Below are 56212 nucleotides of genomic sequence, written 5' to 3' on the forward strand. Positions count from 1 at the left end.
GCCCGGGCTCGAGGTGCTAACGCTCGCCGAACTGGCGACCCGCGCTGCGGCCACCGATCTGGTGACGCCTCAGCGGCCGCAGTTTCATCAGCTGTTCGCGGTCACCAGCGGCACGCTGCGACACACCGTGGACTTCACCGCCTACGGCATCGATGCAGGTTCGGTCCTGTGGGTCCGACCGGGACAGGTTCAACAGTTCGGCGACCTTACCGAGGCCGACGGCTTACTTGCCGTATTCCAGGCCAGCTCGGTCGATCCGAGGACAGCGGCCGCCGCGCGACTCGACGACCCGTTCGGTCGGGCAGTGGCCCCTGCGTCCGACTCGGGCACGCCCGCGTTGCATCGTGCGATCACGCACCTGGCAGCGGAATTCGAAGATGCAGGAGGGCTGCCGGTCGCCGCCCGGCGTGAAGTCCTACGCAATCTGCTCGCCGTTGTCGCGGTGCGGGCAGCCGCGCTGTGCGCACAGCCGGTAGATACAGTCGACACCACCTTCGTCCGGTTCCGCACCCAGCTCGAACAGGACTTCACCCACACACGGCGGGTTGCCGATTACGCTGACAGCCTTGGCTATTCGGCACGCACTCTGAGCCGGGCAACCCAGGCCGCGGCCGGTGTCGGTGCGAAGGAGTTCATCGACCGCCGGGTCACCCTCGAAGCGAGACGACTGCTCGCGCATGCCGATCTCCCCGCAACGGCGATCGCGACCCGCCTAGGCTTCGTCGACGCCACCAATTTCGCAAAATTTTTTCGGCATCGGACCGGGCTGCCGCCAGGCGCCTTCCGCGCCTCGGTTCGTTGACCACGTAGCCGTCCCAGGACTCTGCATCGCTACATACTGCTCCCCAGCTGGCTACATCAACTCGGTCCGAATAACGCTGCGAGACAGGCACATTGATGAGTTCTCTTGAGACCCGCCACGATCAACTGCTGGCAGAAGCCTCCGCGAACTTCGTCGACACGGACAAGTCGGCTGCGGTCCGGGAACTGGCTCCGGGCAGCGGGAACTGCACATCGCCGCAATTATCAACTCGTCCGAAGGGTTCGATGGAGTAGTCCGGGTCGGCCACACCTCTACGGTCGCGTCCGAACCGACTCCTATACCGGCGGCCCACCAGGAATCACCGGACTGCCCACTCGCTCGACATCACAACTAGGCCGGGCGAGTTGCGCATCGATTCAGGGCACCAGACCCGCTCGCCGAGCAGCATGCGCTGCTTCGTATCTCGTCGCGGCGTCGAGCTTGGCCATGATCGATTTCATGTAGCTCTTGACTGTGGACACAGTGAGGCCGAGTTCCTCGGCGATCGCGATGTTGGATCGGCCCAGCGCCACCAGAGACAGCACGTCACGTTCGCGCGGGGTGACGTGTGGAGCGGCGGTCGTTGCTACAGCGGGTTCGAGGAAGGCTCGCATCGAGTCGAGTACGGACGAGACTTCCGGGGCATCGACCCGCGTAGCGGCTGCCCGGAGCCGGGTGTACGTCTGGCGTAGGTCCTCGCGCAGACGGTCGGCGTCGCGCCGCGCCTCGTCGACCGCGAGGTCCTGGCCCAGAACTCCCGCTTCGACGCTCAGCACATCGAGTACGCGATCACCGATGTGCCCGGCCGTGTGCATCGCGCCGTAGAGCACACCGACGGCCGTCCGCCCGACGACGACCGGGGTCGCGATCATGGCGCGAAGCCCCTCGGCGCCGATGATCGCGTCGTACCGGTGGCTGATCTTCGGCGTCCGCATGTAGTCGTCGAGCGCGACAGTGCGATTGATCTGTAGGACCTTGCCGCCGAGACCATGGCCGGCTTCGAGTTCGACTCCGTCGAGCGCACCGACGGAGTAGCCCGCGAAATGGCGCAGCGTCAGGCGCTGACCCGCGGTCATGATTCCGCCGAACGCAAGCGCCACGCCCGAGCCTGCACGTACCCGGTCCACGGCTGCGTCGAAATGAGTGTCGATCATGAGTCTCCGTCTTTCTACCCTCTTCGGAGGGTATCGGGCGGCGAGTGTTCCGCGCCACACTCCTTAACCATGACGACCCTGACCGACGATGTCGCACGGCTCCTGTCCACGTACGGATCTGCTGACGCCGACCTCGCCTCCCTGCTGTGCGACGACCATGATCCCGCTGCGATCGCGTTCACCTTCATCGAGGGCGATCTGACCTCGCGAGATCTCACCTACGGCGAGTTGCACGACCTGTCTGCACGTTTCGCGACGGGCCTCGCCGAGATGGGTGTCGCTCGCGGTGACCGTATCGGAGTGCTGATGAGCAAGCGGCTCGAGCTGGTGGTCGCCCTCCTTGGTCTGTGGCGCCTCGGCGCGGTGCATGTCCCTCTGTTCACGGCTTTCGCGACTCCGGCGATCGCGATGCGCGTCGAGGCCGCGCACGCGCGCTTCGTCATCACCGAGACGGACCAGCGCGAGAAGCTCGACGCGATCGAGGGCATCACGGTGCTAGAGACGGGGGAGGGCTTCGACGCGCTGATCCGTGAGCACGAGCCGTTGGTGACCTCGGTGGCCGTGGGCGGCGACGGGCTGATGATCCAGCTGTTCACCAGCGGTACGACGGGAAAGCCGAAGGGCGTCCCGGTGCCGGTGTCAGCACTGGCGTCGTTCGTCGCCTACATGACCTACGGACTCGACGTGTCCGAGGACGACGTGTTCTGGAACGCGGCTGATCCCGGCTGGGCCTACGGGCTCTATTACGCCATTCTCGGACCGATGGCCATGGGTCGCCGCAGCCTCATGCTGCACGCCGGGTTCACGCCCGCTGTCACCATGGCGGTCATGCAGAAGTTCGACGTGACCAACTTCGCTGCGGCACCGACTGTGTACCGGAGCCTGAGCAAGGACCCGTCTTTCGGCGGCATCCGGCTGCGACGCGCATCGTCGGCGGGGGAGCCGCTGACGCCAGACGTCCTGGTGTGGTCGGATTCCGCGCTCGGCGTGTCGGTGCGTGACCACTACGGCCAGACCGAACTCGGCATGGTCATCGTCAACGCCTGGCACGACGCGGTGCGTGAGCCGCTGATCCCGGGTTCGATGGGAAAGCCGTTGCCGGGCTTCACCGCCGGAGTCGTCGAGGATCAGATCGGCTTGGAGGTGGCGGGCAGCCCGTTGATGTGGTTCACCGGATACGTCGATGCCCCCGAGAAGACCGCCGAACGGTTCACCGAGGACGGGTCCTGGTACTTGACGGGTGACGCCGGCCGCATCGAGAACGGCTCGTTCTTCTTCTCTGCGCGTAACGACGACGTGATCATCATGGCCGGGTACCGCATCGGACCGTTCGACGTCGAAAGTGTTCTGGTGGAACACCCCTCGGTCATGGACGTCGCGGTGGTGGGTCAACCCGACGACATTCGCGGCGAGGTAGTCGAGGCGTACGTCGTTCTCGCGGAGGGTGTCTTGGGAACACCCGCGCTGGAGTCCGAACTGCAGCAGCTGGTGAAGACCAACTTCGCCGCTCACGCCTACCCACGCACGGTGCACTTCGTCGACGGGCTGCCCAAGACGCCCAGCGGCAAGATGCAGCGCTTCCTGCTGCGCCGAAGCCGTTAGCCGCGACTTCGGCGGCGGCCCGGGCTCGGCTTCGGAGTTCTTCGGGCGGCCTGACGGGCACGCCGCGGCTGGAGGCGGTCGAACAGATCGGCCGATGTGTGCGAGTCGACCTCGCTGCCACGGCGCGTCGGCGCCCGCAGCATACTTCTCGCTGATCGACAGGGGGACAATACGAATCGGGGTCGACGCTTGGTGCACACCGGGGCAGGGACCGATCATCGACAACGTGCACGACGCAATCTCCGTGACACTTACCGGCAACGGGCTGTCGCCGCCGAATATGAGGAGATCGTAGAGGGCGGCGCGATGAGAGAAGTACGAATGGGTGACGCCTCACCTTCCGAGACGCGAATGCCACTCTGGTGAAGGAGCAGAACGGCGTCGAAACGGCCCAAACGCAGCTCGGCCACTTCAACTTACGAGTGACGGAGGCTGACTACATCCAGCGGATGAACAGCGCGCCGGATCTGACCCTGCTGCTCAATATGCTCGGACCGGTACAGGTGAACACTTCAACCCCCGAAATCGACCAGAATGTCGACTGAGTGTTGACGTGCCGCCGAAATCACGGCGACGAAAAAGCCCGTCATCTGCATACTTGCTGGTGACGGGCTTTTTGCAGTGCGCCCACAGGGCCTCGAACCCCGGACCCAGTGTCTTAGAATCCGTCGGTCGCGGGGGTTCGTAGATGTTCAGGAAAGTGTGCCTGAACAGGTGTTATGTGCACTCACAGTTTCAGGTGGATTCACCTGAGTCCGCTCGGATTCGGCTCAAAGTGTTGAGTAAGTGTTGACCAGGCAATCGGGGCTTTATGGAGGCGCCAGTGTCGCCCTGCGGGGTCCGTCGTGTCGGTGCTCGCACCTACAGTGTGCACGCCGACACAGAGACAAGTCGTCGATCTCGACCTACTGCGGCGCTTTGCCCGCCGGAGGGGTTCGGTGCACACCGTTCGGCCTCGCAGCGCGTCGGCTCGCAACAACGAAGGGACATCTCTGATGCCTGCACAAGCATGGGTGACACTGATCGTCGGCGTCCTCGCTGTCGTCGGAGTCGCTCTCACAGTCCGGCAGCGCACTGTCGCCGATAAGCGCGCCCAAGCCTGGCAACGAATAACGTGGTGCCTCGAGCGCACCACCAGTGACGACGAAGCGGAAGCCGCGCTGGGCTGGGACATCTACACCCCGGTGACCGACTCGCCGCTCATCACCGCGACCGAACGCGATGTCCTGCGCGCCGTCGCCACCCGCGCGCTGTGGCGAGCACTGGCGTCACCGCCGCAAACCGAGGACACTGACAACCAGAGCGAGCAGGAGGATCAGCCGTGACCACGACCGAGAACAGGAAGAGCCCCGCGCGGCCGCAGGTGGCGAGGGCCGCCGCGCGTGCGTCCGTTGCGTTGTACGAGCGCGATGGTCTCGAGGTTCCGCAGTGGATCCGCGACGCTGCAGCCGGGCGTCCGACGACACCGCCCGCTCAGCAACCCTGAACTCGGTCGCACCTACTCGCACGTCAGGTCGGAATCGCCACGGTGGGCGCACCTGTCAGCGATCGAGGGTCTCTTCTTCTAGGACTCACGTGGTACCACGTACGTTCGACGGCCCGCTTCGGCGGAGCTGCGGACCTCAGCTCGACGCCGAGCATCGGACTCGGTGGATCAGTCTGCGTCGACTGGACACCGACAATTACCGAGTGTGGTTTCGCGTTTTCAGATGACCGGTCGGTGCGGAAACTGCTGCGACGGCCGTAGCGTCAGACGCCTGATTGCCGCGGGAATATCGCTGGCGGATAAAGCAACTGCGCCAGTTGCGGTGATCCGGATTTCCACGGCATTGTTAGACGCAGGATTCCGGTCAGCACAAAACCAAACGTCCAGCAGCACCAGCATCAGCGGGAAGATGATGCCAGTTGCCACGGCGTTGGCGAGCCGGCCTCGACGCATTCGTCTGTGAAGGTACTCCAGTGGGGCTGCTGTGGGTCGTCGGGGATGCCCCGGCAATCGGGCGCAGTGCCTAGGCTCAGCCCGGAGAAGTCGGGGTTGGTGGCGGGCGCGTTCACGAGACGTCGATCCTCGTGGTGGTGTCGGTCAGGCGGGGACGGGGGTTGCGCCGCTGCGTAATTGGTGACGCAGGGAGGGGACGTCGTCGACATCGACCGCGGTGCCGCTGACTGCCGAGAGTTGCGCGGCATCGACGGTGAGCATCACTCGGTAGGCGGAAGGGAAGTCGGTGTCCATGGCCGTGCCGGTGAGGATGCAGCGGACGAAGTGCTGAATCTCGGCCACGAACGCTTCGGCATACCCCGTACCCACGCCGCCGCCCGGCATGGCAGCAACATCGGTGAAGTAGGGATGCTGCGGTCCGGTGAAGACGCGGCGCGGACCGTCCAGTGTGCCGGTGCCGCCCGTGTAAACGTGGAACTCGCCTCCCGCGATGGAGTCGAATCGCGCGTGTCCCGTGGCGCCGTGTACCTCGATGCCGAGGGAGTTCGGCAAACCAGCAGCGATGCGGTTGACGTGGATCTGTCCGACGGCCCCGTTGTCGAGTTCGACGGTGAGCAAGGCGATGTCGTCGGTGTCGACGACGGCGGTCTCACCGTCGGTGCCCGGGACCGGTCGTTCGGTGATTGCAGTGCGCAGCGTGCTCGACAGGACTCGTCGGATGGGCCCGGCCACATACTGCACCGCGTCGATGGCATGGGTTCCAATGTCGATCAACGCACCGGCTCCGGCGGTGTCCTTGGCGAAGCGCCAGCTGAACGGTGCGTCGGGCAATGCCGCGTAATCGGCGTTGTACCACGCTGTGAAGCTGCGAACGGCGCCGATGCGGCCTTCGCCGACGAGGTCGTGGACGGCCGCGAGGCCGGGCAGGCGGCGGAAGGAGAAGCCTACGCCGGTGACCGCCACTGATGCGGTGGCGAGAGCGACGAGCTCCTCTGCTTCTTCGGATCCGGTGCCGATCGGCTTCTCGGCGAACACGTGCTTACCCGATCGAAGTACCGCAGGCAGTATTCGGGTGTGGAGGTTGTTCGGGAGTGCGAGACTGATTGCGTCGATGGTGGGGTCGGCGAGGACGGAGTCCAGGTCGTCGGTGACGGCGCCGTAGCCATAGCGCGCTGCGGTTTTTCGTGCGAGGTCGAGGTTCGGGTCGACGACGACGGCGAGGTCGATCGTCACTTCGTCGAGCCCGGCCGCCATAGAGACGTTTCGAAAGCCGAAGGCGTGTGCTTGGCCTGCGGCACCGGCTCCGACGAGGGCGACTCGGAGGTGGTGTGGAGATTTCATGGTGGTTCTCTTTCCTGCCGCGGTACCACTGAGTACGGCTTAAGTCGGTGACGGGACCGCTCATGGGCGAGATGCGGATGTGTTGCGGGAGGGAGTGTTTGCTGCGCCGCAGAGAACCTGTCGGTGTTCGTTACGAGCGCAGTGCGATGCAGCGTGTGTAACCGGTGCGGACGATCAACCCGGCGTCCGTCAGCGCATCGATGGCGATGCGCAATGTTCGCCGGTCGACTCGAAGGTGACCGGCCAGAGAGGTACTCGATGGAAGCTCGCAACCCGGCCCGAGGGTGCCGTCGTCGATTGCCGTACGGATCTGGGTTTCGATCTGGTGGTAGATCGGAGCTCCTGTGCAGGTACGGATTTCGAGGTGACGGTGGAACCAACCCGTCGAGTCGGTCGGGGAACGTGATGGCTGCAGAGTGTCGATCATCTAACTCGTCGAAGCCGTTTGTGTCAGCGGGTGCCGGCGGCGGCGTAGTCGGCCACCGCGTCGATGTTGGACTCGTCGATGAACGCCGGTCCGGTCAGTACCGCCTCGCCGCCGCCGATGGTGTTGCCGTTGTTGAGGTAGAGCCACAGCGAATCGACTGCGAGGTAACCCTGCAGGAATGGCTGCTGATCGTTAGCCCATACGACGTCGCCGTTTCTGATTTCCTTCACCGTTTCGGCGTCGATTCCGAACGTGACGATCTTGGCGTCGACACCGGTAGCGGCCTTCGACTGGACGGCGACGTGTCCGATCGACGAGTCGAGGGTGGCGATGGTGTCGAAGGTCGGGTCCTGCTGAAGCTTGGCCGTCAGGAGCGCCTCGACGGACGGCATGTCCTGGCTGTTTACATAGAACGACTCCACCACAGCGCCCGGCATCTTCTGTGCGATTCCAGCGCAGCGCGCTTCGAGTGAGACGTTGCCCTGCTCGTGAACGACGCAGAGCACCTTCTTGGCGCCGTCCTGGGCGAGGCGCTCCCCGGCCGACTGTCCGGCGATGTCTTCGTCCTGTCCGAAGTACTGTTGGACACCCATTTCCTTGTATGTACTCAGACCCGAGTTGAGTCCGACGACCGGAATGCCGGCCGCCTCGGCAGCAGCGACGGCAGGTTTCATCGCGTCAGGTTTGGCCAGCGTGACGGCGATTCCGTCCACCTTGGAGTCGATGGCCGATTGCACGAGGTTGGCTTGGTTGGGCGCCTGGGGATCCGAGGTGTAGCGCAGTTCGACGTTGTCCTTCGCTGCGGCCGCTTCGGCGCCCTTCTGCACGACGTCCCAGAACGCGTTACCGGGTACACCGTGGGTGATCATCGCGATGGTGAGCTTGGGGGTGTCGGCAGACCCCGCGGCCATCGAGCTACCAGCCGAATCCGTTGCGCCTCCGGTGCTGGAGCAGGACGTGACCAGCAGAGTCAGGGCCGCGAAGGTGCCGAGGGTCCCTCGTCGAAGGGAGTGGTTTCGAGACTTTGTCATGATGTGCCTTTCGTAGGCGGATATCGCATCGGCGGTGGATGGGTACGCAGGTGTGTCTGGCCTCGCGTGCCGTGAAATTAGGTAGGGCTGGCGTTGATCGCACAATTCCGAAGCGGTTGCGATGGAGTCGAAGCGAAGCCCCAATATTGGGCCGGAAGAAGGAACCGTAACGTTACGGTTGACGGTAGGTTGTGACGTGCGTCATGTCAAGACATGTAGCCGGAGCATCGAAGAATGATGATGAACAACTGGCGGAGTGGGCTTTTCGGTGCACAGTGGGGAAGGATGAGGCGGTGGACTCCTCTCGCGTGACGATCACCGACGTGGCGCGCGCCGCGGGCACGTCGACGACGTCGGCGTCAGTTGCGTTGCGTGGAACGCCGGGTGTGTCGGACGAAACTCGGGCGCACATCGCTGCTGTCGCAGCTCGTTTGGGCTATCGGCCCAACATCGCCGCGCGCAGGCTCCGGCAGGAGCGGTCACGGCTGCTCGGGGTGACGTTCGCGCTCGACCAGTCGTTCCATTCCGATCTGGTCACCCACCTGTATGGCGCGGTGGATGCGATCACGTATGACCTGGTGCTCAGCGCCGAGACGGCGCACCGACCCGCTGTACGCGCTGCAGAGAGTCTGCTGCAGGACCGGGTGGAGGCGCTGTTGCTGATCAGCCCGGAAATCACGGACGTGGAGTTGGCGACGATTGCCTCACGGGCAGAGCGAGTCGTGGCAATAGGATCCGAAGTAACTGTGCCAGGGGTGTATTCGGTCCGGACCGACGATCGCGCCGGGATCGGATCGGTGGTCGATCACCTCGTCGAACTCGGCCACACGGATATCGCCTACGCCGAGGCTGCGTCCGTTCCGCTCAACGCCGAACGCCGAACGGCGTACATGGAGGCGATGCGATCGCACGGGCTCGACGAGCACGTGCGAGTGCTCTCTGCGTCCAACACCGAGGCAGCCGGCGCTGAGCTCGCTGCCAGGCTCCTGATCGACCCTCGCTTGCCGACGGCGCTGATCGCGTACAACGACATGTTGGCAATCGGGTTGCTTCTGGCGCTCAAGGACGGTGGTGTTGTTGTTCCGCAGGATGTTTCGATCGTCGGGTACGACGACACCCAGTCGGCGGGATGGTCCTCGGTCGACTTGACCAGTGTGCGTCAGGACGGGGCGCAGCTGGCGCGCATCGCTGTAGAATGGGCGACCGAACCGGGCGAGCGTGACCTCGGCAATGAGCGGACGGAACTCGTGGCACCCCAGCTGATCGTGCGGTCGACCACCGCTTTGCCTCGCGCTGTCGACACCTAGCGGGTCGATTCCGCGAGATCTGGGTCCTGGTCCGATAATGTGCGCCACTGAGATTGTCGCGCAACGATTCTGAGCCAGATTTCCTCCGTGGCGTCAATGGTCAGTGGGGGAGGAGAGTGTTCGTCCGTGCCGGTGGCGAGGATGCGTCGCCCCAGCTCGTTGAGGCTGTCCTCGAGGATTCGGCGGCCGTAGTCTGCGCTTGCGTCCGCCGCGTCGTCGCCCTGGGCGAATCTGCCCAGCGGGCTCGTCGCGCGATCTGGCACTCGATCGAGGTCCACCAGATCCGGTCGTATGTACATCAACTGGGACAACTCGTAGCGGCCGGCGTGATCACCGTGATGGCGTCCGCGAACCAATTCGGGGTCGCTGACGGCCACGACCTGCACGGGGCATGTGCGGGTGAACTCCTCGGCCACCAGCCTGAGGTCGGCTTGGTTGCCGTGGTGTCCGGTCACCAGCACGAGGGTGCGAAACCCGGCGTTCGCGAACGCGCGGAGCTGGAACAACAGCATGCGCAGCAACACATCCGGAGGAACTCCGCCCAGGCGCGGATTCACCTTGCCCATGACCGCCGCGAGCCACGGCGCGTGGTATCCGGTTTCGTGGATCTGGTACCCCTGGGTCGGGGCGACGATACCGCCGTAGCGTCTCGCCGCCTGCTCGCACAGCCAGACCGCTTTGACGGTGTCCAGGCCGAATGCTGCTGCGTGTCCGTGTGGTTCGCACAACCCCAGCGGCAGATACACCACCGGCGCGGCGCTCAGGCGTGTTTCGAACTGGTGGGGCAGAAGTTCCTCCCACCGCACTGTGTCGTTCACCGTGATCACCGTCTCACTCCCAATGGGTTGCGTGGTTGAAGTTCTTGATGAAACGGTGCCGGGTACGCAGCAGCTCGACGACGTCGGCCGGGAGGTCGGGCCCGTCGACCGCTGCGATGTTCGCCCGCGCGTGTTCTGGGATGTGCATGCTCGTCAGAGCGGTCGTGATTCCCTCGGCCTGCGTGACGAACTTGAGTGCCAGCGCGGCGAGCGAGGGCGCGTGCTGCGGGACGAAGGAGCGTAACCGGTCGACCTTGTCGAGGTAGACCTCGCGGGGGATGGTCGCGTCGAAGTACCCGTCGAGGTAATGGCCGGCGGGGAAGTGCGTCGTGGCGGTGATGGCACCGGTCAGCCCGCCTTCGTCCAGAACGCACCGAGCCAGCACGGCGACGCCGTGTTGGCGGCAGAGCGGCACCAGCGCATCGAGGGCGGTGGGGTCGAAAATGTTCACGATCGTTTGCACGGAATCGATCGCACCCGTGGTGACGAGCCCGAGTGCGACGTCGGAGCGGTGATCGGGGAGCGAGACGCCGATTCCCCCGACGAGGCCGGCGTCCTTGAGCTCGACGAGTTCGTCCAACCAGTGGCCCTCGGTCCCCCAGGTCGGCCACCACAGGTGAAGCTGGAGCAGGTCGAGATGATCGACGCCGAGCTCCTTCAAGGAGCGTTCCGCGCTGGCCCGGATGTGCCCGCGGGGGAAGACGGTCTCCACGTCGACCGGGGTACCCCACCGCCGCCGCGGCCCGAGGGAGTCGACCTTCGTCGCAACAATCGGTGGGGCCCCGGACCACGCGCGAAGGGCCTTGCCGACCAATGCTTCGGAGGGGCCGTAGGCGCGGGCGGTGTCGACGAAGGTGACACCGGAGTCGAGAGCGTGATGCAGCGCGGTGATGCCCTGGGCCTCGTCGGGCGTCCCGAACCAGTGGGAGAATCCCATGGCTCCGAATCCCAACGTGCTCACCAGTTTTCCGGCCAGTTCGATTGTGGCGTACTTCATGGTTGCACCTGATGATGTCGAAGGGCGTGATGAGTTCGTTTGATAAAAGACTGATTTCGTAAGATTGTTAGCGCGCTCTACTAAAGTGAGAGTAGCACGCTCTAACAGTGGGCGTGCGGATTCGGAACAGTCGATTCGTGTCGTCGATTCAGCGGCTGCGGAGGTGATCCGAGGATCCACGGATGATCAACTGGTGAGTCAGGGTGTTCGTGCGTCCCGGCAGGGACGGCTCCTCGATGCGGCCGAGAAGAAGTTCCGCGGCCTGCGCGCCCATGTGTCGGGCCTTCGGGTCGACGGAGGTCAGGTCGACGCCCGGATAGGACGCGGCTCGGGTGTTGTCGTACCCGACGACGGCGAGGTCCTGCGGCACAGAGAGGCGCTCCCGGCGGGCGCCGATGAGCACGCCGACAGCAGTGGAGTCGTTGTAGCAGAACACCGCAGTGGGAAGGGAATTCGACCGTCGCAGACCCAGCAGTGCGCGCTGTCCGCCGTCCTCGGTCGCGTCCCCTGACACCACACGCTCGCGAAGCGAGGCTCTCTCGACCGCGGCGCTGTACCCGGCACGCCGGGCGTGATTCTGCAGAGTCGAGGGCCCCTCGACGTAGACGATGTCGCGATGTCCCTGCTTGATCAGATGGTCCGTTGCAGCGAACGCACCCGCCTCGTCCTCGCCGTGGACGGCGTCACCGAGTTCGACGAGTGGATCCTCGCCGATCATGACGGTCGGCGTGCCGGCGAGGATGGCCGACAGATCCAGGTGTTCGGGAACGTGGGTGGCCAGCAGGATTCCGTCCGGGCGCAGCCCCACCAACGTTTCGATGCCGGCGGCAAGGCTCGACTCGTCCTGAGTGCTCGTGGAGAGCAGGAGCTGATACCTCGTCGGCCCGATCACGTCCAGGACCCCGTCTGCGAAGTCGGCGTAGACCTGATTGTGTAGGTCGAAGATTGCCAGGCCGATCGAGTTCGTGGTTTTCGAGGCGAGGTTCGCGGCAAGTGCGTTGCGGCGGTAACCGAGTCTGCGGGCGGTGTCGAGTACGAGGGTGCGTTTCTCGGGAGAGACGTACCCGGTCTCTCGCATCACCAGCGACACCAGCGCCCTCGACACTCCGGCCTCGCGCGCGACGTCGACCATCGTCACCGAGCGCGCGCCGTGAACCGGACCTGCTGGCATGACAGAACCGTATCCCACAACCTGCTCGTCGTTGGCGATCGCGGGTCGGGTCACCGCACAGGCGTGCAGTCCATCAGACGGGCATGGAAGTCGGGGTTCGCCAAGCCGACCAGCGGTTGGTTACGACATCGTGAACCCCCGCACCAGATCGATACCGTGAGGTAGTTGACTCCAATGTTAGCGCGCTCTACTGTGTGGAATTAGAGCGCGCTAACGTCGCCGCCGAGAAAGAAGTTCCACATGCCCGAAAGCATCGAAAAGCCCTACGTAGAATCGGATTACGCCCCGCTCTACGACCCGTTCACCGATGACTTCCAGTCCGACCCGTTCGCGGCATACCGCCGACTGCGGCACGAGGCGCCGGTCTACTTCAACGAGAAATGGGGCTTCTATGCGTTGAGCCGATTCGACGATGTGAGGGTCGCACTCAAGGACAGTGAGTCGTATCTCAACTACGAAGGCGTCGACATCGACGACTTCGAGCAGGAACAGCGCGGCCCCGGGCTCCTTCCAGACCTCGACAATCCGCGCCACGACCAACTGCGCGCCGTCGTCCAGCGCTCGTTCATGCCCCGAAGCATCAAAGCGCTGACCGAGCAGATCAGGGCAGTGTGCAACACGCTCATCGACGGTTTCGGAGACCGACGAGAGGTCGACCTAGCCGAGAGTTTCGCGTGGCCGATCCCGTTCGAGGTCTTCTTCGACTTCCTCGGAATGCCGAAGGGTGAGATCCGGGAGAAGTTCGTACAGTGGACCCACGGCATCAAGCACCGCGAGCCCGGCTCACCGGAAATCACGCCCTTCGCCCGCGAGTCCACGCGTGAACTGCGCAACTACCTCGCCGAACTATTGCACGAGCGTCGCCGCACCCCGCGCCAGGACGTCCTGACAACAATCGTCCAAGCCGAGATCGACGGTGCACCGCTCGCGCCCGCGGATTTCGACGCCGCAGCCGAAGCCGTGGGCCTCGCGTTCGCGCTGTACATTGCCGGAATCGAAACCACCGCAGGCCAGATATCCACCCTCTTCGAGCAGCTCGCCCTGCACCCCGACCAGCAACAGGCCCTTCACGACGACCCCGCTCTGATCCCGAGAGCGGTGGAAGAGTCCCTGCGCTACCGCAGCATCTTCCAAGTGACAGCTCGCACCACGGTACGGCCGGTCGACGTCGACGGTGTCGAAATCCCTGCCGGTAGAAGAGTTTTCCTCATTCTCGGCTCGGCGAACGTCGACGAGACGAAGTTCGACAACCCCGAGCAGTTCGACATCCACCGCACCCCTGCGCCCCATCTCGCGTTCGGCGAGGGGCTTCACGGGTGCCTCGGAAACCCGCTGGCCCGACTCGAGGCGACCGTGGCGTTGCAGCAACTGGCCTCGCGCACCGGCATCTTCACGCTCTCCGGTGAGCCGCGCCGGTACGTCACCACACCGAACGCCTATGTCCTCGATCGAGTCCCCGTCACCTTCGACTGACCGCCAGAAAGCTGCGCTTCTCATGACCGACCAACTGAGCACCTCCCACAGCTCGACCGCCACACTCGAAGAGGACGACCGAGAGATCCGAGCAACGGTGATCGAACGCGTCGTTGCCGCAGACGATGTCATCCTGCTGACCCTCGCCGCGTCGGACGGCGCACCGCTCCCGCCGTGGCGACCCGGCGCACACATCGACATTCATCTCGGCAACGGGCTGGTCCGTCAGTACTCCCTGTGCGGTGATCCCGACGACCGAACCACCTTCACCATCGGTGTGCTGAACGCACCTGCCGGCCGCGGCGGTTCCTCCTACATCCACCAATCGGTCCACGTCGGTGACGAGGTCACGATCGCCGGACCGCGAAACCATTTCGAAATCGAGCCCGCAGGCCGCTATCTGTTCATCGCCGGCGGAATCGGCATCACTCCCATCGCGGCGATGATCGGCGAAGCCATAAGATCGGGAACCCCCTGGGCCCTCGTCTACGGAGGCCGCACCGAACAGTCCATGGCGCTACGCGAAGAACTTGTTGCACTCGGAGATTCGGTGACATTGTGGCCGCAGGACACGTCCGGCCTCATCGACCTCTCCCGTGTCCTCGGATCGCCGGAACCCGGCACCGCGATCTACGCATGTGGCCCCGAACCGCTCCTCGGTGCCATCGAGACGATCTGCAAGGCCACGTGGAACGCGGGGGCGTTGCATCTGGAACGGTTCACACCCAAGGCCATCGACGATTCGGCCGACACCGCGTTCGAGCTCGAACTTGCGCAAAGCGGGCGGCGTATCACGGTCCCGGCCGGCGGCACCGCCCTGGCGGCACTTGCCGAAGCAGGGGTACACATTCTCTCGTCCTGCGGCGAGGGCACGTGCGGAACATGTGAGACTCCTGTTCTGGAAGGTGTTGTTGATCATCGTGATTCGGTCCTGACTACCGAAGAGCAAGACTGCAACGACTGCATGATGGTCTGTGTGTCGAGGGCGAAAGGGCCGTTGCTCGTACTCGATGTCTGAGCACTCCAAAGAGGTTCGACGGGCAGTTGTGTCAGTTTGACGTCCGGCTCGATGTGGAGCGGATAACAAGACGCGGCCGTAGGACGGCGGATAGCGCGTCGGTGCGACCCTGATCCAGGCGTTCCATTGCGGCGTCGATTGCTTTGAGGGCCTTCTCGCGCGGCTTCTGGCTGACCGATGTGCGAGGTTAGCGAGGACGCTGTCGTCGTAGCCTCCTCGGCCGCGCGTACTCCGGAGTTTTCGGTGAAATCGCCGTCGATCACCTGGACGTGGGCGTCGAGATTGTCTCAGTGCATCGCCCCGATGTATCCGGTTAGCCGATCGGCAGCACTGGGATTGGACCCCCGGTCAGATGCACGATGCGTCGGTGCCCGAGCTGTACCAGGCGATCGACAATCGCGCACATGCCGCGAAGAAGTCCGCCGGGGTCTGAGCGGCAGAGGACCGAGCGCAGAAGGATGCGCGATAATGAACGCAGGTAACGCCTTCCAGATCGTGGCGGCCGCTGTTCAAGTCTCCTGCAGAGATCGCCGCCGAAACCGCAGGGTTGGCGACAGATTTTCCGAACCTCACCTGCGTTCGTTCGAGGGGGCCGACTGCTGCGCGTTGTTCGCCGCGGTGGGGCTCCCGGGGATGCTTCCCCCGGATCGCGTTGTCGTGGGGTCGAACTCGAATACTTCTAGTTGGAATCCCACGGGTCGGTGACTCGATACCTCCTCGAGCTCGCGACCGAGTGCGCTGTGCAACTCATCGACAATCCGCTGCACGGTAGGAGCGTCTTTCCCTCCGGCGATTTTGACACGGACGTGAACGTACCCGGTGTCGCCGCCCGCGATGTCGTCGGCGATCCGGTACCGGTCGATGGCGGACGCATACGTCCGAATGCCCCAATGGGGAAACACGCCCAACTTCTGTGCTGCCGAATGCAGAGTGTCGACGAGGGAGTTCACGTCGAGGGAGTCGGCCAGATTGCCGGTGTACTCGATGGCCACGTGGGGCATTGCAGAGAACCTCGTTCCGAGATCGGGTCATGCCGTGGTGTCGCTGGTCATTGTCATTGCACAGACCCGGTTCTGACAATGCGAAGTAGTTGGCACAAACCATGTCGACAACGCATGAAGACTGCATCGAAAGTGAACGTGGCGCGATTGCATCTCGCCTGGTGAAACGGTCGGGAACGAAAAGGTTCCCAATTGTCAACCCGAATGTGACCGACGTAACGTCGTGAGCGACCAGCTTGTGTAATCGAAAGGCATTCAGATGCAACTACATTCGACGCTCGACGATGTCGATCTCACCACCGTCGATCCGCTGTTCTCCCCACTTCGGCTCAACACGACATCAGTTCGCAATCGCTTCTACCTGCCTGCCATGCAACGAGGCTCGCGTGGATACAAGCCGACCGCCGGAATGGCCGAGACGCTACGAAAGACCGCCGAGCAGGGGCCGGGAATCATCATCACGGAGGGCGCCGCCCCGGAACATCCCGCAGGCTACTGGCAGCCCGCGTTCAGCATCCTGGGACGTAACACAGCCGATGAATGGGGCCACGTGGTCCGAGAGGTCCTCTCGACCGGCGACGTCGTTCTCTTGATGCAGCTCTGGCACCCCGGGGCGCTACGGCTCGTGGTGGACGGCATCGAGAATCCGTATCCTGACCATCCGGCTTTCAGTCCGTCGGGCTTGATCCAGGACGGGCGAACCAACGGGGTCGCGATGACGACGCAGGACTTGCAGGACACCAAGAACGCATACGTGGACAGTGCCCTCGTGGCACAGAGCCTCGGCGCGCACGGAATCGAATTGCATTGCGCGCACGGCTACCTTTTGGATCTGTTCTTGTGGCACGAGACCAATGTTCGTACAGACGAATACGGTGGTGGGACCCTCGCCGAGCGAGCGGCGTACCCGGCGGAGATCATCGAGGCGATTCGCGCGGCGACCGGCCCGGATTTCATCATCTCCGTCCGATTCTCGCAGTGGAAGGAGGTGGACTACGGTGCTCGAATTGCGCAGACCCCGGACGATCTCGGCCCGTTCCTGGAGCGGATGGAAGGCGCCGGAGCGAACGTCTTTCACGTATCGGCGCGACGCTTCGAAGCACCAGGGTGGCCCGACTTGGACCAGCGGAGGAGTGTGGCGGCGTGGGCCAAGAGCATGACCGACCTGCCGGTTATCACCATCGGCAGCGTGGGGCTCTCGACCGACTTGGCAAGCGATGTCTTCGACAACAAGGATCCACTTCTTCAGGTCGAGGAAGATATCTTGCGAGTGCGGGCCGGCCTCGACGCGGGGGACTTCGACATGATCGGCGTCGGTCGCGCGCAAATCTCGAACCCGGACTTCGTCGATCGGGTACGCCGAGGTGACTTCGGTGGAATGCGCGACTTTCGGAAGTACCGTGACCTTGCCGAGGCGTACGAAAGCTACTCACACGAGGGGCAACTAGTCGATCAATCGCGAAAAATCGACTAGACCGTCGGTCCCTGGCGCCGGGAACTGCACGAGTTGAACGGAAACTGGTCACGACGGCGCTGCCGCCGAGATAGCGTGCCCCGCGAGTGCTGTTCGTGGAACAGGAATCGATTGAGGGAAGTGGGTTGCTTCGTGGAGGCTGAGGGCGCTTCCGACAGTACGTCTGCAGTGAATCTCATCATGGACGACATCACCCATATTCTTCGCGGAGTCGACTCTGCGGGGGACTCGGACGAGTTGTTCAGACACTTGGCCTCTCTGTTGACCGAGTTCGACCGGGACCGTTCCGCCCCAGTAGTCGGGGTGGTCGGACACGTTGGAAACTATTGGCGCAATTGGGTTCTCGTCATCTCTCGTGCCGGCCCGCTGCGTCCGTCCGCAATGCGGCGTCTGCTCGACACGCTGGATCCCACGCACCCGGTGTCACAGAAGATGCTGACCCACAACCTGCGCTTGCTCGAACGCGACGGCATGCTCACGCGTACCGTCGTCGCTGACGTTCGTAGGCACGTCGAATACGCTCTGACACCGTTGGGTCGAGAACTCTCCGACCTGATCATGGCGCTCGTCGACTGGGGTTTCCGCCATTCGGACGACATCAGGCGGGCTCGTCAAGCCTTCGATGTTCACTACTGATGTGGACCTCGACGTCGGTCGCCAATCAGTGTCCGTTCGGATGCGCACCGACCTCGCTTACCATTCTGTCGGGTCGCCCATATCCAACGGCAACGATGTCAGTCGAGCATCATCGGGTCCGTCCACCGCAGAGGAGTGGTTAGTCGATGGCCGACATCGGTCGCACCACCTTGATTCTCGATGCGATTGCCGAGAGTCGCGGTTCGTTGTCTCTCAGCGAGCTTGCGGCTCGTACCGGGCTGCCGAGATCGACGGTCCATCGCATCGCTCAATCGCTCGAACGCGAGCTGTTCTTGGTCAGAGTTCCGCAACGGCACGGGTACGCGCTGGGTCCGGGCCTGCTGAAGTTCGGAATGAACGCGCACCTGAGGTTGTTGTCCAGCAATCGAACTCAGCTAGCGCAGCTGGCCCGCACGATGAACGAGAATGTCGAACTCGCCGTCTTCAGCGGACGTGAGGTGGTCGTGGTGGATCAACTTGCGTCGCCGGAGCGTTTGCGAGGCGTATCCAAGGTAGGCAAGAGCTTCTCTCTGCACGCGAGTTGCATCGGCATGGCACTGTTGGCGCATCTTCCCGATCGACAGGTTCTCGGCCTCGTCCAGCAGCCTCTGCGGCGTTTCACCGAGAACACCGTGTGTGACACGACCACTCTGCTGGAACGGCTCGATCGAATCAGGCACTCTCACATCGCCGTGGACAACCAAGAGCACGATCTCGGAATCAGCGCCATGGCAACAGGTTTCGTCGGTCCGACCGGGGCGCTGCAAGCCGTCAGTATCGTGATGCCTACCGCCCGTTTCGCGGACAAGCGGTCTGCGGCACTCGAGGAGTTGCAGGTGATCAATCCTGCCGTCGACCGGTCGTCAGTCTCGTTCTAAGGAGTTGCCGACACGCTGCGGTCGTCGGTCTGGGCGTCGTACGCATCGTCACCGCGCCGTCGGGCGGAGCGATCCGTCAGATACAGGCCGGCGACGGCGAGAAGGCAGAACAATGCGGCGGCGCCGAAGACCGAGAACATTCCGTGCGCTCCGCCCACCGCGATGGCACTTCCGCCGAGTACGGGTCCGAGAAATGCACCGACAAACGACGTGCTGTTCGACCATCCGAGGGCCGTGGCACGTACCGGAAGCGGGAAATGGTCGGCGGTGGTCGTGTGCACCAAGTTCATGGTGGAATGTCCGCCGATTCCCATCATCGCCACACACACGACGGTGGTACCGACACTCAGCGGAAGCGCGAGCATGCCGAGCAGACCGAGAAGTGTGCAGGACGCGGTGGCGACCGACACCAGGGCCGAGCCTCGCTTGTCGGCCAGCCATGCGGTGAGGAACGAGCCGAGGACTGCTGCGCCGGTGAGGGTGAAGGCGAAGAGCAGTGCGGCGCGAAGCGAGTAACCGAGGTCGAGCATGCCTCGAGTCAGCCATACGTTGAGGCCCTGCCACGCAACCATGTTCATGATTGCGCAAGCTGCGATGACGATCGTGGCCACAAGACCTCGCCCGACGAACAACATCCGCAATTTCTGCTTCGTCGACCACAGCCGGCCCGCGATCTCCTGCGGGGTGTCGGACGAGATCGTTATCGACGCCACGGCGACCATGATGGCGAGAGCGGCCCCTGCTCCGACGAAGAACATCGGGCGCCAACCGAACGCAGGGAGGATCGGAATGGCAAGGAGTGCCGCGACGACGCCGCCGAGCGGAATGCCGGCCATGGTGATGGTGACGACCAATGAGGCACGCCGAGATGTGGAACTGTTCCGAGCGGCCGTCATGGCCGTAGTGAGCGCCCCACCCACTCCGAATCCCGTGACGAATCGCGCGATAGCCAGTATGGACGCACTCGGCGCGCAGCCCGTCAGTGCCGCTCCGAGCGCGAACACGGCAATTGCAGCCAGCAGCACGCGTTTTCGGCCGATTCGGTCCGCGCACCATGGAGCGATCACCGATCCTGATATCGCGCCGATATAGACGAGGCCGCCGACGAGTCCAGCCTGTTCGTCCGTCAAACCGAGAGTCTTGTCGTCGAGCAAGAGCGGGACGACCGAACCGTAGACGATGAGATTGAAGCCCTCGATGACGGTGACGAACATGCACAAGACGATGACTGCGGGGTTCGATCGAGTTTCTGTATCGATTTTTGGGCGGGGCGTCGTCTGGTTCATCGCAATCTCCAAATGTTCGGTGTAGGCGTTCTCGGAATCATGGGTCTCGTTCGAGCGTCGGGTAAGACACTCGTCCCGAAAAACGGGACACCGAATGTGGCGCTCACCACTATGGCGATCCGGCGGTTTGGTGTCCCGAAAACTGGGACGCATGGCGTGACTGGGGTGCGGACGACCGGCAGTCTCCAGGCATGGACACTCGCGAATCGATCTCGAACCGCATCACCGCGGACGTTCTTGTGGTCGGGTTCGGTCCGGTAGGGAAGCTGCTCTCGATTCTGCTGGGCCGTAAGGGCCACACGGTCGTGGTCGTCGACAAGAACGAAGCTGCTTATCCTCTGCCGCGTGCAGTGACTCATTGCTCGGACTTCGCTCGCATCTTGCAGTCGATCGGGCTGTCGCCGGACACGATTCCCGAGATCACCGTTCCGTACGACGACATGTACTCCTGGCGTAACGGTGACGGCGATACCCTGGTCGAGGTCGACTGGAGCGGCACCGGTGAATCTGGTTGGTACAACACCTATTTCTTTCACCAGCCCGCCCTCGAAGATGCTCTCGACTCGATCGTCGCGTCCCTCGACACCGTGCAGGTGATGCGCGGATGGGAAGCGGTGTCGTCGACGCAGACGCGCAGGGACGTCACTGTGGGTCTCGAGTCGTCGAGCGGCCCGGGCGAGGTGACAGTGATAGCCGACTGGGTCGTCGGCGCCGATGGAGCCAACAGTACGATCCGCTCGCTGACCGGAATCGAGTGGCACGACGACGGGTACTTCTTCGATTGGTTGGTCGTCGACGTCGTACTGCACGAGAACATGCACTTCCCGCACATTGCGTCTCAGAATTGCGACGTGCGCCGACCGTCAACCATGGTCCCGGGCGGTCCCGGTCGCAGACGCTGGGAGTTCATGCGCCTGCCGACTGAGACCAAGGACGAGCTCAACGCTACGGACAAAGCGTGGGAATTGCTCCAGCCCTACGGAATCAGCAAGGAGAACGCCGACCTGGAGCGACACTCGGTGTACACGTTCCAATCGAGTTGGGCGCAGGAGTGGCGCCGAGGCCGCGTGTTCCTTGCCGGCGACGCAGCACATCTGATGCCGCCCTTCGCCGGGCAGGGCCTGGGTGCGGGTGTCCGCGACGCCATGAATCTGTCGTGGAAGCTCGACGCGGTCCTGCGCGGCGTCACGGACGATCGCCTACTCGACACCTACGGCACCGAACGCCTGCATCATGCAGTCGCTTTCGTGAAGTTCTCCACCTCGCTGGGTGAAGTCATCTGCATCACCGACCACGACGAGGCCGCGCGGCGGGACAGACGAATGATCGACGAGTGGAAGGAGGGTAAGGCACCGCCGACTCCTCCTCGTCCAGGGCTGGGAAAGGGTGTTCACACCGGCGAGGCCGGCGGCTCGTTGTCTCGTCAGGGGAACGTGAGGGTCGGCGGGAAAGTGGCGAGGTTCGACGATGCATTCGGAGGGGCGGGGGCCGTGATCACCCGCTCGCCGTCGGCATTTCAAAGCATCGACGCGGGCGTTCGAGCAGCGCTGGACGATCTCGGGATCCGCATGGTTGATCTGTCGTCGACGGACGAGCGTGCCCACGCGGCCGAGGATGTCGACGGTACGTACGGCCGCTGGTTCGACGAGCTCGGTGTCGACACCGTTCTCGTCCGCCCCGATTTTCACCTGTACGGCGCGAGTTCCGGGCACGACACCGCCGATCTGATCGAGGGATTCCTGATTCGAGTGCGCTGTCACGGATCGGCGCTCACGTCGTGATCATGCGTCGCGCAGCCATCGCGGGACGAGAGGACACGTCATGCACCTGACCCGCTTCGAAGATGCGGTGCCCTACGCCCCTCCAGGTCATCACGGTGTCACCGCCGTCCGGTTGCAAGGGTTGGACGCCGGCGGCCCGGACGGGTGCGTCGTGTCCATCTCGACATATGCACCCGATTCGTTCGTCGACCTGCTGCCGACCGCGTTCGAGACGATCTACGTCGTACTGGACGGTGAATTGGTGATCTACGCGCACGGGAAAGTTGCCACGCTACGACGGGACGATTCGGTCCATCTCGACCGTGGCGAGGTCCGGTCCATACGGAACGTACAGAGCAGCAGTGCGACGTTGCTGGTCGTACTGCTCAGCGCTAAGCCCGCCGGAGGCGTGAATTGATTGCTGTGACAAACGGAACGGTCTACACGGAAGCGGAGCAAGCGTCATGAAACTAGTGGGCTTTACAGTGCCGGGGGAGAACGCCGTCCTCGTCGGCCGACTCGACGGCGACCACATTGCGCCCATCACGGACGTCAAGGCGTTCTGGGACGACCCGCTTCCGTGGGTGGCGAACGCTCGCAACGAGACCGATAGCCGTCGACACGTCGGCACGGTGGAACTGGTTCCCCCCGTCCCTGAATCGGCCCGTGTCATCTGCATCGGTTTGAACTACCGCGCCCATGCCGCCGAGGGGTCGTTCACGGTGCCGGACTACCCCACGCTGTTCGGGCGGTGGACCTCGTCACTTACCGCCGGTGGACAGTCCGCTCCGGTGCCTGCAGGTGAAGCCGGTCTGGATTGGGAAGGTGAGGTGGCCGCGTATGTCGGTGCTTCGTTGTGCGATGTCGATGCCGACACCGCTCGTGAGGCGGTGCTGGGGTACTCCACGTTCAACGATCTGACTGCGCGCAAAGCTCAGAAGCTCACCGCGCAGTGGACTTTGGGGAAGAACGGCGACCGCAGCGGACCGATGGGCCCACTGGTCACGTCGGACGAAGTCGGCGATCTTCGCGACGGACTCAGGGTGCTCACGCGGGTGAACGGCACGGTCGTGCAGGACGGCAACACGCGGGACCACATCTTCGAATTGGGTGAGGTACTGGCCTTGATCAGCCGCACCTTCACCCTCAATCCCGGGGACGTGATCGCGACGGGCACACCCGAGGGCGTCGGTTACGTCAGAAACCCGCCGTGGCTGCTGAACGCAGGTGACGTGGTCGAGGTCGAGGTCGATCGCCTGGGAACACTCGTGACTCCCATCGTCGACTCGTCGGGACGATCGACGCCGTCCGCATGATCGGCTCCCGGGATGCGCGGACGAAACTCTCCGATTCTGTCGGACTCGGTGAACACAAGATCGAAGGGACAAATGCAGTGGCCGACATGTACGAAGCGACGGAGACGGCAACCAAGCTGTTGGTGACCGCTATGGGATTGATCGATACATTCGACTCTCAGCAGCGGTCTCTAGCCGTCATCGACGCCTTCGACGACCCACGACGACTCGATTGGGACATCATTCCGAGACCCGACCGTACCGGCCTTTCGATGCACCACCTCGATCGGCACCAGAAGGTCTTGATGTGGGATCTGATCAGACTGGCAGTTCCGTTGCGCACCTTCACCAAGGTTCTGGCAATCCCGCAAATGGAGCACGTCCTTCGGGACTACGAATACGGGTTCCTCGGTCCGGCATTGGCTTCCTGGCGTAGTTCGGAATCGTATTTTCTGACCTTTTTCGGTCGCCCGGGTTTCGAGGACACGTGGACGCTCCGGTTCCTCGGGCACCACGTGTGCGTGAACCTCACGATTATCGACCAGCGGTGGATCTCTGCCACGCCTGTGGCGCTCGGGCAACAACCGACCGAGTACGACGGTGTCCTCAAACCGCTTTTCGAGGACGAAGAGACGGCCTTCGAGCTGTTGGCCTCGATGAGCGCAGACCAACTCGAATCAGCCGTGGTCCATGATGTGGCACCCGCGGACTTCGTGACTCGTCAGGTGCCGCGGATCGGTGCCCGTGAGATCCCTGATCACTACGACCTCGGAATGCCTGATTACGTCATCACCGATTCCGACCGGCACGCACTCGAATTCGTCCGCGACCGACCCTCGGGCATCTCCGGTGGCGCACTCGACGACGGTCAGCAGCACTTGTTGTGGAAGATCGTCGACTGCTATCTGGAGCGGCTTCCTGCCGAAGCCGGTGAGCGGCACCGCGCTGCACTGCGCGCGTCCGGTATCGACTCTCTGTATTTCATGTGGGCGGGCGCCCGAAAGCGGGGCGCTCCGCACTACTTTCGCGTCCACACCCCTCTTCACCTCATCGAGGCGGTGAACTCGGTCGGGCAAGGGAATCACCTTCACACGGTTCTCCGAGATTTCGACAACGACTTCGGTCGACGGACAATCGCGGAGGTAGCGGGTAAAGACGGACGATGGGGGAGAGGGCATTTGAGCTCGAGATATACCTCCAGCGACGAGCTGTAGCTGTTCGGCCTCGGCGACGCCGTTCGTGAATCAGTGCTCGAAGACGGCCAGATCCCGGTCTTTCGTCTCTCTCGACGCAAGGATGAATACCGCGCTCAGTGCGCAAAGGGCGAACATGAACGCAGCTACCAGTCCAGTGCCGCCGCCACCTGCGGCTTGCAGCGAAACCAGGATGACGGGTGTAAAGCCGGCGCCGAGCAGCGTCGCGGCTTGGTACCCGAGAGATGCTCCGGTGTAACGCGCTGCGGTGCCGAACTGTTCGGCAATGTAAGCAGCCATCGGGCCGAAGGTTGCCGACTGGCATATCGAGAATCCGAGTACGAAGGCCAGAGTCACCAGAGCAGCATTTCCCGACGAGAGCATGGACAAGATCGGCAACAGCAGTACTGCGAACCCGACGAGTCCGCTCAGCATGACTGGACGACGGCCCACTCGGTCGGACAGTCTGGCGAAGCCGAGGAGGGCGAAAATTGCGAAGAACTGGCAGATGGCGAAGCCGAGAAGAACATCCGATCTCGCAACTCCTGCCGCGGCTGCGTGCCCGATTCCGAAAGTCGTGAACATGATCTGAATCGCTACCCCCGCAGTACATCCACCGGCTACCAGTATCAGACTTCTGGGGCGCTTCAGGACACTGAACAGTGGTGGGGCGTGGGATGAAGTGTCCGCGTCGAGAGCTTCTTGGAACACCGGGCTCTCCGATACTCGTCTTCGCACGAAGAGTCCAAGCCCGACGATTACAGCAGACAGTAGGAAAGGTATGCGCCACCCCCACGAGAGGAAATCGTCTTCCGGCAGCAGTGCGACGAGCGCGAGGGCAATGGTGCCCAGCAGCGACCCCGTCGGTGCGCCGGCATTGGTGAACGCCGCAGCGAAACCTCTGTCGCGTCCGCCGACATGTTCGAGTGACATCAGAGTCGCCCCGCCCCACTCTCCACCGATAGCGACTCCTTGGCATACACGCAGTAGCACCAACATGACGGCACCCCACGAGCCAATGGCCGAGGCCGGGGGCACGAGTCCGATGAGAAACGACGCGCCGCCCATCACCGTCATGGTGATGAGAAGCATCGACTTACGGCCGTACCGATCGCCGAAGTGGCCGAACAGGATTCCGCCGAGCGGACGTGCGAGGTACCCGGCCGCGAACGTGCCCATCGATGCGATGGTGCCGGCCACGGGGGACAGGTCGGAGAAGAACACCGGCGCGAAGACAATAGCCGCGGCGGTCGCGTACAGCAGAAAGTCGTAGTACTCGACCGTGCTTCCGAGATAGCTCGACAGCACGACACGTCTGATTTCGCGTCGTCTGGAGTTGTTCGGCGGGCGCACGGACGCCGCGGTGTCCGTGCCGACGGTCTGCGGACGAAGCGGGGTCGGTTCCACAGGTGTGGTCATGATCGTTCGGTGGTCCTTGTTCGGGTGTGTCGAGTTGGTATCCGCCGGGGGCGGCCGCGGACTATCTGCGGCCCCTCCCGCCGGAGGATCGGCTTACGCCACGGTGGCGTCGATCATGTCGTAGCGGACCTCGCGGACTCGCTCCATGACGGCGGCGAGGGGTTCCGGAGCCTGTCCGGTGATCTGCTCCACGTGCCGGGTCTGCAACGCCTGAAATCCCTGCGCCAGACCGACTTCGGCGGAGACGAGCTCGTCGCTGGCCCACAGGTGACCGTCGGGGCTGGGGGGCATGGTCGGGTCGTACGTGCGCGGAATACCGACTGCATCGAAGAATGCGAGGCGTTCTTCTTCCGAGACGGGCTTGTACTCGACGGGGGAGGAGTGCACGTGCGTGGCGATAGCGGCGATCTGGTGGAAGTCGAGCAGCTCCGGGCCGGTGATCTCGTAGATGCGGCCGGCGTGCGCGCTCGGGTCTTTGAGGCACTCGGCCGCGCATCGTGCGACGTCTTCTTTCGCGACTGGAGCGAAAAAGCCGTCTCCGGTCGCTTGCGAGATGACGCCCGACGGTACGGCGGGCGCGACCAAGATGTTGCTGACGATCTCGGCGTACAGGTGGTTGCGCAGGAAGGTGTACGCGATTCCGGAGTCGCGCAGGTCGGCTTCGGTCTGAAGGTGATCGCGCGCGGAGAGCGCGGGATTGCCGGGCTGAACGCCGCCGACGGAGGTGTACACGATGTGGCCGACGTCGGCGTGCTGCGCAGCAGCGATGGCCGCGCGATGTTCGGAGACACGTCGACCGAGGTTGAGTCCACTGATGAGGAACAGGATGTCGCCGCCCGCGTATGCATCGCTCACGGCTTCGGGGTACTGGTAGTCGCTGTACCTGATCTGCACTGTGTCCGAAGCCATGTCGGCGAGCTTGTCCGGAGTGCGGGTGGTCAGGATCAGCTCTTGGTCGGGGTTGGCGGCGAGAAGCAGTCCTGTGACTCTACGACCGAGGTCGCCTGATGCTCCGCTGATGATGATTCGACTCATGCGTACTCCTTGTGGTGGCGGCCGACTGTGGCGTACCGCGTGCGCGTCCACTGTTTGTGACGTGGGCTACATACGACCACCGACTTCGCGCGAGGTCCACAGCCAAGATCGTGAGGCACGTCATACGCATTGAGCATTAGTGCAGTTGGACGGCTCAGTCCGCCTTGTCGGTGAGCTCGCCGTCAGGGCCGACCGCGGACGCGAGTGTGGTTGCTATCGACCGCAATTGGGTGACCTCGGTGCGGGTGAGCCGGTCGAACACCAATTCGCGGACACGTCCCACGTGGCCGGGGGCGGTGTCGAGAACCTTCTGCCACCCTCGATCCGTCAGGGTAGCCAGAGTGGTGCGACCGTCCTCTGGATCCGGTCGGCGTTCCACCCACCCTCGATCGGACAGTCGGTCGACAACCTTCGACAGGCGAGAGAGTGTGCTGTTTGCGATTCGTGCCAGTTCGCGCAGACGCATCGTCCGGTCGGTCGCCGTCGACAGGCTCGACAGCACGCCGTACTCGACGTGCGTGATTCCGGCGTCCTGTCGAAGCTGCGCGTCGAGAGCTCCGGGCAGCCACATGATCACCGACATCAGTGGCATCCATGCGGCCGCCTCGTTGTCGTCGAGCCAGCGAGTTCCGTCCTCGGTCACCCGATAAGCATAGCGAGATTCACTTGACACGGAAAGTTTTCAGGTCCATGCTTTTACTTGCCAGGGAAAGTAAATTGGCCCACTCGATCAGAAGGACACGAACATGACTACTGCAACAATTTTCGGCAAGGGCAACATGGGCTCGGCCATCGCGGCGATCTTCACCGCCGGCGGCGTCGACGTCCAGCAGATCGATTCCGGGTCCGGAAACACCGCGGTCGAGGGCGACATCGTCGTACTCGCGGTTCCCTACTCTGCATTCGGCGATATCGTCGCAGCCCACGGTGCGAAGTTCGCGGGCAAGATCGTGGTCGACATCAGCAATCCGATCGACTTCCAGACCTTCCGCCTAGCGGTCCCGGCCGACGGTTCCGCTGCCGGCCAGCTCGCAGAGCAGCTTCCCGACGCGTCGGTGCTCAAGGCTTTCAACACCACATTCGCGGCGACTCTCGCCAGCGGAACCGTCGGTGCGAACCCCACGACCGTGCTTGTAGCGGGCGACGATGAGGATGCCAAAGCGGTTCTTCTGCAGGCTGTGACAGATGGCGGCCTGCAGGGGATCGACGCCGGGGCGCTGTCTGCTGCACGTGAGCTCGAGGCCATCGGGTACCTACAGCTCCAGCTCGCCATCGGTGAGAAGGTTGCCTTCACGGGCGGCTTCTCGGTCACGAAGTGACTCGGGAGATGAGTTCGAGTTCCCCGGCTGGGGCCTATGACGACTTACTGGCCCGCGTCCTTCCCGACACCCAGTTGCGGCCGCAGTGGACCCCCGCCGACGGGCGGATGCCCGCGTTGTTCGTCAGTCACGGCGCTCCGCCCACCCTCGACGACCCACAGTGGCTCGACGACCTTTATCGATGGGGTCGTTCGCTACCGACGCCGAGGGCCATCGTGATCGTGTCCGCGCACTGGGAGAATGCGCCCGCTGCAGTGTCGGGCAGTGAAGCAGGAACTCCGCTGCTGTACGACTTCGGCGGTTTCCACCCGCGGTACTACACCCTGAAGTACGACACCCCGGATGCGACCGATCTCGCTCGTCGACTGACGAGCCTGCTCGGAGACACCGGCGGCGTTCACCGCTTCGCCGACCGCGGACTCGATCACGGAGCATTCATCCCGCTGATGGCGATGTACCCGGCCGCCGACGTTCCGGTCGTTCAGCTGTCGATGCCGAGCCTGACTCCGGACGCCCTTCTGCGACTCGGAGCCCGGCTGCGACCGCTGCGCGACGAAGGGATCCTGGTGATCGGATCCGGATTCATGACGCACAGTTTCGCGGTCATGCGGCAACCGGAACTCGTCGCGCACGCGCAGGCGTTCGACGAGTGGGTTGCGGACGCCGTCGCTCGCGGTGATGTCGACTCTCTGCTCGACTTCCGCCGTAAGGCGCCGGGAGTTCGGGTTGCGCATCCCACGTCCGACCACTTCGTGCCGCTCCTTCTGGCCATCGGCGCTGCCGACGATCCGCGGTCGGCCAGGACGGTAATCGACCGGTTCGTGTTCGGAAATTCGACCCGGTCGTTGCAGCTGACGTGATCCACCAGCGTCGATGTGTTCGGCGTATGGACCGAGTGAATTTCGTGTGCTTGCGGGCTCGCCCGCCACGTCACATTCTTGAGAGGCCAGACGTGATCGGGGTCACTGACCCTCCGGGATCCGTCCTTTCGTAGAAGAGAGAGTTACGACCATGACACAGCTCGCCACTCCCGAACTGTCCGATCTCGACACCATCGAGGTCTCCGACGCGGACTTGATCGCACGCGCAACAGCGCTGATCCCGCTCATTCGCGAGCACGCGGCCGAGGCGACGAAGAACCGCAAGGTCTCTCCCGAGGTCATCGACGCCATCGCCGGAGCAGGGTTGTTCCACGTGATGGTGCCCAAGCGCCTCGGCGGCCAGGGCGCGAACTTCAAGACCGCATGCGACGTGGTTGCGGAGATCGCTCGCGGCGACGGGTCCACGGGGTGGGTCACTGCGCTGACCGCGATCGCAACTGCATACGCGAGCACGTTCACCGAGCAGACCCAGCAGGACATCTTCGGTCCGAACCCCGGCGCACGAATCTGCGGCATCTTCTCCCCGGGTGACAAGAGCGAGAAGGTCGAGGGCGGGTACCTCGTGAGCGGCAAATGGCCGTACGCCTCCGGCTCGTTCGCCGCTCAGTGGGCCAGCATCACCATCACTCTGGAGGGTGGCGTCCCCGGTATGGCGCTCATTCCCGCCGAGGCTTTCACCATCGAGCCGACCTGGTACGTCGCCGGAATGCAGGGAACGGGCAGCGACACCATCGTGGTCAAGGATCACTTCCTTCCGGACTATCGGGTTCAGGCCGTCCCGGACATGTTCGCGTCGAAGTTCCGCTCCCCGTTCACCGAGGACATCATCGCGTCCATGCCGTTCAACGCGGTTGCAGCCGGCATCCTGGTTGCTCCGCAGATCGGCTTGGGTCGTCACGCACTCGAACTGACCCGCGAGAAGCTCCCCAAGAAGCCGGTCGCGTACACCGCATACGCCCAGGCCAAGGATTCGCCGACCCATCAGCTGAACGTCGCTCGCGCGGCCACCAAGCTCCATCTTGCCGAGCTCCTGATCGACTCGATCGCCTCCGAGATCGACGGTGCTGCCGAGAGGAAGACGCTGCCCAACCCCGAGGTGCTGGCGCGTATCCGGAACGACACGGGCGTCGTCGCCGAGTTGATCAACGAGGAAATCGATTACCTGTTGACGGCCAACGGCGCCGGCTCCTTCGCCGATGTCAACGTTCTCGGCCGCATCTGGCGCGACAGCGAGACCGCAGCCCGCCACGCGCTCGTCACCCCGGAGATCGGGCGCGAGGCATACGGCCGACAGCTGCTCGGAAACTACGACCCGACAATCGGTTTGTGAGATGACCGTGATCGACGAAACCCCACTGGTTCTCGGTCCTGAGGACTACCGCAAGGTCATGGGCCATATCCCGACATCGGTGTCGATCATCACGGCGACCACCGAGGCGGGACCAGCCGGAATGACGGTGGGCACCTTCACGTCGGTGTCCCTCGAGCCGCGACTGGTGGCGTTCTACGTCGATCTCGGGTCCACGACGTGGCCGGTGATCGCAGAGGCCGATTACTTCGGCATCAACGTCCTCGGGTCGCAGTCCCGCGAAATGTGCCGGGCCTTCTCGCGACGAGGTCAGGACCGCTTCGCCGGCGTTGCGTGGGAGCCCTCCCATCGGGGGGTCCCCATGCTCGACGGCGCGACCGTCACCGTGGAGTGTGCGCCGTACCGAGTCGACCGAATCGGCGACCACCTTCACGTCGTCGGAGAGGTGCTGGATCTCGTCAAGCGAGACGCAGAGGAACCGCTGATCTTCTTGCGCGGCGGATTCGTCGACCTTCCGTCCATTCCCCCCATGATGGTGAACGAGTGATCGCCGAACACGTCGATCTGACGCTTCGCCCGGGAGCCGGCGACGAGCTGGCAGAGGCGTTCACGGAGATTCGCGACCTTCTCCTGTCGGCCCAGGGGTGTTTGGACGCCAGTCTGTCGCGGAGCGTCGACCACGACGACACGTATCTACTGCGTGCGGTGTGGGATCGCCTCGAAGATCACACGGACGTCTTCGCGACGTCCGATGCGGGTGCTCGCGTTCGCGAGCTGATTCAGCCCCTGTGTGCGGATGTGCCCAGGGTCGTTCACTACGAAGTCTGATTACCGGCACGATCGAATCTGGCGCCCTTCTCATATTCAAAAGATATGGGAAGGGCGCCAAATTCATATTTGTCAGATGCCCTGACGGGGTCGAGACTGTGTTGTACGACATAGTGATCCCGCTCTCTCGTGGATCACTCGACAACCGACCAAGCGAAGAGGACCACTGAAATGATCGAAGTGAAAGTAGATTTCGCGCGGTGTGACGCGAACGGCACCTGCGCCGCCCTCATGCCCGACGTCTTCCAGATCGCCGCCAACGGACTGCTCGAGCAGCTGGCGGAGACCGTTCCCGACGACCGGGATCAAGACCTCGACGAGGTCATCCTCTGCTGCCCGATGGGGGCGATCTCGCGCGCATGAGCACTCTTCACGCCTTCGACCCCTTCGCTCCTGATTCCCTGGCCCACGTCGGCGGCGCTGCCGACGGTGCCGCCCTCGTCCAGGGCGACTACGGCTACGCGGTCCTCGACTTCGAGCTCGCGACCGCAGTGCTTCGCGACACGCGGTTCATCAACGCAGCGCTGACCTTGATGGAACAATTCGGTATCACGGACGGACCCGTCCACGACTTCCGTGCCAAGAGCGTGATCATGGCCGAAGGTTCGCAGCACATGCGGCTGCGAACCCCGCTCGCGCGCTTCATGGGCCCGTCCACCGTCGAGGATATTCGGACGGTTCTTCGCGAGATCATCGCCGACATCGACCCCGCCGACGGAACCCGCGGCCCGCTCGACTTTCACGCAGCGGTCGATCAGAAGATTCCGGCGCGTGTGTACTGCTATCTGGCCGGCGCACCCGCCGAGGACGCGCCGCGCGTGGCCAGCCTGTCGGCGCGCACTCTCGCGTTGCTGCAGCGTGATCCGAGCCTGAAGGACTCGATCCTCGAGGCCTACGACGAGTTGTTCGCCTACCTCGGGGAACTCATCGCAAGCAAGCGCTCCGCGGGCCTCGGCGACGACATGCTGTCGTTCCTCATCCGCCAGGAAGACGCCGGGAAACTGACGTCGGAGGAACTCCTCAGTGAGGCGACGGCCATGCTCGAGGCGAGTTCGGTCAATACCGCCCATCAGACCGGGCTGGTCGTGTGGACCTTGCTCCGCGACCGCGCAGCCTGGTCGAGGTTGATCGAGGATCAGTCGCTGATCCCGGCGGCCGTCGTCGAAGCGTGCAGGCTCTACCCGCGGCCCGGCATCGTCAGCAAGATCGCCTCCGTGGACATCGAACTCGCCGGGACCACGATTCCTGCGGGCTCGGATGTGCACGTCGCCGTCTGGTCGGCGAACCGGGACCCCAAGCGGTTCGACGATCCGAGCACCTTCGACCTGGATCGAGAGGCGAGCCAGCCACTCACCTTCAGCACCGGACTGCATGGTTGCCTCGGACAGAGCCTCGCGAAGGTCGAGATGGAGGAAGTCGTTCGATACCTCATCGAGAATCATCCGAATGCCGTGGTCGTGGACGAGGGAACCGAAATCGGTCACGGCGGCGGCAGATGGTTGGTCGGTTCCCTCGCTGTCGATCTCGATCCCGCACCGAGTTCGTCATGAGCGGCGATTCTCGTTCCGTCACCGAACATCTCGCGGCACACTGGGCGCAGACGACATACGACGATCTGCCTGACGACGTCATAGCAGGCATCAAGGATCACATCCTCGATACGCTGGCAATCGCTCTCGTCGGTAGCGGTACACCCGAGGTTCGCGGGGTCGTCGACGCACTGTCGGCATTCTCGGCCACCGATTCGGGATCGACCGTGTGGGGAACCGGGCTTCGACTCACGCCGGCGCAGGCGGCGCTCGTCAACGGAACATCGGCGCACGCACGAGATTTCGACGACGGGGGCGGTGCGGGCCATGCCGGTTCGACGGTTCTTCCCGCTGCCTTCGCGATCGCGGAGGTTGCCGGCAGTACCGGCCGAGATCTGATCACTGCCACGGTGGCTGGGTACGACATCGGATACCGGGCACTGGGGGCGCTCGGCGGTTTCGCCGTACACACCGACCGCGGGTGGCATTCGACCGGCACGATGGGCTCGCTGGCTGCCGCGGCGGCGGCGGCCAAGTGCCTGGGTGCCGACGCGGACACCTACGCGAACGCGCTCGGTATTGCGGGTTCCTTCACCGGGGGAGTGTGGGCCTTCATCGACGACGGTGCGATGACGAAGCGTCTGCATCCCGGTAAGGCCGGCGAAACCGGTGTAGACGCAGCGATACTCGCGTCCGGTGGAATCACCGGGCCGCACCGGATCTTCGAGGCTCAGTGGGGTGGGTTGTACTCGCTGTACGCCGGCGGTGAGGGACACACCGACCGAGCGTTGGCCGCGCTCGGGACCGACTTCAACGTCGCGTCGTCCTACATCAAGCCCTATGCGTGCTGTAGGGGGTGCCATTCGGCCGTCGACGTGGTCAGAGAACTCGTCACGACCCGCTCGCTCATCCCCGAAGATGTCACCTCGGTTGTCATCACCGCGGGCACGACCGCGGTGAACATGCTGTCGGTCTTCCCGATCGACACTGTCTTCGATGCACAGTTCAGCCTTCCTTACGCGGTGTCCCTGGCGCTGTGCGGAAGTCCGCTGGGGCTTGCAGATTACGACCCGCCACGGCTGAACGACCCGCAGATCGCATCCACGTTCGACAAAATTTCAATGGTCGTCGACGACTCGATCGAGATCGAGGACGGCCCCCGACTGGAGCTGACTCTGGCGGACGGTGAGGTGCTGGTCATCGAGTCCGGCAACCCGACCTTCGCACTCGGCTCGGCCAAGAATCCGATGAGCCACGCCGACGTCGTCGCCAAAGCGCGACTGCTGCTCGAGCCCCTCGGTGGCGACATCGCCGACCGCTTGGTCGATGCGGTGGAAACGCTCGACTCGGCTCCCGACCTGTCCGTCATCTTGTCCGTCCTGGCCGCCGAAAGGGTGCCCGCATCATGACTTCACCCGACTTCGACACACGAACCGAAGTGATTTCGGCCGAGCCGATCGAATCGATGGCCGCATTGCTGGACATCGACGTTCCCCACGCCCTCGGTGACGTGGTGCCGCCCATCTGGCATTGGTTGCACCTTCTTCCGCGAGACAAGCAAAGTGATCTCGGCGAGGACGGACATCCCGTCATCGGCATTCCGGCGCCTCCCGAGGGTGGGCGACGGCGCATGTTCGCCGGTGGACGCGTCACCACATTCGGGAGCCTGCGCATCGGTGAGCCCGCAACCAAGGTGACGTCGATCGCCAAGTCCGTCGACAAGACCGGCCGAACCGGGGCTCTCACCTTCACGACGGTCCTGCAGGAGATCACCCAGGGCGGTGAACTCGTCATTCGCGAGGAACAGGACATCGTGTACCGCGCCGGTGGGTCCGCGCCTCTACCGACTCCGGCTCCGTCGCCCGATCCGGTCACCGGACCGACGTTGTCGCTCCAGGTCGACGAAAAACTCTTGTTCCGGTTCTCCGCCTTGACCTACAACGCGCATCGCATCCACTACGACCTGGATTGGTGCCGCAAGGAGGGATACGACGGATTGGTCATCCACGGTCCGCTGCTCGCATTCATGATGGCCGATCACATGCGTCGACGCGGGCTTTCATTGCACGGCAGGACATTCGGCTATCGCTTGGTCTCACCGATGACGCAGCCGCAGACGTTCACCGTGGTTCCCGGACCGGACGGATTGGACAAGGGCGCAGCCGCCCGCAGTGCGGCCGGCGTCGTCTGCGCCACGAGCACTGTGACGGAGGAGGGGCGATGAAGACGGACGTTCTGGTGGTCGGCGGTTCGGTCGCGGCGATTCGAGCAGCGGAGACGATCGCACGCCACGCACCGGACCTGGGCGTCATCATCGTCAGCGACGAGGAGCACCCGCCCTACGAGCGCCCCCCGCTGTCGAAGGTCGGGCTGACCGATGACCTCGACCTCGCCGCGCTGACCTATCCGTCGGTCGCGGATCTGCAGTCCAAGGGCGTGCGTTTCGTGTTGGCCACGCGTGCAACGTATCTCGACGTGGCGGCTCGCAGAGTGGACACGCTCGACGCCTCCGGCGCGACGGGGAGCATCGAGTACGGCGCTGTCATCGTCACCACAGGATGCGAGCCGATCGTGCCGCCGCTGTTCCGCGACCTTCCAGACGTTTACTCGCTTCGGCACTTCCAGGATGCGACAGCGCTTCGATCCGCGGTCTCCGATCGGTCCCGGTCGGTCGCGGTGATCGGTGCCGGATTCATCGGCGGCGAGTTCGCGGCAACATTGGCCAAGGACGGGCGCGACGTCACCATCGTCGATCTCGCCGAGAAGCCTCTGGGCCGGTTCGGCGACCGTGTGGCCGCGGATTACGCTGCGCTGCATCGTGACTCGGGTGTCGCTTTGAAGCTCGGTGACGGCGTGGTCGGGTTGGCGGACACCCCGGACGGACGGGTGCTTCAACTCGCGAGTGGTGCGACGGTCCCGGCGGACGTCGTTCTGCTGGGTATCGGTGTTCGACCGTCCACCGACTGGCTTGCGTCGTCGGGCCTCACCCTGAACAACGGGGTGGAGTGCGACGAGCACCTGCGAGCAGCGGACCGTGTGTACGCCGCGGGGGACGTCGTGCGCTGGCCAAATCCTCGCTTCGACAGTGTCATGCGCATCGAGCACTGGACCAATGCGGCCGAGCAGGGTCGCGTTGCCGGCATGAACGCAGCGAACGTATTGACCGGCGCCGATCCGGTGGTCTGTTCCACCGTTCCTTATTTCTGGTCCGACCAGCACGGCAAGCGAATTCAGTTCTCGGGCTTCATTACCGGGGCCGAGGAGATCGTGGAGAGCCAGGGGCCGGACGGATCGCTGTTCGTGTACAGGTCGGGTGACGCCGTGACCGGCGTGCTGGCCTTCGAACGGCGAGCGGAGTTCGTGAAACTCCGTGCGATGCTGCGCCGCGAGACCTCTTGGGAGAGTGTCGAACCCATGCTCACCCTCGTGTCGTCTGCTCCGTGAGCTACGTGGGCGGGCCGGCTGCACCATGGGAGACCAGGGTGTCGAAGAATCGGTCGGCCACCGGTGTCACGACACCGCCGCGTCGGCGCACCACTCCCAGTGGCAGGTCCGGCCAGCCGTTCTCCACGGTCACCGACCGCACGCCGGGATGGCGATCGGCCATCTCGGTGCTCAACACGGACACTCCCACGCCTGCTGCGACCAAGGTGGCCGCGGTCTCGACGGTCGGAACCGACACGATCGAGGTCGGACTTCCGCCTGCGGAGGCGAAGCGGTCATCGAGCAATCGCGAGAGACTGCGGGCGCCCGGTACACGAGAGGGCAGAATCCACCGTTCGTTGCGGAGCTCCGAGAGTGGAATGTCGGTGCGGTCGGCCATCCACGAGGTGGGGGAGACAACCAGAATCAGCTGCGCGTGGGTGATGATAGTCGTAGACAAGGCCACATCGTTGACGGTCGGCAGCGGTTCCTGGGGCAGCACCGGCAGCACCGCGAGGTCGAGATAGCCGTCGGCGAGCTTCTCCAGCAAGGTCTGCGGATTGGCGTCGGTCAATTCCAGTGTGATGCGCGGGTGTTCGGCGAGGAATTCGGCAACGGCGGAGCTCACCACGCGCCAGAGGCCGATCGGTTCGGCTCCGATGCGCAGTTCGCCGTCGAGCCCCAGGCCCATCGAGCGGAGCGCGGAGGTGATGCGCTGCTCTTCGGCGATCAATCGACGACCCGCGCTCTGAAGGTATCTGCCGGCATCGGTGAGGGTGATGCCGCGCGCGTGCCGCTCGAACAACGCCACATCGAGTTCGGATTCGAGTTTGGTCATCGCGCTGCTGAGCGGCGGTTGCGACAGATGCAGTGCCCGCGCTGCTTCGGTAATGGATCCGGCGTCGGCAACCGCGAGAAAATACTTGACACTCCGGATGTCCATGCGCCGAGTGTATGGCAACCCCGAGGCAATGGCATTGGCCTTATCGGGCCGAGTACAGGATCGTAAACAACGGAGCGGCAACGACATTTCGCAGTCTCAACGCGGTCGAGTCGCCTGGAATGACGGAGGAATCGTGCAATACGAACAGCAGGTAATCGTCGCCGGAGCCGGCCCGACCGGATTGCTGACTGCATTGGGCCTTGCCCAACAGGGAATCAGCGTGTCCGTCGTCGAACGCGCGCCCGCTCTCCAGGACACGCCCCGAGCGATCGTCTACCACTGGTCGACACTGGACGGGTTGGCCCGGCTCGGACTTCTCGAACAAGCAACAGCCGCAGGCTTCTTGAAGCAGGACTACGCCTACCGCGTGCGAGACACCGGCGAAATAATCTCGTACGGTCTGGCGGCGCTGAACGGCAAGGTCGAGCGACCCTACAATCTGCACCTCGGGCAGGGCGCTCTCGCCGCTGTCGTTCTGCGGGAACTCGAGAAGTTCGACAACGCCCGCGTGCTGTGGAGTCACGAGATCGCCGGGATCGAGCAGGACGAGCGCGGCGTGCGGGTCTCGTTTGCCGGCGAGAACGCCGGCAAGGTTCTGGCGTCGGAGTGGCTCGTCGGTGCCGACGGCGCGGGTTCGACCGTCCGCCGTGTACTCGACCTCGGATTCGACGGGATGACCTGGCCGGAGCGTTTCGTTGCCACGAACGTCCGCTTTCCTGACACACGCGAAGGGTGGGCGCAATCGACGTTCTACGTCGACGATGTCTACGGGGCCATCATCGCCAAGATCGATGAAGCCGGTGAATTCGGCACGTGGCGCTACACCTACATGGAGGACGCGGAGCTCCCGGCCGACACCGTCCCCGACAGGATGCCGAGGTTTCTCTCCGCGGTCTTCGGTCCCGAGGTCGCGGCAGCCACCGAGGTGGTCGCGGCATCGCCGTACCGAATGCACCAGCGCGCGGCATCGTCCTTCCGCGCGGGCCGCGTTCTGCTCGCCGGAGACGCGGCCCACGCCACCAACCCGACCGGCGGCCTCGGGCTGACGATGGGTCTGTTCGATTCATTCGCGCTCATCGAGAGCCTCGGCGCGGTCGCGACGGGGCGCGCCGACGACGCCGTTCTGACGGCATATGCGGATCTGCGCCGGTCGGCCTTCGTGGACAAGGCGAGCCCGCGTGCGTCGTCGAACAAGAAACTGCTGTTCCACTCGTCCGATCCGGTCAAGCGCGACCAGGACCTGGAGATGTTCCGCCGGATGTCGCACGATCACGAATTCGCGGCCGAAGTTCTGTATTTCACCAAAACGCTCGAAAGCCCTTCTTTGCTGTCTGTCTAGGCCGTCACAGGTCAGTCGGTCACCCGAACGAAAGAATCCTCGTATGAATCCCCTCGACGGACTCACGATCGTGTCGTTGGAACAAGCCGTTGCGGCTCCATTCGCAACCAGGCAGCTCGCCGATCTCGGCGCGCGCGTCATCAAAATCGAACGCCCCGGTGTGGGTGATTTCGCGCGAGGTTACGACGAAACGGTGAACGGACTGGCAAGTCATTTCGTGTGGCTCAACCGCTCGAAGGAGTCCGTGGCATTGGATCTGAAGACGGATGCGGGGCGAGATGCAGTGCAGGCGTTGGTGGCTCAGGCTGACGTCTTCGTTCAGAACCTTGCTCCGGGAGCGGCGGAACGGCTCGGTCTCGGGGCCGAGCAACTACGGGAACACAATCCGCGGCTGATCCACGTCTCGATATCCGGGTACGGGACGGGCGGACCATATTCGTCCAAGAAGGCGTACGACCTCCTCGTTCAGTGCGAAGCCGGTTTGGTGTCCATCACGGGAACCGAGGACGAACCGTCCAAGGTCGGTATCTCGATCGCGGACATCGCGTCGGGCATGTATGCATACTCGGGCGTTCTGACAGCCGTCATTCGACGCGAACGCACGGGCGAGGGCGCGACCATCGAGGTCTCGATGCTCGAGGCGTTGTCCGAGTGGATGGGATTTCCGCTCAATTACGCGATGTACGGCGGAACCGCGCCCGGCCGAACCGGAGCCCGGCACGCTGCGATCGCACCGTACGGACCGTTCACGTGCGGTGACGGCAACGAAGTATTCCTGGGCATCCAGAACGAGCGGGAATGGGCCATCTTCTGCGATCGAATTCTGGGCTCACCCGAGCTCGCGTCCGATCCGCGGTTCGTGCGCAATTCTCTGAGAGTCGAGCACAACGCGGAACTGCGCGCCGAGATCGAGCGTGTTTTCCAGCCGTGGGCCGCAGAGAAGGTTGCCGCCCTGCTGGAGGAGGCCGGGATCGCGAACGCCCTACTGCGCTCGATGGACGGATTGGCCGCCCATCCGCAACTCGAGGCGCGCAACAGGTGGCGCTCGTACCAATCGCCGGTCGGTGAATTGCGCGCGTTGATTCCGCCGGTGACGATGTCGAACTCGGCCGCGGTCATGGGCCCGATACCCGAGGTCGGCCAGCACACCGAGGCTGTCCTGGCCGAATTCGGGATTGCCCCCGAGGTCGCTGCGGGAGTGTGACGGTGACGACGAAAGTTGCTGTGCCAGAGTCCGCTTCGCTGGTGGCGAATGCGACCACCTTTCTGTTCGTTCCCGGTGACCGTCACGATCGTTTCGACAAGGCCGCGAGGGCCGGCGCCGATGTCGTCGTTCTCGACCTCGAGGACGCCGTGGCTCGTGAGGACAAGCCGGCCGCGCGGGCCGAGGTGGTGCGGTGGCTCGCCGCCGGCGGCCGCGGCTGCGTCCGGATCAATGCGAGCGACGACGACGATCACGTGGACGATCTGGAAGCTCTCGCGGACCTGGAGGGGCTGACGGCCGTCATGGTCCCGAAGGCGGACCTCTCGGTCGACTATTGGGACATCGGCCGCAGGTTGAAGTGTCCCGTCGTTGCGCTCGTCGAGTCCGCGGTGGGTCTGGACAGCGTGCGTGCCGTCGCCGCCGACCCCAACGTCTCACGTATTGCGTTCGGGCATTTGGACTATGCGCTCGATCTGGGATGCGAACCTGCTCGCACGGCAATGCTGCATGCTCGGTCGGAGCTGGTGCTCGCATCGCGATTGGCCGGTAAGCCTGGCCCGGTGGACGGTGTGACAGCGGCGTTGGACGACAGTGTGGCGTTGGCGGAGGACCTGCGCCACGCGATCGAAGTGGGAATGCGCGGCAAGCTGCTGATCCACCCGTCGCAGATCGCGGCCTGCCGGGCGGCGTTTCTGCCCACCGAGATCGAGATCGACCGCTCCAGGGCGATCGTGCGCGCCGCCGAAACCGGCGCCGCCGTTCGGGTCGACGGTTTCATGGTGGACGCTCCCGTGATCGCCCGTGCGCGTGCGGTCCTGCGGGCCGCCGGCCTTTCCGGCAACTGACGGTCGACAGCCCAGGATCCGCTGAACGAATAGCCTCACCTGCAGTAATACGCCCGGAGTATGACGGCAGGGAAGATCCTGGCATTGCACGCAGGGTGGAGTCGGCCCAAGATCGACAGTGATCGGGGTCTCACCGAAATCCGGTACATCGCCCCGTCCTCGTACAAGGAGAAGCCACATGTCTGTCACCGTCGACCGGACGATTGATCTCGACCGCAAGCAATTCTTCATCGACGGGGCGTGGGTCGACCCAGTGCGCGTCGAGTTGCGCGATCAGATCGAGGCCGCCACGGGCGAGCGCATCGGCGTCGCGGCCATCGGCGGAGAAGCCGACATCGACGCCGCCGTGCGGGCAGCTCGCCGCGCGCTCGACGACGGCCCGTGGGGCCGCACGACGGCAGCCGAACGTGCAACGCTGATGCGCGCCTTCGCCGACGCACTCGATTCCCGCGCCGGGGACACCGCGACTCTCGTCAGCCGCGAGAACGGCATGATCTTCGGACTCTCCCAGGCGCTGAACGGCGGGGCCCCCGGTGCTCTCCTGCGGATGTACGCCGACATCGTCGAGAACCTTCCCCTCGAGGAGGTCCGCCCCAGCCAGGCGGGTTCGAGCATCGTCCGCCGAGTCCCGGTCGGAGTGGTCGGGGCCATCGCCCCGTGGAACTTCCCGCAGGCGCTGGCGATGTTCAAGATCGCTCCTGCGCTGGCGGCGGGCTGCACCGTCGTGCTCAAGCCGTCTCCCGAAACTGCACTCGACTCATACGTTTTCGCCGATGCGGCCGTCGAGGCCGGCCTGCCGGCAGGTGTGCTGAACATCGTCCTCGGCGACCGTGACGCGGGCGCGTCGCTGGTGTCGCACCCATTGGTCGACAAGATCGCGTTCACCGGATCCACCGAGGCGGGACGCATCATCGGCGCCGAGTGCGGGCGTCTGCTGCGCCGTTCGACCCTCGAACTCGGCGGCAAGTCCGCTGCCATCGTCCTCGACGACGCGAACATCGACACATTGGTTGCCGGTCTGGACAACGCATCGTTCCTCAACAACAGCCAGACCTGCACGACGCAGTCGCGGATCCTCATCGCACGCTCGCGTTACGAGGAAGTTGTCGAGGCCATCGGAAACTTCGCCGACCAGTTCGTTGTCGGTGACCCCCTCGATCCGGCGGTCACCATGGGTCCGATGGCAACCAGTACGCACCGAGACAAGGTTCTGAGTTACATCGACATCGGAAAGAATTCGAACGCACGCCTGGTGACCGGCGGCGGTCGGGTCGACGGTCTCGATCGTGGATGGTTCGTCCAGCCAACGGTTTTCGCCGACGTCGACAACTCCGATCGCTTGGCACGCGAGGAGGTATTCGGCCCGGTGATGGCCCTGATGCCGTTCGACGACGACGACGACGCGGTGCGGATCGCCAACGACAGCAACTACGGCCTCGGCGGTTCCGTCTGGAGTGCCGACGAGGACCGTGCGCTCGGTGTGGCCCGGCGCGTCCGCACGGGAACGATCGGACTCAACTACTACACCCTCGATCTCGGTGCGCCGTTCGGCGGCTTCAAGGACTCCGGGCTGGGACGCGAACTCGGTCCCGAAGGCATCAACGCCTATCTCGAGTACCAGTCCGTGTACGCCTCGACCAAGTACCTCCCGTGAGCGGGGTCGCGTCGACTCCGGCGGAGGTCGCGTCGGCGTACTTCGCCGGTGTCACCGCCGGTGATGCGGGTGCAGTGAAGGCGCTGTTCGCCGCTGATGCGTTGCTGCAGAACGCATCCGGAACGTTGGTGGGCGCCGAGGCGATCGGCCGAATGTACGAAGGTGGTTTCGCGGCAGCCACAATGGCGCCGGCGCCGCGCACGTACGTCGTCGACGGGGACCGCGTGGCGGTCGAGATCGACCTCGACGTGAACGGCCGCACCGTTGTGCTCGGAGACTTCTTCACCGTCCGCGAGGGCAAGATCACGCGGTTGGCGATCTATAGCTTGAACCCGGACGGCGGCCGTCTCCTGAACGACGTGGGCGTCGATCCTGCCAAACAGAACTCAACTCAACTTTCAGCAGAGGGAGCGTCATGAAGATCGCGATTTTCGGTCCGAGCAGGCGAGTGGGCGTGGTGGTCGACAATGACGTCGTCGACATCAACGGTGCGTACGCGAAGTACGTGGCCGATACCACGGATACCGCTCGCTCTACCGCGGCGGCAGCACTAGAGGTGCCGGCCGACCTCAACTCTTTCATCGAGCAGGGTGCCGGCGCGTTGGCCGGCGCGAAGGCTGCACTCGCTCACCTGTCGGCAAACTCCATCACGACCGGCCTCGACGGCGAGCGGCTCGTGTTCGCCCTCGATTCTGTGCGACTTCACGCGCCGATCGACGGGAAGTCGCGCGTCTTCGCCGCGCTGGCGAACTTCGCCGACCACATGCAAGCTGCTGCGGACAACACGGCCAGTGGCAGCGACAAAGCCACCCTCAGTCGTCTGGTGAGCGGCGGACCCAAGTACTTCATCAAGGATCCGCGCGTCGTGTCCGCAGACGGCGACGATCTGCAGTTCCCCCGTCGAACCGATCTGCTCGACTACGAAGCCGAGGTCGCGGTGGTGCTGGGCAAGCGTGGCAAGGATATTGCCGCCGACGACTTCGGCTCGTACATCTACGGATACACCCTCGTCAACGACTGGTCGATTCGCGACAATGTCTCCTTCGGACCGGACTTCCAGTACTCGAAGAACTTCGACGGCTCGGCCACCGTCGGTCCGTGGATAGTCGTGGACGAGGGCCTCGATCCTCAGGACATCGACGTGGAGGCTCGCGTCAACGGCGAGGTCCGCCAGAGTGGCAATACCAAGTCGATGATTCACAGCTTCGCCGCTCTCGGGGAATACCTCTCCCGCGACTCGACGCTGTTTCCCGGCGATCTCATCAGTGGCGGTACACCCAAGGGAACCGCGGTCGATTCGAGCATTCGAGATTCCGAGGGTGGTTTCGAGGACGACTCTGCTTTCCTGAACCCGGGTGATGTCGTCGAAATCTCCTCTCGCGCAATCGGGTCCGTCACCAACACGGTCACGGGTACTCGGACAGGGAAGAAGTAGGGCATGGCCACGAAGAAGTATTCCGTCGGCGGGATCGATTACGACCGGCCGTTCAAGATTCGTCGGCTCAATCACTTCGGAATCAGCGTCGCCGACACCGGTGAGGCAGTGTCGTTCTACCGCGACATTCTCGGATTCGCGGTGGCGGACATGTTGGACCTGAACAAGTACGATCCGGGTCCCTGGCTGGACGGACTGGCCGACACCAAGATCTACTTCCTTCGCCACAACGCCGACCACCACACCCTCGTACTGATGCCGCGCCCGTGGGTGGACAAGAACGAGCGTCCCGACCGCGCCGACATCACCGTCAACCAGATCACCTGGCAGGTCGGGTCGTTGCGTGAAGTTGTTCAGGCTCGCCTGTGGCTCGAAGAGCAGGGCTCGAAGATCGATCGGTACGGCCGTGACCCGGGTTCGAACTGGCACACGTACTTTCCCGATCCGACCGGTCATACCAACGAGCTCGAGTACGGTATCGAACAGGTCGGCTGGGACGGGGTCAGCAAGCCGGAAGTCATGTGGCCCTGGGCGAACGAGCACCCCGAGCTGCCGACGAGGTCCGAGGGGACCGAACTCGCGGATGCCGAGGCCGAAGGAATCGACCTCACGACCGGGCACCGATGGGTCGATACGCTTCCCAAGACGTTCGACGTCGGGGGTGTTCTCCTGTCCCGGCCCTTCAAGCCCGTCCGTATCGGACCGGTGAGCATTTTCGTTGCCGATCTCGATGCGGCCGAACGTTTCTACACCGAGACACTCGGGTTGGTGAAGTCGGAGGAGACTCTCGTGGAGGGTCACCGGGCCGTGTTCCTGCGTGCCAACACCGAGCACCACAGCATCGGACTCTTCCCGGTCGAGGCACGAAGCGCTCTGGGGCTCAGCGACAGCACGACCCTGCTCTCCTTCGGTGTCCAGGTCGGCTCCTACGAGCAGCTTCGCGAAGCCGCGACATTCCTCGAGGCCAAGGGGGTCAAACTGATCGACCTTCCGCAGCAGGTGCATCCGGGCATCGACTACGTGATCCACGCCGTCGCGCCCGACGGCCATGTCATGGCGCTGTACTACTACATGGAGCAGGTCGGTTGGGACGGCGCCGTGCGGGCGCCGGAAACCCGTCGGGTGGTCGAACCCGGGGTGTGGCCGCAGACACTGGAGCCGATGTCCGACACCTATGGCGGCGAAACGTTCTGGGGACCGCTCGGGTGAGCGGCGCACACGACGGCACGACCGACAAGCGCGTTGCGGCGGTCACCGGCGCGGCGCAGGGGCTCGGGGCGGAAATCGCCGAAAGGCTTGCTCTCGACGGCTTCTCGCTGGTACTCCTCGACCTTCAAGAGGCGGGCCTCGAGCGAACCAAGAAGCACATCGAGTCGGTCGTTCCCGGAATCGACATCCTCACCGCGGCAGTCGACCTCTCCGAGGAAAGCGCGGTGTCCGCCTCGTTCGCGACCATCGACACCCACTTCGGGCGGCTGGACGCGTTGGTCAACACCGCCGGCGGAAGCGGCACGGCGCAGGTCCGTAGTCTCGACGACGTCACCGCGGACGTGTGGCGGAAGGTGCTGGACAACAATCTCACCAGTGCCTTCCTCTGTAGCCGAGAAGCGGTGCCGCTCATGCTTCGACACTCCTACGGTCGAATCGTCATGTTCTCGTCCGCCGTCGCGAACGGGCTGTCCGGACCCTCGGGCACGGTCGGTGCCCGGCTGCCGTACGCAGCGTCGAAGGCCGCGGTCAACGGTTTGACGAAGCAACTTGCCAAGGATCTCGGAACCACCGGTATCACCGTGAACTCGGTGTCGCCTGGCCTGGTTCTGCCCGACGAAGGAAGGGTACGAGCGTCGTTCGAGGCGCTGTCCAACGAGGCCCAGGCTGCGACCAGAGCAGCAATTCCGTTAGGGCGCACCGGAACCGGAACCGAAATTGCAGCGGCGGTAGCGTATCTCGTGTCCGAGCCCGCCGGTTTCACATCGGGCTGCATCCTCGCAGTCGACGGGGCCGCGACGTGACTGCCGCGGCGCCACTCGTCTTCGTCCCTGCGCTGGGCTCCGACGACCGGTTGTGGCGGCCCGTCGCCGACCGCTTGTCGGCGACACAGGAGACGATCGTCGTTCGGGGCGAGGGCAATTCGATGGAGGCCATGGCCGACAGCGTGCTCGCGCAAGCCCCGGATCGGTTCTACCTCGCCGGCAATTCGATGGGAGGGTATGTCTCGTTGGAGATCGCTCTCCGCCTATCGCCGCGGGTACTCGGTCTCGCACTCCTCAATTCGTCCGCCGTCGCGGCCGATGCTGGGCGCCGCGAGAACTCGTTGCGACTGATCGAAATGGTCACCCACGGTGCGTTCGACGAGGCGGTTACGTTGATCTCGACTGCTGTCGGGCGCGGTTTACCAGGCGTGGCAGAACTCGCCGCCAGCATGGCGCGCGATCTCGGGCCGGAGGTCTTCGTGGCCCAGCAGATCGCAGTGATGACCCGGCGCGATCGGCGCGAAGAACTGTCGTTGCTGACCCTTCCGACCCTCGTGATAGCGGGAACCGAGGACGCAATCACGCCGGAAATGCTGGGTGAAGAGATCGCCGACGCCGTGCAGGGGGCGGAATTGACAGTGCTCGACGGCGTGGGTCACCTCTCGACCGTGGAAGCACCCGACGCCGTCGCGGAGCGACTCGGTCGGTGGCTCGACCATGCACGAGCAATCTCGGACACGACTACGGCGGACTCGCGTTCATGAAATCGTTCGATCACACCACGCTCGGACAACGTGTCATGTTCGGACGCGGCGGTGCCGTGAAGAACGTCGTCGCCGCGCTGGATTCTCTGTCCGCGTCTCGGGTGCTGGTCATCGCGGACGCGTTTGTCGCCGAACTCGCCGACACGATTGCGACCCGGGTGCCGGTCATGGCCCGTATCGACGAAATCGTGCAACACGTGCCGGTGGCCAACGGGAACGCGGCCGTCGCGCTGGCCCGCGCCGAGACGGTCGACGCGATCGTCAGCATCGGCGGAGGATCCGCAACCGGACTCGCCAAAGTCGTTGCGCGCGAGACCTCGATCCCGATCGTCGCCGTGCCGACCACCTTCGCCGGCTCCGAGGCAACCGACGTCTGGGGCCACACCGAGGGCGACCGCAAGACGACGGGAACGGACCCACGGGTGCTTCCTGCCACGGTCGTCTACGACGCAACACTGTTCGCGTCACTGCCGGGTCCACTGACGCTCGCGTCCGGACTCAATGCACTCGCCCACGCCGTGGACGGCTTCTGGGCGCCACGTGCCGACCCGATCAACACCGCTCTGGGGACGGAGGGCATTCGAGCCCTCGTTCCCGGACTGCGCGGTATTGCGCACAACGCAACAGATCTCGACGCGCGCGAGTCGACAATGTACGGTGCGTATCTCGCGGCAGTGGCGTTCGCATCGGCCGGCAGCGGGCTGCATCACAAGATCTGTCACGTGCTCGGGGGCGCATTCTCGCTGTCGCACGCCGATACCCACGCCGTGGTGCTGCCGTACGTGACGCAGTTCAATGGTGGGTCGGCGCCCGAGGCGGCACGTCGAGTGTCCGACGCGCTGGGCGGTGCGCCGGCTGCACAGGGCCTGTATGAGCTTCGGCGCGAGCTGGTGACCGTCGATTCGCTGCGCGCACTGGGTATGCCGGAGAGCGGTATCGATCATGCCGTCGACCGGGTGCTTCCCCTTGTGCCGCCGTCGAATCCGCGTCAGGCGACGCGGGAGAACCTGCGTGAGTTGATCGTCGCGGCCTGGGCCGGTGATCCGGTGAAGCACCACGATTCCGAGGAGCAGAGATGACCGAGGTTCTGAACGACGCACACAGCGCAACGGTCGTGCAGACAGCGCGTGAGCAGGCTTTGGTCGAGACGGTGGTGGCATCGTTCGACGGTGCCACCGACGACCGTCTGCGAACCATCTTGCAAACCGTGGCGCGGCACGTTCACGCTGCGGCGCGCGAGCTGCAACTGACGGAAATCGAGTGGGAGTCGATGATTACGTTCCTCACCGAGACCGGGCAGACGTGCACGGACACGCGGCAGGAGTTCATCCTGCTGTCCGACGTGCTCGGGTTGTCCATGCAGGTGATCGGAATGAACAACCCGCCTGTGGCGGACGCGACCGAGGCCACGGTGTTCGGCCCGTTCTTCGTCGAGGGCGCTCCGCACATCGAGCTCGGCGGCGACATGGCCTTGGGCGCGCCCGGAGAACCGTGCTGGGTCACCGGGAGCGTCTCCGGGACCGACGGTGCCCCGATTGTCGGCGCTCGTATCGAGGTGTGGGAAGCGGACGAGGCCGGGCAGTACGACGTGCAGTACGGCGACGACCGACAGGCTGCGCGGGCACATCTGTTCTCGGACAACGACGGTGGGTTCCGCTTCTGGGGTCTGACTCCGACTCCGTATCCGATACCACACGACGGTCCCGTCGGGAGGATGCTCGAGGCCGCCGGTCGTTCACCGATGCGTGCGAGCCATCTGCACTTCATGGTGACCGCACCGGGTTACCGCCGCCTGGTCACTCACATCTTCGTCGAGGGCGACGAGATCGGTTGGAAAGACGCGGTCTTCGGCGTGAAGGAGTCGTTGATCAAGTCCTTTGCTCGTCACGCCTCCGGTCCCACACCCGACGGCCGATACGTCACGTCGTGGAGCGAGGTCACCTTCGATATCGTCCTCGCGGCGGCCGACCGGAACTAGACGGCGTCCGCCTCGACCTCCGTGGTCGCGAAGTGACCGGTGACGTAGTCCAGAAACGCCCTCGCCGCGCTCCCGGTCGGCCCGTAGTTTCGTGTGATCGCACCGTAGAAGCGGAAGGCATTCGCGTCGGAGATCGGAATCGTCACGGTCGGAGTCTGTTGATCCACAGGAGGAACCGGCACGATTGCGATTCCGCTGCCGTGACGCACGAGAGCGCGCAGGGTCGACAGTTCGGTCGCTTCGATGCTGATGCGGGGGGTCAATCCCGCGTCGTCGAACAGCCGGTCGACCACGTGTCGTAAGCCGTAGCTGGGGCCGAGCGCGATCATGGGCCGAGTTGCGATCTCGGCAATGGAGATCGACTGTCGGCCGGCGAACTCGTCGTTCGGTGGAACCTCGAGGCACAACAGTTCTCGGCCCAGGGGTACCCAGGCGAGGTCCTCGGCATTGGGGCGGGGTGCGACGAACCCGACGTCTACCCGCCCGCTCCGTACCGCTTCCACAATCGCGTCGGCGGCCCCACCCTCCAACTCGAAGCTGGTCAGCGGTGCTGCAACATGATATTTGTCCAGCAGTGACGGTATGAGCCACGATCCGAACGAGTGCAGGAAACCGAGCGACACCACACCGCGTTCGGGATCGACGAGAGTTCTTATTCGCTCTTCGCCCTGCGTCAACTCCTTCATTGCGCGTACAGCGTGGGCCCGATAAATTTCGCCGTATTTGTTCAGGCGCAAGCGGTTCTGGTTTCGATCGAACAGTTTGACACCGAGCTGCCGTTCGATTCTGGCCAATGCTCGAGACAGGGTCGGCTGGCTCACGTGCAGTTGGGTCGCTGCGTTGGTGACGTTCTCGGTCCGCGCCAGGACCACGAACCACTCGAGCTCACGAACCTCCATGTTCGACAAACCTTTCCGTCAGTGCTGTCGACGGGCGGGAGTCAGTTCGTCCGTAAGGGACTCTGCAGTGCGTCCGTCTATGGTGTCGGCTCGAACCAGGTGCGGAATCGCGGCGGAGACCAGCAGCTTGACCGTTGCCGGGTCGTCGAGCGGAATCAGGGTAACCCCATCGGCCACTCGCGCAGCCCCGATATCGGAAACGAGACCGGCCAGTCCGGAAGGCGTTCCCACATAAAGGAAATTGGACCGTGCATCGCGTGGCGCGAGAGCAAGGTCCCGGTACGCAATTCGCGCGTCGCGTGCGGTCGGCGCGAGCAGTATCTCGACGTCGAGCAGGACCGATCCACTGTCGCCGTTGCACCGGACTTCGTTGTAGGCAGCAGTGGCCATCTGCAGATCGACGGCGCGAATGCGGCGGACCGAGGAATTGTCCGTCGCGCCGTTCACGGTGACGACGACTCTGCGATTGCTGCCGGAAACGCAATGATGGTCGAGGGATCCCTGGTTTCGTGTTATCGACATGCTCTCAGTGTTGCAGCGATCACAGCATCTGATTCGGTCGACAATGCGGCAGCAGTCATGCTCTGGGTGAATGGTTCGAGGCGCAGACAGCTGGGTCGACGAGATTGCAACGGTTCGCCTTCGGGCCCATCGAACTGCGGACGACGACAGGGGCCGATCGAGTACATTTCAAGCGGCGTCGGGGGCTGGTCACGAGGGCGGTCTGGATGGCAAGCAACACCGGTATCCGGTCGTGGTCCGAGCGTGCGCGGAACGCTCGGGTGTCATGGCGGTCCACGGCCCGTGACGGTGATCCTGTCCGCTCGGACCTCGTCATCGTCGAAGGTCTCGCCACGATCGCCGCACTGTGCACGGTGCTGTTCGGCGCGGTGGTGATCTGGATGGCGACCGATGAGGACTACACGTTCGCGTGGTGGTCGAAGACGTACACGTTCGGGGTCGCCGCTCTCTCCGCCTACGTCCTGTACTCATTGCACACTGCGCGTGCCAGTCTCTTCTACCGGCACACGGACATCGTCACGCTGGTGTCCGCGATCCTGATCGTCGGCAGTCCGGTTATCGGTTACGCCAGCGCCGGGTCCGCGTACCCTGCCTTCGGACTGGTGTTGGCCATCGTGGCCTTCGCCGGAATACTGGAACGGCGCACGCATATCGTCGCGTTCACTGCTGCGGCGGTGTCGGCGTGGATCGCGCTGGCCGTTGCACACGGAACCGAGGTCAGCGTGGAGACGTTTGCGGTATCGGTGCTCCGGACGGTTCTCGTCGTCGCGGTGATTCATTTCTTCCGTGTGAAGACCATCGACCTGCTGTGGGAGAAGTACCGGTACGTCGAACAGGCGCGAGCCGTGGCGGAATCGCTGTCGCACGCCGACGATTTGACCGGCCTGGCGAACCGTCGCGGTCTGCAGCGCCGCGCTACGCCCGAACTGGAGCGATGCCATCGGGCCTCGTCGCCCCTGGGTGTTCTGTACCTCGATGTCGACGGGCTGAAAGACGTCAACGACCACCTCGGGCACGACGCGGGAGATGCAGCGTTGGTACGTCTGGCCGACACGCTGACCACCGCCTTCCGTGGCCAGGACATCATTGCCCGCGTCGGCGGTGACGAATTCGTTGTCGTTCTCCCCGATACGGACGAAGCGGAGGCGCTCGATCTCGGTGTGTCAGCCAGGGAGATGTTGTCGACCGCCGAGGTGTCCGTCAGTGTCGGACTCGCGGTGTGGACCCCGGGACCGATTGTCCCGGATCTGGACGACTTGGTCAGCCGGGCAGACAACGCGATGTATCGCGAAAAGTCCCGACGCAGAGACTGATTCCGCTTGGTTTCACACCGGTAGAACGTGGCACCGAGTTCTGTGGAGTGACCTGGTCGAGACCGAATCATTTCACGATAGTGCGCTTCTCCGCCGCTGCGAGGGTCTGAGCGAGCAGAGTCGCGATGGTCATCGGTCCTACGCCCCCCGGTACGGGTGTGATCCATGCGGATCGTGCTGCGGCTGACTCGAATTCGACGTCTCCGCGATTGTCTACATAGCCGGCGTCGACTACCACGGCGCCGAGTTTGATCCAGTCACCTTTGATCAAGTCGGGCACCCCGGCCGCAGCCACGACGATGTCGGCTTCGCGAATGTGGTTCTCGAGATCGCCAGTTTTCGAGTGACAGAACGTCACGGTCGCATCGCGTTCGAGCAGCAGCATTCCAACGGGTTTCCCCAGAATGGCACTGCGACCCACTACCACTGCCCGAGAGCCAGCGAGTGGTATTTCGTAGGCATCGAGCAGCGCGATGATGCCTCCCGGAGTGGCGGATGAAAAACCGTCGGCCGAGAATGCCATCGCTGCGAACGACGCTCTGGTGACTCCATCGACGTCCTTCGCAGGGTTGATTGCCTCGAAGGCGGCCCGTTCGTCCACTCCGGGTGGAACGGGGTGCTGGAGGAGGATTCCATCCACATCGGGGTCCGAAGACAGCTCAGTAATTACACGAACCAGGTCTCCGGTGCTCGTCGATTCCGTCAGATCGATTCGTCTGGAGGTGATCCCGACCTGTTTACACCTGTTGACCTTCATTCGCACATAGGTGTGCGATGCCGGATCATCTCCGACCAGAATCGTGGCCAGAACAGGCGCACGCCCGCGCGTCCGAAGGAACTCGGCAGCACCGACCGCGACGCTGTCCAGCATGGTCTTGGACGTGGTCCTACCGTCCAACAACTGGGCTCGCATGAAACTCCTCGTCTGCGATCTCGGCAAAAATCAGAAAACTACGGTTTGATTTCCGTCTCGGATCACACGATCATCACAGTGCCACGCCACTGCACGGGAGAGCACCTGGCGTTCGACATCGGCTCCCTTGCGTTGGAGTTCTGCCGCTGATTGCGCGTGGGACACACGAACCACGTCCTGCTCGATGATGGGCCCTTCGTCCAGATCCTCAGTGACGTAGTGAGCGGTGGCTCCGACCAACTTGACACCGCGGTCCTTGGCCTTTTGATAGGGACCGGAGCCGATGAAGGCAGGCAGGAAAGAGTGATGGATGTTGATCACCGGAGCCCCTAAGCGTTGCAAGAACTCACCCGAGAGGATTTGCATGTAACGCGCAAGGACAACGAGATCTACGTTGTCGGTAAGCAATTCGAGGTGGCGTTGCTCCGCGATCGAACGTGCATCGCGATCGACCGGTACGTGAAAGAACGGAATACCGAAGCCCCGGACGTCGTCGCCGAGGTCCGGATGGTTCGAGATGACCATTGCGACCTTCATGTGGATGTCGCCCCGACGCTGTCTCCACAGCAAGTCCAGGAGGCAATGATCAGTCTTCGACGCCATTATTGCTACTCGTTTGGGTGTGCCGGCGCGAGTCAGCTGAAACGTCTGTCCCAGATCGTGCAGGACGTTCTCGAGCTCGTCGGACAGCGAGGACATCTGCGACGCGAGGTCGTCGAGGTGAAATGTGGTGCGTTGAAAAAAACGTCCACCAGCAGGATCGGACGAATATTGATCCAGCGACACGATGTTCGCGCCGTACTTGGCCAGGAGGGCCGATACTGCGGCAACGATTCCCTCACGATCGTCACCCTTGACAATCAGTACGCCGAGATCCGATGCGCCTGTGATCAGCGAAGACATGGGTAGTGTGGCCTCTTCTGCTAAGCGGGTGTCGACGTCAGGTCGATGTCTTTGTTCGCGGGCAGGTCCAGATAGGGATAGCGCTCCACGGTCGCACGAATGTGCTTGATCCGCCCGTCGGCGTAACCCCAGTGCAACACTACCTGAGTACCGATATCGGCTAAATCTACATCAATCGTCGAGTGGGACAACATCTCTCGATAATAGTAGGAGTACACCGCCAGTGACGAAACGCCGACCTGCCTGCCGTCGACAGTCACTTTGTCTGCGTGGTCTCCTGCCGGTGATTGCGGCGTGGTCGGAAATTCGAAGTTTCGATATTCCGCGCCCTGTTCGAACTGTGAGGAGAACACATCGAGTACGTCCTCCTTGTTCCACCGCAGGACAACGGTCTTGCGTCGCGGGGACGCCGCTTCGGCTTCGAGTGCCTCGCGTCCGATGAAATCGTGGTCGAACTTCGCCATCCAACCCCAGTTGACCTCGAACGGAGTGCGTAGGCGAGCCCTGATGTCGTACCGATCGGTGCTACCGCTGAACGGACCGCTGGTCTGGTGCGGTGGGAGCGCTGCGCCGAACAACGGATGAGACACGAAGCCTGGGTCGGCGAACGCCGCCGGAAGGAACGTACATCCCTGTTGAGGAAACCCGCCCTCGGTGTGGTTGACAACGTAGGTACGCCAGCCCAACCGTTGAATACCGAAGCTCTCACCTGCGCGATAGACCGCATCGAACACGGCGGGACCATGCTCGAGGTCGCCACGAACCTCGTAGGCGAGTGTGCCCGACATGCCAATTCTGGACAGTTCGATGGTGGCCGCCGGGTCGATACCGGGGATCCGAATGTTTCGAATTTCGAGAAAGGCCAAGGATCTCAGGGGCTCACCGGTGAGCTCTTCCAGAATCTCGAGCGAGGATGGACCAGCAACCTGAAAGATGAATATCTCGCGCATCCCGATCTCTACGTCGATCCCGAGGTCGGGCGCTTTGTACAGTGCCCACGGCATTGCGGCGAAGTGTCGGTAGGACTCTTCGCCGTCGCGGACCGTGAGACCATGATTGGCGATATAGCCGTTCTCGTCGAGCATGACGAGGTGTTTCGATTTACCGATCGGCCACTTCTCGACGTTGTTGATGCTCAACCTCGACAAGAATGCGCGCGCATTGGGTCCGCTGAAGGTGAATTCCGGCATTCCGGAAAGATTGGACGCGATGTACGCGCTGGTTTTCCAGGCCATGGATTCCTTTTTCCAGCCGTCCCCTTCCCAGATGTGGAGGTTACCGAGGATGTTGAGGTAGGTCGGCACATCCGGGTACGACGGTACGTCGCTGAGCGTCGCCGCTCCTCGGGTTTGCTGCACTGCGTTGTCGACGCTCATGGGCGCTGCTCTCTTTTCCTGCTGGGGGAGTACATGATGGAAAACGTGAAAGATCAGGATGCGGAACCGATTCGGTCGTATCGGAGGCCCTTGACACTTTCGAGAACCGATCGGAGGGAAGCAGGCGCTTGTCCTGTGATTTGTTCGACGTGCCCGGACAGCAGCGCCTGATACCCGCGAGCGACCGCCAGGTCTGCCGACACCAGTTCGTCGCTGGCCCACATGTGCCCCTCGGGGTTCGGGGGCATGTCCGGGTCGTACGTCCTCGGCATTCCGACGGAATCGAAGAACGCGAGCCGCTCCCGCTCGGACACGGGTCGGTAGGAGATGGGAGTCTCGAACACCTCTGATCCGAGGCGGACAATCTCGGTCATCGACAACAGTTCTGGCCCGGTGATCTCGTACACGGTGTCGACGTGCCGATCAGGGGAGGTGAGTATCGAGGTGGCTGCTCGCGCCACATCGACTTTGGAGACGGGCGCCAAGGACCCGTATCCCGTGGCCATCTCGAGTACGCCTTCGCGCGCCGCTGGCGCCAACCAGATGGCACTCACGATCTCCGCGTACAGGGCGTTGCGCAGGATCGAATAAGCCAGGCCGCTGGTCCGCAGGTCCCGCTCGGTTTCCAGGTGATCGATGGCAGAGAGTGCTGGATTGCCCGGCTGCACTCCACCTACCGAGGTGTAGACAACATGACGGATACCGGCCCGTTTCGCAGCATCGATGGCGCTGCGATGTTCGGTGGTGCGGCGGCCGAGATTGAGCCCGCTGACGAGCAGGAGGATGTCCCCGCCCCGATACGCTTCGTCGAAGAGTTCAGGCCTCTCGAAATTGCCCCGCCGAACACTGACGTTCGGTCCTTCGACTTCGATCTTGGCAGGGGTCCGGGTGACGAGCGTCAGCTCGCGACGCGGGTCCTCCGCTAGAAGCTGCTGCGTGACACGGCCGGCCAAGTCGCCCGAGGCTCCACTGATGACAATCCGGGTCATGGGTAATCCTCCGTCGCGCCGTAAATTACTGGTAGGTACCAAGTTTCAACCCTGATCGTGACGAAGGCAACACCGCGAAGTTCGGCCCGACTATGCCTTGAACGAATAGTTCCGATGTGTTGGTTCAGATCAGGCGAGGTGCCCCGACCACAGCCACTGAGCACCGTCGCGACAACGCAATTGCAGGTGTCTCAATGTAGGGAACAGGTCGCGAGAACCCCGTGGTCGCCACGTGCAAGCAGAGGAGCGGAGTAGGGAAGACCACGACGAGGAGCCCGATACTCACCAGGACCCGTTCGACGCCTGCCTCGTGGGACGCGCCGTCGGAAACGCTCCTCTGGACACCGACCGACGTTGTGAGGGAATCGATCTAACCATCGGTGCACCTGCCTCGAACGGCGGACTCGGAGTCCGGCGAGACGGTGGACCGGAGCACTCGTGGTCGGATGCGCGCCCGACCGGAACTCTGCGGTGCCCAATTGTCCGCGTCTGTTCCACTACGACCGCACGGCCCCCGGCTCTGGGTCCTCGATCATGTCTAGCTGAGCACGAACGTGCTTCGGCCAACTGTCACCTTGGATCTTCTGCGCCAGAGGAGTGTGATCGAAGAGCCAATCCCTTACTGGCCTAAGCAGTTTCGGGACGTGGTGGAACATCTTGCCCGCGATGTACGCCTCCTGCGTCACCTTCGAGGTGTGAGGCTTCCTCCCGTCCTCGAACATCTGCAAGGCGCTCGAGACGGCTCGTGTATCGGACAAGTCCGTGGCCGCCAGAGCGCGCCCGAGGAAATATCCGTCTTCGATGGACATTCCGGCG

The 56212-nt window shown here is 63.7% G+C and carries 58 protein-coding genes (2 of these 58 cut by a window edge); 37 read left to right on the forward strand and 21 right to left on the reverse strand.

The features are described from left to right. On the forward strand, positions 1 to 802 hold the 3' portion of the coding sequence (locus tag IEW02_RS22675; protein ID WP_229746249.1) for a helix-turn-helix domain-containing protein. Its footprint begins 167 nt before the window's first position; the window shows 802 of its 969 coding nt (coding positions 168–969); its start codon lies beyond the left edge, outside the window; it ends in the stop codon at positions 800 to 802. A gap of 377 nt (positions 803 to 1179) precedes the next feature. On the opposite strand, the gene IEW02_RS22680 is transcribed toward IEW02_RS22675, so the two are convergent. Next, positions 1180 to 1956, reverse strand: coding sequence for a helix-turn-helix transcriptional regulator (locus tag IEW02_RS22680; RefSeq protein WP_188547260.1), 777 nt, complete (start codon positions 1954 to 1956; stop codon positions 1180 to 1182). Between the two features lie 69 nt (positions 1957 to 2025). On the opposite strand from IEW02_RS22680, the gene IEW02_RS22685 reads away from it, so the two are divergent. From IEW02_RS22685 to IEW02_RS22700, 4 genes are all read left to right on the forward strand, one after another. Further along, a complete protein-coding gene (locus IEW02_RS22685; RefSeq protein WP_188547262.1) occupies positions 2026 to 3558 on the forward strand; it encodes an AMP-binding protein in 1533 nt (510 codons plus the stop codon). 362 nt (positions 3559 to 3920) lie between these two features. Then, positions 3921 to 4103 carry a hypothetical protein gene (locus IEW02_RS22690; RefSeq protein ID WP_188547264.1) on the forward strand — a complete coding sequence of 61 codons (183 nt, stop codon included), beginning with the start codon at positions 3921 to 3923 and terminating at the stop codon, positions 4101 to 4103. A 450-nt stretch (positions 4104 to 4553) separates the two neighbouring features. After that, positions 4554 to 4883, forward strand: a complete 330-nt coding sequence (locus IEW02_RS22695; protein ID WP_188547265.1) for a hypothetical protein — start codon at positions 4554 to 4556, stop codon at positions 4881 to 4883. Next, positions 4880 to 5044, forward strand: coding sequence for a hypothetical protein (locus tag IEW02_RS22700; protein ID WP_188547267.1), 165 nt, complete (start codon positions 4880 to 4882; stop codon positions 5042 to 5044). Before IEW02_RS22695 ends, IEW02_RS22700 begins: the two co-directional genes overlap by 4 nt. Before the next feature lie 219 nt (positions 5045 to 5263). On the opposite strand, the gene IEW02_RS22705 is transcribed toward IEW02_RS22700, so the two are convergent. From IEW02_RS22705 to IEW02_RS22720, 4 genes are all read right to left on the reverse strand, one after another. Continuing rightward, positions 5264 to 5470, reverse strand: a complete 207-nt coding sequence (locus tag IEW02_RS22705) for a hypothetical protein (protein ID WP_188547269.1) — start codon at positions 5468 to 5470, stop codon at positions 5264 to 5266. Between the two features lie 171 nt (positions 5471 to 5641). After that, a complete protein-coding gene (locus tag IEW02_RS22710) occupies positions 5642 to 6838 on the reverse strand; it encodes a Gfo/Idh/MocA family protein (RefSeq protein WP_188547271.1) in 1197 nt (398 codons plus the stop codon). A gap of 130 nt (positions 6839 to 6968) precedes the next feature. Continuing rightward, on the reverse strand, positions 6969 to 7265 hold the full coding sequence (locus tag IEW02_RS22715) for a GntR family transcriptional regulator (protein ID WP_188547273.1): 297 nt from the start codon (positions 7263 to 7265) through the stop codon (positions 6969 to 6971). 23 nt (positions 7266 to 7288) lie between these two features. Then, the gene (locus IEW02_RS22720; RefSeq protein ID WP_188547275.1) at positions 7289 to 8296 is read right to left on the reverse strand and encodes a substrate-binding domain-containing protein; all 1008 of its coding nucleotides are present in this window, start codon (positions 8294 to 8296) and stop codon (positions 7289 to 7291) included. A gap of 293 nt (positions 8297 to 8589) precedes the next feature. Here IEW02_RS22720 and IEW02_RS22725 point away from each other — a divergent pair, with 293 nt between their 5' ends. After that, a complete protein-coding gene (locus IEW02_RS22725; protein WP_229746250.1) occupies positions 8590 to 9603 on the forward strand; it encodes a LacI family DNA-binding transcriptional regulator in 1014 nt (337 codons plus the stop codon). On the opposite strand, the gene IEW02_RS22730 is transcribed toward IEW02_RS22725, so the two are convergent. From IEW02_RS22730 to IEW02_RS22740, 3 genes are all read right to left on the reverse strand, one after another. Further along, entirely contained in the window at positions 9600 to 10421 is an 822-nt protein-coding gene (locus tag IEW02_RS22730) for a creatininase family protein (RefSeq protein ID WP_229746251.1), read from the reverse strand. The genes IEW02_RS22725 and IEW02_RS22730 overlap by 4 nt on opposite strands. A 13-nt stretch (positions 10422 to 10434) precedes the next feature. Then, positions 10435 to 11418: an aldo/keto reductase gene (locus IEW02_RS22735; RefSeq protein WP_188547280.1), complete on the reverse strand. Its 984-nt coding sequence runs from the start codon at positions 11416 to 11418 to the stop codon at positions 10435 to 10437. A gap of 148 nt (positions 11419 to 11566) precedes the next feature. After that, entirely contained in the window at positions 11567 to 12589 is a 1023-nt protein-coding gene (locus tag IEW02_RS22740; RefSeq protein ID WP_188547282.1) for a LacI family DNA-binding transcriptional regulator, read from the reverse strand. A gap of 240 nt (positions 12590 to 12829) precedes the next feature. On the opposite strand from IEW02_RS22740, the gene IEW02_RS22745 reads away from it, so the two are divergent. Together IEW02_RS22745 and IEW02_RS22750 are read left to right on the forward strand one after the other, a co-directional pair. Further along, a complete protein-coding gene (locus IEW02_RS22745; protein WP_188547284.1) occupies positions 12830 to 14062 on the forward strand; it encodes a cytochrome P450 in 1233 nt (410 codons plus the stop codon). Between the two features lie 22 nt (positions 14063 to 14084). Beyond that, complete coding sequence (locus IEW02_RS22750) at positions 14085 to 15080, forward strand: PDR/VanB family oxidoreductase (RefSeq protein ID WP_188547286.1); 996 nt, start codon at positions 14085 to 14087, stop codon at positions 15078 to 15080. A gap of 569 nt (positions 15081 to 15649) precedes the next feature. Here IEW02_RS22750 and IEW02_RS22755 read toward each other — a convergent pair. After that, positions 15650 to 16081 carry a hypothetical protein gene (locus IEW02_RS22755; protein WP_188547288.1) on the reverse strand — a complete coding sequence of 144 codons (432 nt, stop codon included), beginning with the start codon at positions 16079 to 16081 and terminating at the stop codon, positions 15650 to 15652. 259 nt (positions 16082 to 16340) lie between these two features. Between IEW02_RS22755 and IEW02_RS22760 the strand changes: the two genes are divergently transcribed. The 3 genes from IEW02_RS22760 (at position 16341) to IEW02_RS22770 (ending at position 19069) form a co-directional block, all read left to right on the forward strand. Further along, complete coding sequence (locus IEW02_RS22760; RefSeq protein WP_188547290.1) at positions 16341 to 17555, forward strand: oxidoreductase; 1215 nt, start codon at positions 16341 to 16343, stop codon at positions 17553 to 17555. A gap of 168 nt (positions 17556 to 17723) precedes the next feature. After that, the gene (locus tag IEW02_RS22765) at positions 17724 to 18191 is read left to right on the forward strand and encodes a winged helix-turn-helix transcriptional regulator (protein WP_229746252.1); all 468 of its coding nucleotides are present in this window, start codon (positions 17724 to 17726) and stop codon (positions 18189 to 18191) included. 146 nt (positions 18192 to 18337) lie between these two features. After that, positions 18338 to 19069 (forward strand): IclR family transcriptional regulator, encoded by a 732-nt coding sequence (locus IEW02_RS22770; RefSeq protein WP_188547292.1) that lies wholly within the window; start codon positions 18338 to 18340, stop codon positions 19067 to 19069. On the opposite strand, the gene IEW02_RS22775 is transcribed toward IEW02_RS22770, so the two are convergent. Continuing rightward, positions 19066 to 20355: an MFS transporter gene (locus IEW02_RS22775; protein ID WP_188547294.1), complete on the reverse strand. Its 1290-nt coding sequence runs from the start codon at positions 20353 to 20355 to the stop codon at positions 19066 to 19068. The genes IEW02_RS22770 and IEW02_RS22775 overlap by 4 nt on opposite strands. Before the next feature lie 191 nt (positions 20356 to 20546). Between IEW02_RS22775 and mhpA the strand changes: the two genes are divergently transcribed. The 4 genes from mhpA to IEW02_RS22795 all read left to right on the forward strand — a co-directional run bounded on the left by mhpA (position 20547) and on the right by IEW02_RS22795 (position 24624). Further along, positions 20547 to 22136 (forward strand): bifunctional 3-(3-hydroxy-phenyl)propionate/3-hydroxycinnamic acid hydroxylase MhpA, encoded by a 1590-nt coding sequence (gene mhpA, locus IEW02_RS22780; RefSeq protein WP_188547296.1) that lies wholly within the window; start codon positions 20547 to 20549, stop codon positions 22134 to 22136. A gap of 40 nt (positions 22137 to 22176) precedes the next feature. Next, complete coding sequence (locus IEW02_RS22785) at positions 22177 to 22533, forward strand: cupin domain-containing protein (RefSeq protein ID WP_188547298.1); 357 nt, start codon at positions 22177 to 22179, stop codon at positions 22531 to 22533. A gap of 46 nt (positions 22534 to 22579) precedes the next feature. Next, the gene (locus IEW02_RS22790) at positions 22580 to 23431 is read left to right on the forward strand and encodes a fumarylacetoacetate hydrolase family protein (RefSeq protein ID WP_188547300.1); all 852 of its coding nucleotides are present in this window, start codon (positions 22580 to 22582) and stop codon (positions 23429 to 23431) included. An 86-nt stretch (positions 23432 to 23517) separates the two neighbouring features. Next, on the forward strand, positions 23518 to 24624 hold the full coding sequence (locus IEW02_RS22795) for a DUF3500 domain-containing protein (protein WP_229746276.1): 1107 nt from the start codon (positions 23518 to 23520) through the stop codon (positions 24622 to 24624). A gap of 30 nt (positions 24625 to 24654) precedes the next feature. Here IEW02_RS22795 and IEW02_RS22800 read toward each other — a convergent pair whose 3' ends face one another. The 3 genes from IEW02_RS22800 to IEW02_RS22810 all read right to left on the reverse strand — a co-directional run bounded on the left by IEW02_RS22800 (position 24655) and on the right by IEW02_RS22810 (position 27700). After that, a complete protein-coding gene (locus IEW02_RS22800; protein ID WP_188547304.1) occupies positions 24655 to 26022 on the reverse strand; it encodes an MFS transporter in 1368 nt (455 codons plus the stop codon). A gap of 93 nt (positions 26023 to 26115) precedes the next feature. Then, positions 26116 to 27057 (reverse strand): NAD(P)H-binding protein, encoded by a 942-nt coding sequence (locus tag IEW02_RS22805; RefSeq protein WP_188547306.1) that lies wholly within the window; start codon positions 27055 to 27057, stop codon positions 26116 to 26118. Between the two features lie 154 nt (positions 27058 to 27211). Then, positions 27212 to 27700, reverse strand: a complete 489-nt coding sequence (locus tag IEW02_RS22810) for a MarR family winged helix-turn-helix transcriptional regulator (protein WP_229746253.1) — start codon at positions 27698 to 27700, stop codon at positions 27212 to 27214. A 103-nt stretch (positions 27701 to 27803) separates the two neighbouring features. Here IEW02_RS22810 and IEW02_RS22815 point away from each other — a divergent pair, with 103 nt between their 5' ends. The 10 genes from IEW02_RS22815 (at position 27804) to IEW02_RS22860 (ending at position 36367) form a co-directional block, all read left to right on the forward strand. Continuing rightward, positions 27804 to 28376 carry an NADPH-dependent F420 reductase gene (locus IEW02_RS22815; protein ID WP_188547308.1) on the forward strand — a complete coding sequence of 191 codons (573 nt, stop codon included), beginning with the start codon at positions 27804 to 27806 and terminating at the stop codon, positions 28374 to 28376. A gap of 8 nt (positions 28377 to 28384) precedes the next feature. Continuing rightward, a complete protein-coding gene (locus IEW02_RS22820) occupies positions 28385 to 29236 on the forward strand; it encodes a DODA-type extradiol aromatic ring-opening family dioxygenase (RefSeq protein ID WP_188547310.1) in 852 nt (283 codons plus the stop codon). A 151-nt stretch (positions 29237 to 29387) separates the two neighbouring features. Then, entirely contained in the window at positions 29388 to 30587 is a 1200-nt protein-coding gene (locus IEW02_RS22825) for an acyl-CoA dehydrogenase family protein (RefSeq protein ID WP_188547312.1), read from the forward strand. A 1-nt stretch (position 30588) separates the two neighbouring features. Then, positions 30589 to 31113 (forward strand): flavin reductase family protein, encoded by a 525-nt coding sequence (locus IEW02_RS22830; protein WP_188547314.1) that lies wholly within the window; start codon positions 30589 to 30591, stop codon positions 31111 to 31113. Beyond that, positions 31110 to 31394, forward strand: a complete 285-nt coding sequence (locus tag IEW02_RS22835; protein ID WP_188547316.1) for an antibiotic biosynthesis monooxygenase family protein — start codon at positions 31110 to 31112, stop codon at positions 31392 to 31394. Before IEW02_RS22830 ends, IEW02_RS22835 begins: the two co-directional genes overlap by 4 nt. Positions 31395 to 31565: 171 nt before the next feature. Then, entirely contained in the window at positions 31566 to 31757 is a 192-nt protein-coding gene (locus tag IEW02_RS22840; RefSeq protein WP_188547318.1) for a ferredoxin, read from the forward strand. Then, positions 31754 to 32944 carry a cytochrome P450 gene (locus tag IEW02_RS22845; RefSeq protein ID WP_188547320.1) on the forward strand — a complete coding sequence of 397 codons (1191 nt, stop codon included), beginning with the start codon at positions 31754 to 31756 and terminating at the stop codon, positions 32942 to 32944. Before IEW02_RS22840 ends, IEW02_RS22845 begins: the two co-directional genes overlap by 4 nt. Beyond that, the gene (locus tag IEW02_RS22850) at positions 32941 to 34332 is read left to right on the forward strand and encodes an MmgE/PrpD family protein (protein WP_188547322.1); all 1392 of its coding nucleotides are present in this window, start codon (positions 32941 to 32943) and stop codon (positions 34330 to 34332) included. Before IEW02_RS22845 ends, IEW02_RS22850 begins: the two co-directional genes overlap by 4 nt. Next, positions 34329 to 35147 carry an HTD2 family dehydratase gene (locus tag IEW02_RS22855; protein ID WP_188547324.1) on the forward strand — a complete coding sequence of 273 codons (819 nt, stop codon included), beginning with the start codon at positions 34329 to 34331 and terminating at the stop codon, positions 35145 to 35147. The genes IEW02_RS22850 and IEW02_RS22855 overlap by 4 nt, the downstream gene beginning before the upstream one ends. Next, positions 35144 to 36367 carry an NAD(P)/FAD-dependent oxidoreductase gene (locus tag IEW02_RS22860; RefSeq protein WP_188547326.1) on the forward strand — a complete coding sequence of 408 codons (1224 nt, stop codon included), beginning with the start codon at positions 35144 to 35146 and terminating at the stop codon, positions 36365 to 36367. The genes IEW02_RS22855 and IEW02_RS22860 overlap by 4 nt, the downstream gene beginning before the upstream one ends. A 1-nt stretch (position 36368) precedes the next feature. On the opposite strand, the gene IEW02_RS22865 is transcribed toward IEW02_RS22860, so the two are convergent. After that, the gene (locus IEW02_RS22865; RefSeq protein ID WP_188547328.1) at positions 36369 to 37289 is read right to left on the reverse strand and encodes a LysR family transcriptional regulator; all 921 of its coding nucleotides are present in this window, start codon (positions 37287 to 37289) and stop codon (positions 36369 to 36371) included. 133 nt (positions 37290 to 37422) lie between these two features. Here IEW02_RS22865 and IEW02_RS22870 point away from each other — a divergent pair, with 133 nt between their 5' ends. The 11 genes from IEW02_RS22870 (at position 37423) to IEW02_RS22920 (ending at position 48481) form a co-directional block, all read left to right on the forward strand. Continuing rightward, on the forward strand, positions 37423 to 38628 hold the full coding sequence (locus IEW02_RS22870; RefSeq protein WP_229746254.1) for an FAD-dependent oxidoreductase: 1206 nt from the start codon (positions 37423 to 37425) through the stop codon (positions 38626 to 38628). Positions 38629 to 38671: 43 nt separating this feature from the next. Then, complete coding sequence (locus tag IEW02_RS22875) at positions 38672 to 39832, forward strand: CaiB/BaiF CoA transferase family protein (protein ID WP_188547330.1); 1161 nt, start codon at positions 38672 to 38674, stop codon at positions 39830 to 39832. Between the two features lie 20 nt (positions 39833 to 39852). Then, positions 39853 to 40677 carry an HpcH/HpaI aldolase/citrate lyase family protein gene (locus IEW02_RS22880; protein WP_229746255.1) on the forward strand — a complete coding sequence of 275 codons (825 nt, stop codon included), beginning with the start codon at positions 39853 to 39855 and terminating at the stop codon, positions 40675 to 40677. 178 nt (positions 40678 to 40855) lie between these two features. Then, complete coding sequence (locus tag IEW02_RS22885) at positions 40856 to 42331, forward strand: aldehyde dehydrogenase (RefSeq protein ID WP_188547333.1); 1476 nt, start codon at positions 40856 to 40858, stop codon at positions 42329 to 42331. Beyond that, positions 42328 to 42750: a nuclear transport factor 2 family protein gene (locus IEW02_RS22890; protein ID WP_188547335.1), complete on the forward strand. Its 423-nt coding sequence runs from the start codon at positions 42328 to 42330 to the stop codon at positions 42748 to 42750. Before IEW02_RS22885 ends, IEW02_RS22890 begins: the two co-directional genes overlap by 4 nt. After that, positions 42747 to 43766 (forward strand): fumarylacetoacetate hydrolase family protein, encoded by a 1020-nt coding sequence (locus tag IEW02_RS22895; RefSeq protein WP_188547337.1) that lies wholly within the window; start codon positions 42747 to 42749, stop codon positions 43764 to 43766. Before IEW02_RS22890 ends, IEW02_RS22895 begins: the two co-directional genes overlap by 4 nt. Before the next feature lie 3 nt (positions 43767 to 43769). Beyond that, entirely contained in the window at positions 43770 to 44975 is a 1206-nt protein-coding gene (locus tag IEW02_RS22900; RefSeq protein WP_188547339.1) for a VOC family protein, read from the forward strand. After that, positions 44972 to 45778 (forward strand): SDR family NAD(P)-dependent oxidoreductase, encoded by an 807-nt coding sequence (locus IEW02_RS22905; RefSeq protein WP_188547341.1) that lies wholly within the window; start codon positions 44972 to 44974, stop codon positions 45776 to 45778. The genes IEW02_RS22900 and IEW02_RS22905 overlap by 4 nt, the downstream gene beginning before the upstream one ends. Then, positions 45775 to 46503, forward strand: a complete 729-nt coding sequence (locus IEW02_RS22910) for an alpha/beta fold hydrolase (protein WP_188547343.1) — start codon at positions 45775 to 45777, stop codon at positions 46501 to 46503. The genes IEW02_RS22905 and IEW02_RS22910 overlap by 4 nt, the downstream gene beginning before the upstream one ends. Continuing rightward, positions 46500 to 47582, forward strand: a complete 1083-nt coding sequence (locus tag IEW02_RS22915) for a maleylacetate reductase (RefSeq protein WP_188547345.1) — start codon at positions 46500 to 46502, stop codon at positions 47580 to 47582. Before IEW02_RS22910 ends, IEW02_RS22915 begins: the two co-directional genes overlap by 4 nt. Then, a complete protein-coding gene (locus tag IEW02_RS22920; protein WP_188547347.1) occupies positions 47579 to 48481 on the forward strand; it encodes a hydroxyquinol 1,2-dioxygenase in 903 nt (300 codons plus the stop codon). The genes IEW02_RS22915 and IEW02_RS22920 overlap by 4 nt, the downstream gene beginning before the upstream one ends. On the opposite strand, the gene IEW02_RS22925 is transcribed toward IEW02_RS22920, so the two are convergent. Both IEW02_RS22925 and IEW02_RS22930 read right to left on the reverse strand, forming a co-directional pair. Continuing rightward, entirely contained in the window at positions 48478 to 49380 is a 903-nt protein-coding gene (locus IEW02_RS22925) for a LysR family transcriptional regulator (RefSeq protein ID WP_188547349.1), read from the reverse strand. The two genes, IEW02_RS22920 and IEW02_RS22925, sit on opposite strands and share 4 nt — an antisense overlap. 18 nt (positions 49381 to 49398) lie before the next feature. Beyond that, on the reverse strand, positions 49399 to 49902 hold the full coding sequence (locus IEW02_RS22930; protein ID WP_188547351.1) for a hypothetical protein: 504 nt from the start codon (positions 49900 to 49902) through the stop codon (positions 49399 to 49401). Positions 49903 to 50108: 206 nt separating this feature from the next. Here IEW02_RS22930 and IEW02_RS22935 point away from each other — a divergent pair, with 206 nt between their 5' ends. Continuing rightward, positions 50109 to 51215, forward strand: a complete 1107-nt coding sequence (locus IEW02_RS22935) for a GGDEF domain-containing protein (protein ID WP_188547353.1) — start codon at positions 50109 to 50111, stop codon at positions 51213 to 51215. A 67-nt stretch (positions 51216 to 51282) separates the two neighbouring features. On the opposite strand, the gene IEW02_RS22940 is transcribed toward IEW02_RS22935, so the two are convergent. The 5 genes from IEW02_RS22940 to IEW02_RS22960 form a co-directional block, all read right to left on the reverse strand. Next, complete coding sequence (locus tag IEW02_RS22940; RefSeq protein WP_188547355.1) at positions 51283 to 52128, reverse strand: bifunctional 5,10-methylenetetrahydrofolate dehydrogenase/5,10-methenyltetrahydrofolate cyclohydrolase; 846 nt, start codon at positions 52126 to 52128, stop codon at positions 51283 to 51285. A gap of 30 nt (positions 52129 to 52158) precedes the next feature. Next, positions 52159 to 53031 (reverse strand): formyltetrahydrofolate deformylase, encoded by an 873-nt coding sequence (gene purU, locus IEW02_RS22945; RefSeq protein ID WP_188547357.1) that lies wholly within the window; start codon positions 53029 to 53031, stop codon positions 52159 to 52161. A gap of 20 nt (positions 53032 to 53051) precedes the next feature. Further along, positions 53052 to 54407 carry an aminomethyl transferase family protein gene (locus IEW02_RS22950; RefSeq protein WP_188547359.1) on the reverse strand — a complete coding sequence of 452 codons (1356 nt, stop codon included), beginning with the start codon at positions 54405 to 54407 and terminating at the stop codon, positions 53052 to 53054. Between the two features lie 53 nt (positions 54408 to 54460). Beyond that, positions 54461 to 55396, reverse strand: a complete 936-nt coding sequence (locus IEW02_RS22955) for an NAD(P)H-binding protein (RefSeq protein WP_188547361.1) — start codon at positions 55394 to 55396, stop codon at positions 54461 to 54463. Between the two features lie 497 nt (positions 55397 to 55893). Further along, positions 55894 to 56212 carry the final stretch of an FAD-dependent oxidoreductase gene (locus IEW02_RS22960; protein ID WP_308933203.1) on the reverse strand. Its footprint extends 914 nt past the window's final position, so 319 of the gene's 1233 nt are visible here — the last part of the coding sequence; the start codon falls outside the window, past its right edge; the stop codon is at positions 55894 to 55896.

Source organism: Rhodococcoides trifolii (assembly GCF_014635345.1).
Taxonomy (GTDB): Bacteria; Actinomycetota; Actinomycetes; order Mycobacteriales; family Mycobacteriaceae; genus Rhodococcoides; species Rhodococcoides trifolii.

What these genes read in the sequence shown, in the direction of transcription:
- IEW02_RS22930 (WP_188547351.1), bottom strand. Translation starts at nt 49,902, where the DNA reads ATGTCGATAACACGAAACCAGGGATCCCTCGACCATCATTGCGTTTCC.
- IEW02_RS22845 (WP_188547320.1), top strand. Translation starts at nt 31,754, where the DNA reads ATGAGCACTCTTCACGCCTTCGACCCCTTCGCTCCTGATTCCCTGGCC.
- IEW02_RS22695 (WP_188547265.1), top strand. Translation starts at nt 4,554, where the DNA reads ATGCCTGCACAAGCATGGGTGACACTGATCGTCGGCGTCCTCGCTGTC.
- IEW02_RS22920 (WP_188547347.1), top strand. Translation starts at nt 47,579, where the DNA reads ATGACCGAGGTTCTGAACGACGCACACAGCGCAACGGTCGTGCAGACA.
- IEW02_RS22900 (WP_188547339.1), top strand. Translation starts at nt 43,770, where the DNA reads ATGGCCACGAAGAAGTATTCCGTCGGCGGGATCGATTACGACCGGCCG.
- IEW02_RS22895 (WP_188547337.1), top strand. Translation starts at nt 42,747, where the DNA reads ATGAAGATCGCGATTTTCGGTCCGAGCAGGCGAGTGGGCGTGGTGGTC.
- IEW02_RS22685 (WP_188547262.1), top strand. Translation starts at nt 2,026, where the DNA reads ATGACGACCCTGACCGACGATGTCGCACGGCTCCTGTCCACGTACGGA.
- IEW02_RS22860 (WP_188547326.1), top strand. Translation starts at nt 35,144, where the DNA reads ATGAAGACGGACGTTCTGGTGGTCGGCGGTTCGGTCGCGGCGATTCGA.
- IEW02_RS22915 (WP_188547345.1), top strand. Translation starts at nt 46,500, where the DNA reads ATGAAATCGTTCGATCACACCACGCTCGGACAACGTGTCATGTTCGGA.
- IEW02_RS22800 (WP_188547304.1), bottom strand. Translation starts at nt 26,022, where the DNA reads ATGACCACACCTGTGGAACCGACCCCGCTTCGTCCGCAGACCGTCGGC.
- IEW02_RS22785 (WP_188547298.1), top strand. Translation starts at nt 22,177, where the DNA reads ATGCACCTGACCCGCTTCGAAGATGCGGTGCCCTACGCCCCTCCAGGT.
- IEW02_RS22710 (WP_188547271.1), bottom strand. Translation starts at nt 6,838, where the DNA reads ATGAAATCTCCACACCACCTCCGAGTCGCCCTCGTCGGAGCCGGTGCC.
- IEW02_RS22805 (WP_188547306.1), bottom strand. Translation starts at nt 27,057, where the DNA reads ATGAGTCGAATCATCATCAGCGGAGCATCAGGCGACCTCGGTCGTAGA.
- IEW02_RS22745 (WP_188547284.1), top strand. Translation starts at nt 12,830, where the DNA reads ATGCCCGAAAGCATCGAAAAGCCCTACGTAGAATCGGATTACGCCCCG.
- IEW02_RS22855 (WP_188547324.1), top strand. Translation starts at nt 34,329, where the DNA reads ATGACTTCACCCGACTTCGACACACGAACCGAAGTGATTTCGGCCGAG.
- IEW02_RS22850 (WP_188547322.1), top strand. Translation starts at nt 32,941, where the DNA reads ATGAGCGGCGATTCTCGTTCCGTCACCGAACATCTCGCGGCACACTGG.
- IEW02_RS22940 (WP_188547355.1), bottom strand. Translation starts at nt 52,128, where the DNA reads ATGCGAGCCCAGTTGTTGGACGGTAGGACCACGTCCAAGACCATGCTG.
- IEW02_RS22740 (WP_188547282.1), bottom strand. Translation starts at nt 12,589, where the DNA reads ATGCCAGCAGGTCCGGTTCACGGCGCGCGCTCGGTGACGATGGTCGAC.
- IEW02_RS22875 (WP_188547330.1), top strand. Translation starts at nt 38,672, where the DNA reads ATGAATCCCCTCGACGGACTCACGATCGTGTCGTTGGAACAAGCCGTT.
- IEW02_RS22840 (WP_188547318.1), top strand. Translation starts at nt 31,566, where the DNA reads ATGATCGAAGTGAAAGTAGATTTCGCGCGGTGTGACGCGAACGGCACC.
- IEW02_RS22715 (WP_188547273.1), bottom strand. Translation starts at nt 7,265, where the DNA reads ATGATCGACACTCTGCAGCCATCACGTTCCCCGACCGACTCGACGGGT.
- IEW02_RS22755 (WP_188547288.1), bottom strand. Translation starts at nt 16,081, where the DNA reads ATGCCCCACGTGGCCATCGAGTACACCGGCAATCTGGCCGACTCCCTC.
- IEW02_RS22815 (WP_188547308.1), top strand. Translation starts at nt 27,804, where the DNA reads ATGACTACTGCAACAATTTTCGGCAAGGGCAACATGGGCTCGGCCATC.
- IEW02_RS22735 (WP_188547280.1), bottom strand. Translation starts at nt 11,418, where the DNA reads ATGAAGTACGCCACAATCGAACTGGCCGGAAAACTGGTGAGCACGTTG.
- IEW02_RS22775 (WP_188547294.1), bottom strand. Translation starts at nt 20,355, where the DNA reads ATGAACCAGACGACGCCCCGCCCAAAAATCGATACAGAAACTCGATCG.
- IEW02_RS22820 (WP_188547310.1), top strand. Translation starts at nt 28,385, where the DNA reads ATGAGTTCGAGTTCCCCGGCTGGGGCCTATGACGACTTACTGGCCCGC.
- IEW02_RS22925 (WP_188547349.1), bottom strand. Translation starts at nt 49,380, where the DNA reads ATGGAGGTTCGTGAGCTCGAGTGGTTCGTGGTCCTGGCGCGGACCGAG.
- IEW02_RS22750 (WP_188547286.1), top strand. Translation starts at nt 14,085, where the DNA reads ATGACCGACCAACTGAGCACCTCCCACAGCTCGACCGCCACACTCGAA.
- IEW02_RS22885 (WP_188547333.1), top strand. Translation starts at nt 40,856, where the DNA reads ATGTCTGTCACCGTCGACCGGACGATTGATCTCGACCGCAAGCAATTC.
- IEW02_RS22865 (WP_188547328.1), bottom strand. Translation starts at nt 37,289, where the DNA reads ATGGACATCCGGAGTGTCAAGTATTTTCTCGCGGTTGCCGACGCCGGA.
- mhpA (WP_188547296.1), top strand. Translation starts at nt 20,547, where the DNA reads ATGGACACTCGCGAATCGATCTCGAACCGCATCACCGCGGACGTTCTT.
- IEW02_RS22955 (WP_188547361.1), bottom strand. Translation starts at nt 55,396, where the DNA reads ATGACCCGGATTGTCATCAGTGGAGCCTCGGGCGACTTGGCCGGCCGT.
- IEW02_RS22825 (WP_188547312.1), top strand. Translation starts at nt 29,388, where the DNA reads ATGACACAGCTCGCCACTCCCGAACTGTCCGATCTCGACACCATCGAG.
- IEW02_RS22950 (WP_188547359.1), bottom strand. Translation starts at nt 54,407, where the DNA reads ATGAGCGTCGACAACGCAGTGCAGCAAACCCGAGGAGCGGCGACGCTC.
- IEW02_RS22760 (WP_188547290.1), top strand. Translation starts at nt 16,341, where the DNA reads ATGCAACTACATTCGACGCTCGACGATGTCGATCTCACCACCGTCGAT.
- IEW02_RS22680 (WP_188547260.1), bottom strand. Translation starts at nt 1,956, where the DNA reads ATGATCGACACTCATTTCGACGCAGCCGTGGACCGGGTACGTGCAGGC.
- IEW02_RS22720 (WP_188547275.1), bottom strand. Translation starts at nt 8,296, where the DNA reads ATGACAAAGTCTCGAAACCACTCCCTTCGACGAGGGACCCTCGGCACC.
- IEW02_RS22790 (WP_188547300.1), top strand. Translation starts at nt 22,580, where the DNA reads ATGAAACTAGTGGGCTTTACAGTGCCGGGGGAGAACGCCGTCCTCGTC.
- IEW02_RS22935 (WP_188547353.1), top strand. Translation starts at nt 50,109, where the DNA reads ATGGCAAGCAACACCGGTATCCGGTCGTGGTCCGAGCGTGCGCGGAAC.
- IEW02_RS22830 (WP_188547314.1), top strand. Translation starts at nt 30,589, where the DNA reads ATGACCGTGATCGACGAAACCCCACTGGTTCTCGGTCCTGAGGACTAC.
- IEW02_RS22795 (WP_229746276.1), top strand. Translation starts at nt 23,518, where the DNA reads ATGTACGAAGCGACGGAGACGGCAACCAAGCTGTTGGTGACCGCTATG.
- purU (WP_188547357.1), bottom strand. Translation starts at nt 53,031, where the DNA reads ATGTCTTCGCTGATCACAGGCGCATCGGATCTCGGCGTACTGATTGTC.
- IEW02_RS22770 (WP_188547292.1), top strand. Translation starts at nt 18,338, where the DNA reads ATGGCCGACATCGGTCGCACCACCTTGATTCTCGATGCGATTGCCGAG.